Below are 57,671 nucleotides of genomic sequence, written 5' to 3'. Positions count from 1 at the left end.
TACAGAAATACGATGTGCATGTTGAATGGATTCGCTTTGGAGATTATGCTGTCTTCGATTTATTTAAAATCGATTATGAATTAGGCTTAAATGGTTTCTCGTTAGTGTTAATCGTGCTAACAGCGGTTATTTCTACACTTGCAGCTGTTGCTTCTGTTCATATTAAAAAAGAATGGAAGGGCTACTTCATGCTATTCCTTTTACTTGAAGTAGGGATGCTCGGAGTATTTGCCGCCCAAAACTTAATTCTCTTCTTTATCTTTTTCGAAATTACGATGATTCCAATGTTCTTCTTAATTGGAAAATGGGGATATTTTGAAAAAGAAAAAGCGGCTTACAGCTATTTAATTTATAATGGCTTAGGGTCTGCGATACTTTTAATCGTCATCATGGTTTTGTTTGCGAGAACAGGTACGTCAAATATTGACGCCCTCGCACAGCTCATGACGATCGAGAATCCAAATACGGTTTCACCTTTCTCTGAGTCCTTGAAATTTGGATTATTGATTGCCCTTCTTATTGCGTTCGGTGTGAAGCTGCCAATTTTTCCATTACATACGTGGATGCTCCGTGTTCACGTGCAAGCACCACCATCCATCGTCATGCTTCACTCAGGGATTTTATTAAAAATTGGTGCCTTCGGTTTAATCCGTTTCGGAATGGGAATCTTCCCAGAACAGTTCCAATCAATTGCCGTATTGCTTGCAGTACTAGGGGTTATCAATCTTTTATACGGAGCATTTCTAGCATTTAAGCAGACCGATTTTAAAATGGTTCTTGCCTACTCGTCGATATCCCATATGGGAATTGTCCTCATTGGTTTAGGGGCATTGAACGAGGCTGGCATTCAGGGCGCCATTTTCCAAGTCGTTTCACATGGGTTAATTTCCGCTCTTCTTTTCTTCTTAGTGGGAGTGTTTTACGAAAGGTTCCATACATCCGCGATTGGAAATCTTGGTGGGATGGCAAAAGGAATGCCGCTTACAGCAGGTTTCCTATTAGCTGGAGCCCTAGCGTCTCTTGGCTTGCCTGGAATGTCCGGCTTTGTTAGTGAGTTCATGGCTTTCCTTGGATTATTTGAAGAGATGCCGGTGCTGGCTGCTATCGGCTGTATCGGAATTATTATGACCGCAGTCTACTTACTAAGAGCAGTTCTAGGCATTACTTATGGAAAGGCGAACCGAGAGTTTGCTGCTGTGTCTGATTTAAAGTCAGTGGAATTTATTCCAGTCGTTACATTATTAGCGTTAATTGTGTTAATTGGTGTATACCCAAGTGTACTAAGCGAACTGCTACATTCCACACTTGAGACAATCATGCTTGGGTTAGGGGGTTGATGAAATGGATCTAGATACACTTTTATCATTTCAATGGGGAGCAATGGCACCAGAGTTTATCATCCTTGGAGTGGCGACCATTTTATCAATTGTAGACCTTTTTGCACCAAAGCATTTTGACCGAAGAATTCTCGGTTGGGTAGGGTTCGCAGGTATCCTTGCAGCAATTGCCGCATTACTGAATTTATTGGCTTTAGATACGGTTTCCATTCTATACGATACGTTTAAACTTGATCCATTTGCCAAAGTGTTTAAGCTTCTCTTACTCATCGGGGCAGCCTTAATTTTGCTCCTTGCCATAAGCTACAAGCCAAAAGAAGGGATGGAAGAGTTTAAAGGGGAATTCTACTATCTTTTATTAGCAGGCTTGCTCGGAACGATGATCATGGCTTCAAGTGGCGACTTAATTACTTTATTTGTGGGCTTAGAGTTGCTTTCCTTGTCCTCCTATATATTAGCTGGAATTCGGAAAAAGCATCTTCCTTCCAATGAATCAGCAATGAAATACGTCATTAATGGCAGTATTGCCACAGCGGTCACATTATTTGGGATGAGTTATCTTTACGGAATTACGGGGACAACCAATTTAGCGGAAATGACGAATATTCTACCGCAATTGAATAATTCTCAGTTTAGCTATTTAATGGGTCTTGCCTTTTTCATGATCTTGGTCGGTCTTTCCTTTAAACTGGCAACCGCTCCATTTCATATGTGGGCACCAGACGTGTACCAAGGAGCCGCAACTCCAGTTACTGCATTCTTAAGCGTTGTGTCGAAAACAGCAGGATTTGTCATTTTAATCCGAATTGTCGTTGTCGTTTTTGCCAATACACAATCTGGAGCGACTGGTGTCGATTCAGTTACACCACTCCTATTCAAATTGCAAGATTATATCGCTGTTTTAGCAGGTGTAACAATGGTAATTGGAAATGTTGTTGCTTTAAGACAGCGAAACATAAAACGCTTATTTGCTTATTCTAGTATTGCTCATGCAGGTTATTTGTTAGTTGCTGTAACGACGATGTCAGCCTTTATGTTTGAAACGGTATGGTTCTACTTAGGAGCGTATCTCTTCATGAACGTTGGAGCTTTTGCTGTCATTCAATTGATGACTGCTAAAAATGACATCGAGGATATTGGTCAGTTTGCTGGAATGTACAAACGGACGCCATTGCTTGCGGTGACAATGGGAATCTTTATCCTCTCATTAGCAGGGATTCCGGGAACAGCCGGATTCATCGGAAAGCTAAACATTTTCATCGGCGCATTAGTATCTGAACCAGCGCACTATATTCTAGCATCACTTATGATTGCCACAACCGTGGTATCTTATTTCTACTACTTCGGCATTTTAACGCAAATGTTCTTTAGACCATCTCCAGAAGAAGGGGAAGTAGAGAAAATGAAAATACCGGTTGGCGTTGGCATAGCGATTGGAATTTGTGTCGTGGCAACGATCGTATTTGGACTCTTTCCAAACATCGCCCTCGACTTCTTCCACACGAACTTCGGAGGATTTCAATAAAGGGATTTTCTGATTTGGGGGAATCAGAACGGACCAACAAGGGGATTTTAATAGAAGAACGAGAAAAAGAAGGGGAAAGGGAGCCCCTTCTTTTTTTGTGAGAATAGTGTGCATGTGCGCTGAATAATGCAGATCATGATTAAGGGGAATGCCCATAGACACAAGAGTATAATGTGCATTCGGACAAAACGAGGAATGGCCAAGTGGATTTAGTCCGAATAGAAGGGTTATTCGGACAAAAGGCGGAAGCAGCAAATGGATTTAGTCCGAATAGAGAGAGCATTCGGACAAAACGAGCAAAGGCCAAGTGGTTCAAGTCCGAATAGAAGGTTTATTCGGACAAGAGACGGAAGCGCCAAGTGGTTTTAGTCCGAATAGAAGGTTTATTCGGACAAGAGGCGGAAGCAGCAAATGGTTTTAGTCCGAATAGAAGGTTTATTCGGACAAGAAGAGGGAGCAGCAAGTGGTTCAAGTCCGAATAGAAGGGTTATTCGGACAAGAGACGGAAGCACCAAGAGGTTCAAGTCCGAATAGGAGGGTTATTCGGACAAGAGGCGGAAGCACAAAGTGGATTTAGTCCGAATAGAAAGGTTATTCGGACAAGAAGAGGGAGCACCAAGTGGTTCAAGTCCGAATAGAAGGTTTATTCGGACAAGAGGCGTGAGCACCAAGTGGTTCAAGTCCGAATAGAGAGGGCATTCGGACAAAACGAGCAAACTTTAAGGGATGTCAGTCCGAATAGAACACTTATTCGGACAAAACAAAAAACCCAAGGGATTTCACTCCAAATTAAGCATCCATCCTAACAAAAACCATAACCCAATGAGTACCTTACCAATTCCTAACCAACAGCGATAATCGCTCCCAATAAAATAAAAAAATAAAACCAAATGAAACCTTTTTGCTACTTATACGTCAAATAGAAAGGTGAACTTACGAATGCTATAATATGTGTTAGCGTGAAAAAGGAGGAGTATGTCCATGACTGCAGGATTTGGGCACCAAGCACTCATTAGTATTTTGTCACATCTGGGCTTTATTGCTTTGGCTTGGTGGGCTTTACAAAGCTTAAACTTTGATAAATTTTTACGAGCTAACCGCATATTTGAAGCACGAGTATTGTTTATATTATTGTCTATTGTCATTGGTTCAACCGTAAGTAATTTTTTCCTCGAGTACCTTTTATGGTCACAACAACTACCAATGATTTTTCAATAATGTTGTGTAATGTTTTTCAGGCCAACCGAGAAAACAGCACTATAAAATGTGAAAAAAGTTCAAATTCAGAAATAACCGAAACTATGACTGAAGGCTATCAAATTGGAAAATTTTCTTTAAAAGCAAGCTTAGGGCTTGGATAAATGGGGAAATAAACATAAGAAAGATAGGTCATCGTACCTTTTATATTTCTGGAATTATTCGATACAATTCTTTTTGTGTGATAAAAAAGCGCTCTAGTTTCATTCATTTTTAAAAGCTTGCATATTTGTCAAAAAGTGACGACAACTCGTCAGTATGCTTCTTCTCTTCTTGGTAACAATGGTACTAAGGGGAGGAGTTATAGAGATGAAGAAAAATTGGTTGGCAGTAATTACCGTAGTTGTAATCATGGGAGTTTTATTTGTTCACGCAGGAGAAAAATTGGCAAATACCAAAAATAAGCACGACCTTTTATCAATAGTGACAGTTTTAAAAGGTGAGAATATAGATATCAATGAATGGTCTTTACATGCAAGAGAAAAATTAGAGGCTGACAGCCCAGAGGAAATTCAGAATTATGTGCAGCAACTCCAAAGCATTTTTCCAAACTGGACATGGGAGCTCAGTTCTGATTCTGAAAAATGGGAAGCAAAAGCGAGCCAAATATCTAATCAGGGAATGGAAGAGAGCATTCAAATACTATCTACCCTCACAGATCACAACCCACAAACTTACATTATTTATGAAATCCGAGGTAAGAATTTTACGCAAGAAACAGAGCAATTTATAAATGAGGATCTTAATGAACTACTATCTGACATATTTCGAGAAAATACCACAATTTTCACTTGTGTAAAAGGTGAAATCAATGATAAGATGAATACGTCTTTGCCTTTTACTGTAAATCAGTTGCTTGATAAGTTTGAGGCAGAAGAAATTGAATCACTTATTGAAGAAGATTTTATCTCGACGTCAGCTTACTCACCATTATTTTCCAATGGGTTAATGACGAAAAATCAAGATATGAATTTACAACTTGGAATCCGAACAACAGGATTGGGCGCAAAGACTACCCTTGTAGTTGGCACACCAATCATAACGATTGAATATTAATATAGAGAAATTGGACGCGGAGGGGAATACACTTGGAAAAAATCATCGTCCGCGGCGGTAGAAGGCTGAGCGGTTCTGTTAAAGTAGAAGGAGCAAAGAATGCAGTTTTGCCGGTTATTGCCGCATCATTATTAGCAAGTGACGGAAAAAGCGTAATTCGTGATGTGCCAACTCTCTCCGATGTATACACGATCAATGAGGTATTACGCTATTTAAACGCCGATGTGACGTTTAAAAATAATGAAGTCACTGTCGATGCATCTAGAGAGTTAAAAGTAGAAGCACCATTCGAATATGTTCGTAAAATGCGTGCTTCCGTATTAGTAATGGGCTCATTACTTGCAAGAAATGGCCGTGCCCGTGTAGCACTTCCTGGAGGATGTGCGATTGGATCGAGACCAATTGATCAGCATTTAAAAGGTTTTGAAGCGATGGGGGCAACGGTTAAAGTAGGAAATGGCTTTATCGAAGCAGAATCAAATGGTCGATTACATGGTGCCAAAATTTACTTGGACTTCCCAAGTGTTGGTGCTACAGAAAATATTATGATGGCCGCTACTTTAGCACAAGGAACGACGATATTAGAGAATGTTGCCAAAGAACCAGAAATTGTTGATTTGGCTAATTTCTTAAATAAAATGGGTGCAAAGGTACGTGGCGCTGGAACTGGAACGATTCGTATTGAAGGAGTTGACGTTCTGTTTGGTGCTGACCATAATATTATTCCTGATCGAATCGAAGCTGGAACATTCATGGTTGCAGCAGCGATTACGGGTGGAAATGTTTTAGTCAAAGGTGCCGTTCCGGAACATTCAACTTCACTTATTGCGAAAATGGAAGAAATGGGTGTTATCTTTGAAGAGGAAGCAGAAGGTTTAAGGGTCATTGGTCCTGATAACTTGAAAGCTGTGGACATTAAGACCATGCCACACCCTGGTTTTCCAACTGATATGCAATCGCAAATGATGGCTTTACTATTGCATGCCAATGGAACAAGTATGATTACGGAGACCGTATTTGAAAATCGCTTCATGCATGTGGAAGAATTCCGCAGAATGAATGCTGATATCAAAATTGAGGGTCGTTCTGTCATTTTAAATGGACCTAGTAACTTACAAGGTGCAGAAGTGGCTGCTACTGATTTAAGAGCCGCAGCTGCCTTAATTTTAACAGGCTTAGTGGCAGACGGTGTCACTCGAGTGACAGAATTAAAGCATCTTGATCGTGGATATGTGGATTTCCACCATAAATTAGCTGCTTTAGGAGCAGATATTGAACGAATTTCTGAAGTAGAAGAAACAGCATCTTTTCCGAAAACATTTGTCGCAGATTTAAATGCATAATGAACGTGAAAAACCGTGAAATGGATTCCCATTTTTGCGGTTTTTTTGCGTTCTTTAGAGATCAAACTAGAGGAAACACCAACATAGACTATTTTGGTTTAGGAGTGAAAAAGTTATGCATTTTTTTCCCTGATTTTTAATTTTGTACATATTAGCTTGTCCATCCCCATATGTATGAAAGGAGAGTATAAGTACTCGAACGATACTTACATATGGAGGCTTAAGAATGCTTAAAATGAAACCAATCGTCGTTTTATCTGCCGTACTATTTGTTGTTACAATCATGATTCCAACACTACTCGTCCTCCCTTTTATGGAAAAAACAACGGGGAAACTCGGTGAAGAGCTAGCTTCTAAAGAAATAGAAGCAGCTGTAGACCAGCCTGCAGTTGAGGTAGCTATCTATCGAGATAGCCTTGACAAAATTGAGAAACTTCCTTTAGAGGACTATATTGCTGGCGTTGTTGCAGCAGAAATGCCTTCTGAATTTGAACTTGAAGCACTAAAGGCACAAGCACTTACGGCCAGAACTTATTATCTTTATTACCTCATGAGTGGCGAAAAAAGTGACAAAATCCCTAAAGAAGCAAATGTATCAGATACAGAAGATCACCAAGTATATAAAAGCGATGAAGAACTAAGAAAAGCTTGGGGGAAGGATTACCAGTGGAAAATGAACAAGATCAAAGAAGCTGTCGCCGCGACGAGCGGTCAAGTGCTAACATATGACGGTGAACCGATTTATGCCGCCTTCTTTTCCACAAGTAATGGATTTACTGAGAACTCAGAAGATTACTGGAGCAGCCCGCTTCCGTATTTAAAAAGTGTGGAAAGCCCTTGGGATGTCAACACAGAGAAATTTAATGGTCAAGAGGTTATAGCTGTCACAGACTTTGAGGAAAAGCTAGGGGTCAAGCTGACAGAGGCAGCCGAAGTAGGTAAAATAATTGAACGAACAAAAGGAAATCGTGTCGGTAAGGTTGATATAAATGGTAAGGTGTTGACTGGTAAGGATATAAGAGAAAAGCTGGGCTTAAAATCATCTGATTTTACATGGGAAAGAAAAGAAGACAACATAATTATTAATACAAAAGGCTTTGGTCATGGAGTAGGAATGAGTCAATACGGTGCAAATGAATTGGCGAAAGGCGGAAAGACCTATAAAGAAATCGTCGAGCATTATTACAGTGGAGCCCAGATTGACACAACACAGACGCTTCTGACAAAAATAACAGCGAGTAAATAAAAAGTACCGAGCACTCAAATGAAGGGGTGCTCGGCATTTTTTTACCTAAAGTATTTCTGAACTCGTTCAAATTGATGTTTACGATAAGCACGATGAACGAAATAGGTAGCGACAATAACTCCGGTTACATCTTTGACAAAATCGATGACAGTCGCTGAGCGGGCAGGAACGAAGGATTGATGAATTTCATCTAGCAACCCATATAAGGAAGCGATCACGGCGCAAACAATGCTCAACGCTAAAGAGAACTTTCCTGTTGTCAGGAGCGCAGCAACCAATAGTAAATAAAGGATGGCAAATTCCACGAGGTGAAGAGACTCTTTGATGAAACGATCAAGTGATAGGTCTGGCAGCTCTACAATCGCATTTGCGGGCATGCTGGACATGAGCCAAATCATGCCCATATAGATAAAAGGTAAAACTCGGATGAACCATTTTAATAAACTTCGCAAGAAAAAATCCCCTTTTTAAAACTTTTTTTCATTTCTTTGCATAATTTTATTGCCTTTGTCGAAAAATAAGATAAAAAAATTTTTTTAAGAAATGTATATATTTATCATGATCTGTTCAGAATGATTGCTGAGGTGATGATAAATGAGAGAGGAAGAAAAGAAACGATCTTCTCAAGATTCAAAGTTGAAGCGCTTCATGAAAAAGCGTTGGGTATACCCAACCGTTTACATTGCAAGTGCTGCAATCATTCTAACCGCGGTTCTTTGGTTCCAAAACAGTAACAATAGTGCAACTGATGATCAAATCGATTACGAGGCTACAGATCTTTCAGGCAGACATGATGAGCCTGCTTTAGAGGTTAACCGTTCTTTAGAAAACTTTGCAATGCCTGTTGTTGATCCAGATTCTGTCGTGATTCAAAAAGAATTCTATGAATACGATGCGCCTGAAGATAAACAGGAAGCAGCTTTAGTGTTCTACAATAATTCATATTATCCGAACACGGGTGTTGACATTGCAATGGAAAACGGTGAAGCATTTGATGTTGTTGCAGCATTAAGTGGTACAGTAACCAATGTTGCAGAAGATTCTCTTTTAGGGAACGTAATCGAAATTGAACATGACAAAGGTATTGTAACACAATATCAATCTGTAGCTGATATTGATGTTAAGGCTGGGGACCAAGTAGACCAAGGACAAGTACTAGCAAAAGCAGGAAAAAGCTTATATAACGAAGAAGCTGGTACTCATGTACATTTTGAAATTCGCAAAGATGGAATTGCTGTAAATCCGCTTGACTATTTTAACAAGCCATTAAGTGATCTGCAGGAAGCAAATTTAACTGAGGAAGTTGATGACAGCGGTAAAGCTGATGAATCAACTGGTACTGAGGAAGAAGCTACTCCTGATCAAGACGAAGAAAAAGACACTACTGATGGTTCAAGCGAAGATGAAACAGAAGAAGACGATACCACTTCTGACGAAGAAGACGCAGATTCAACAGACTCTTCTGACGCTTAATATGATTTGTCATTGTGACCCGCCTAGGCGGGTTTTTTGTTTGTGATTGAGTTTTATTGAAAAATATCTCTATTTGTCTAAGAATTTGGAGAGAGAAATTCGGTGTTCATGAGGGCAAACTATGGTAGGCTCTCTCAAAATCAGTCCTCATAGAGGGTTGATGAGGACAAAGTGAGCCAGGTTCTTGTCAAAATCAGTCCTCACAAAGCGTTCATGAGGACAAACAAAGCTAGACTCCCATCAAAATCAGCCATCATATAAATCAATCCTGCCTCCTGGCTGCCAACTGTCCCCCCAAAGTCCTCATCCAAATAGTAGTAGTTCCGCAAAAACCCCTTTCGTAAAAATTGACAATTTTTTTACAAGTTTTTGCTTGACCTTGAAACCATTTAAATAGATAATGATATTACGAAATTTTCTCAATATTAAATTTATATTGAACTGAAGGTCAATGATATGAACAAAATGTAAAATGCAAAGGGGGAATTTGATGGTCTTTTATTTGTTTGTTACCGTAACTGCTATTTGCTTAATACTCGCGCTACGTAAGAAAAAACCAATCTTCTTAGTCATTCCATTCCTATCTATGATCGTCTATTTCATCATCCAAGTCGCCCTAGTCCCCTTACCCTTTATCGAGACAGTAAAATTTATTTTTAGTTTGAATTAAAGGTTTTTAAAAAAAGTAATTCCTTTGAAAGCGCTTTAATAAGCTTTTAAAGAATTATAAATAGCAAACGATGAAGGAGGGATGAACATAGGGGAGAAGGATGCATGTGACGTTGCTAATGCATAAGGGGAGATAATCTTGGAGGTGGAAAAATGAAGAAAATTGATAAGGATGTTGCCGATCGTTATTTTCGTGAGAAAAACCGTAATATCATTATTTACTTTATTGTGTGGTTTATCGTTTCCTATGGGGTGGTTCTGTTTGCAGAGCCGTTGAGTTCGGTTACCTTTATTGGCTTCCCGCTTCACTACTATATGGGAGCTCAAGGAGCAGTGCTTACCTTTATCATCTTGCTGTTCGTAAATGCCAAACTAGGGGATAAAATTGATCAAAAGTATGGCATTGATGAAAGTAAGAATGAGCAAATTAGCACGGGTACGACATTAGAGCACTAATATACTTTTCCGATTTATTTAAAAACGGGGATGGTCGATTGGGATTCGGAAAAAAGAAAGTATTAAAAACGAATAGCCATAGAGCTATTTTAGGGGGGAAATCATTTGGATGGACAATTCATTGTTTCATTAGCGATTATTCTTGCTACCTTTGCTTTATACATTGGGATTGCGGTCTATAACACGGCAAAGGCGACGTCGGACTTTTATGTAGCAGGTCGAGGTGTACCACCGATTTTCAACGGGATGGCCATCGGTGCAGACTGGATGAGTGCTGCTTCCTTTATTGGGATGGCTGGAACGGTCATGGTTCTCGGTTATGATGGGCTAGCCTATATCATGGGTTGGACTGGAGGGTATTTATTCCTTACCTTTTTATTAGCACCACAGTTACGGAAATTTGGTCGATACACAGTGCCAGAGTTTATTGGTGATCGTTATGACAGTCATTCTGCACGTGTTATTGCCGCAATATGTACAATCATCATCAGTTTTACGTACTCGATTGGGCAGCTTTCTGGTTCAGGGGTTGTTATTGGACGACTTTTTGAAATTGATGCTAAGGTTGGCACGATGATCGGAGTTGTACTCATTGCGATATATGCCGCTTTTGGTGGAATGAAAGGGATTACATGGACGCAGGTGGCTCAATACTTAATTTTGATCACGGCGTATTTAGTTCCGATTATCTTTATGTCCTTACAAATTTCCGGAAATCCAATTCCATGGATATCTTATGGCGAAGTTGTCAGCACATTAGGGGAGTTGGATCGAGAGCTAGGTATTTCTGAATATTTTGCTCCATTTACAAATGGGACGAAGTGGCAATTCCTTGCCTTAATGTTCACATTAATGGCAGGTACAGCTGGGTTGCCGCACGTGATTGTCCGTTTCTATACGGTGTCAACGATGAAAGCGGCTCGTTGGTCAGGAGCATGGGCGTTACTATTTATCGGTCTTCTTTACTTATCTGCACCTGCTTATGCGGCATTCTCTCGCTTCATTTTAATGACACAAGTTGCTGGTAGCCAAATTGCTCAACTTCCAGCTTGGACGAAATCATGGGTTGATACAGGGATGCTTCAAGTAGCGGATACAAATAGTGACGGCGTATTACAATGGAGTGAACTGGTTATTGCCAATGATATCGTCGTTATGGCAACACCAGAAATTGCAAATCTAGGTGTGTTCGTCATTGGGCTTGTAGCGGCAGGAGCGATGGCAGCAGCGCTTTCAACAGCAGGAGGATTAATGATTTCTTTATCTTCTTCCTTCGCACATGATATTTACTATCGTGTCTGGAAGCCACAAGCTTCAGAGAAAAATCGTCTTGCAGTGGCTCGTTGGTCGATTGTTATTGCAACATTATTTGCGGGACTTATCGCACTCAATCCACCAGGCGTTATTACACAAATCGTCGCATGGGCCTTTGCGATTGCGTCCGGAACGTTCTTCCCGGCACTTGTGCTTGGAGTATGGTGGAAACGCTCCAATACGAAAGGAGTTATCTCTGGTCTATTAATCGGATTAGCGGTGACATTAACGTATATATTTGTCGCAAAATATGGTGGCTTCACGATCTTAGGAATCATTGACACAGGTGCAGGAGTTTTTGGTGCGGCTGCAGGATTCTTAGCTAATATCATCGTTTCTCTCGCAACTGAAGCACCACCACAAAAGCTTCAGGATGAAGTCATCAATTTACGATATCCAGAGCAAATGGTCTATAAAGATGGCGAGGTTTGGATGCATGATGGAGAATCAAAACAAGGATAAAGCGTTGCTTGAGGCTGTGCAATCCCACCCCTTTTTTCATGGGGTGGAGGTTGGAACGGCCCTTTCCCTTCTTAAAGACTGTCAGTTCAAACAGTATGATAAAAACGAAATTCTTTTGTACAAGGATAGACAACGAGAAGGTCTAATCCTAATTTTGGAGGGCTTTGTAGAGGTATACGTTGAAAATGAAGTATTAGAGGTTGTCCAAAAGGGGGAAATGCTAGGCTTTTCAAGCATTGCTGATTTTCTTGGGTTTCCCCGTAGGACAAAGGATGAAGTGACGGTCGAATCGAGAGCCGCTAGCAAAGTTAAGGTGATGTATATTCCTTTTCAGGTTATGGCTCGGAGATGGGAGGACCCGTTTGTTCGTGATTATTTGTTAACGCAGGTTGCTGTCAGACTAAGGGATGTATATGGTTCATTAGCTGAACAAGTTCAACTGGCTCGTGAATTTGGAGAAAACGAAGTATTCATGCTTCGAGTGCAAGACATGATGACAGAAAAGGTAATCACAATTGATTCGCATGCAACTGTTATGGAAGCAGCTAAGAAAATGCATGAGCACCACACAAGTTCGATTCTTGTCATGGAGGATGGCGCTCTAAAGGGCATCATCACCGAGCGAGACATCGTAGGCCGCGTTGTAGCAAAAGGTATGCTGTTAACAGATTCAGTCAGCCTCATTATGACGAAAAACCCGATTACGATATCAAGACTTGCCTATTATTATGACGCAATCGGGAGTATCTTTACTAATGGGATCAAGCACTTGCCGGTTGTCGAAGACGGGGAAATCGTGGGGATTGTCACTTTATCTGATCTACTGCGGAAAAAGAATGAGAATGTTATGAAGACGATTAAGCAAATTGAAGAAGCGGATGAAATGGGTCTACCAACTGTTAAAAGGGCTGTGTATTCCATTGTCGATACGCTCCTGCAAGAGAACATTCCCATTGATAAAACCTTGGATATCATTACGAATCTCTATGATCGTTTAGTTGTTCGAATTGTCCACCTCGCCGTAGAGAACCTTAAAAAAAGGGGGATGATCAGCCAACTGAATTCGCCTTTTATCAAATGGGGAGCAGTGGTCGTGGTGAACAATTTATGCTAACGGATCAGGACCATTTCCTCGTTTATAAAACAGGCGCTGAAGCGTACTTTCAGAGATTAGGTACTGAGATTACGAGGCTGATGGAGAGTGCCGGTTATGCACGGTGTAAAGGTTTGATGATGTGCAGTGAAAAGCAATGGCGCGGTAGTCTTCTTGATTGGGAAGACCGTCTGCGAACATGGAGCCTCCAATCGACTCGAGAAAATCTACTACTGGCACAAAACTTTTTCTCTTATCGTTTTATTGTTGGAAGCAAGGACATTCATGAGCAGTTGGAAAATATAATTCTTGCCATGCTGGATAGGTCGAAAATATTTTTGTACCGACTCGCACAAGCGGAACGAGAACACCCGATTCCTACACTCGATCATCCAATCCGATCTCTATTTCGACTTGAGAAAAAAAGCATCGATATGAAAAAAGCGATTCTCTTTCCTTATCACCACAGCTTACAAATTCTAGCTTTGCTGCACGGTATTCCTTCTGGTACCCCTTTGGCAAAAATTAATGCCCTTGAAGCAAAGGGAGCCTTTTCAAAGAACTTTGCTCAAGACTTAAAGGAGGCTGCTAGTCAGCTATTAACCTTGTATGTAAAGCAACGTTGGAAACATGAGGGTAGTTCTATTGTCCAATTCACGAGAATGACGACGCGGGAAAAAGAGGAATTTCTTTTAAGTATAAAAACGATAAAGGAGCTTCAGAATATCGTATTTTCACGGTTTTCGATTTAAAAGGAGGATATATGTTTTTTCAAAAAAGAGTTATTTCCTGTCCATTAATGTATGCAAATATTCCCCTTGCGACACCTCTTGAGAAACTCCGGTTTATCGTGGTTGATACAGAGACAACTGGTTTTCATGTCTCGTCCATAGATCGTTTGATTGAAATAGGGGCCGTCCCAGTCGAAGGATTTCAAGTTTTTGAAAAGGAAATATTCCATTGCTACGTGAATCCTAAACGACAAATTTCTCGGGAAATAACGGAACTAACGTCGATATCAAACGAAATTGTTCAGAATGCGCCGGGTTCATTAGAAGCAATCCGGCGTTTTTTTGACTTTGTCGAAGAGTGGGAAACAGTTTGTATGGTTGGCCATTACATCAGCTTTGATACACTTGTTTTTAAGAGTGAACTAAAGAGAGAAAAGCTGAACCTCAAAAACTTTTATACCATTGATACATTAGATGTCATTAGTACAATTGCTCCATCCTTTGATATGCGAGACTTAGAAAAATACGCACGCATCTTTGGCACGAGAATTTATGAACGCCATCATGCTGTAGGAGATGCTTTAACGACAGCCTATTTATTTACAGAGTTGTTATGGCAATTTAAGCAAAGAGGGAATAACACTTGGGGAGACTTAATTAAAGCGGTAGAGAATAAGTTTCTTTGAAATAGAAAAATACGGGTAAAGAGGAGTGAATAACCAGTGATTAGTCAAATTTTTCAAAAAAATAATGCGATACCTTGTCCCTATTGTGGTTTTCGTGCATATTCCGTTATCCAAGCTAATAAACTGTTACAAACCTTACAAAGAGAGTGTTTGAGGTGAGCAATCGTTTGAGGATGAGAATGGATATATAGTTGGGGTCATGTTTATTTCCTGATAACCAGAAGGCAAATGACTTTCTGACGTACCTGTTTTGGAGGGTGCGGATTAGTAGTACTTGATGAAGCGAGAAAGCGAGTCTCATTTCACACTTCTCACATCCAATTTAGGGAGGGCGAGTGGTGTGCACGATTACATCAAAGAGAGAACTATCAAGATTGGAAAGTATATCGTGGAGACGAAAAAAACGGTTCGCGTAATTGCGAAAGAGTTTGGCGTATCCAAAAGTACAGTCCATAAGGATTTAACGGAGAGGCTACCTGAAATAAACCCAGAGCTTGCAAATGAAGTGAAAGAAATCTTAGATTATCATAAATCAATTCGCCATTTACGTGGTGGTGAAGCAACAAAAATGAAGTATAAAAAGGAGGAACTAGAAAGCGAGCCGATAAAATAGTTACATGAACTCCTTGAAATCATGACAAATTCGATAAAATTCCATCAAAATTTGACAAATTACTACGCTATTTGAACCAAATATGATAGAATTAAAAATTAGGGTAGACTACAATTAAAAAAGAAATTGACATCATGAAAAACGTATAAATAGTGTACGTAATTTAGCACTTTTAGAAATAGATAGGAATCATTTTTTCAAGGAGGATTTGTGGGAATGCTTGCTAGGGATATTGGAATTGATTTAGGAACAGCGAATGTATTGATTCACGTAAAAGGAAAAGGCATCGTATTAAATGAGCCATCTGTCGTAGCGATCGACAAGAATAACAATAAGGTGTTGGCTGTCGGTGAAGAAGCTAGACGCATGGTCGGACGTACACCTGGAAATATTGTGGCGATTCGTCCATTAAAGGATGGGGTCATTGCAGACTTCGATGTAACAGAAGCAATGCTTAAGCACTTTATTAACAAGCTCAATGTTAAAGGTTTCCTTTCAAAACCACGCATTTTAATCTGTTGCCCAACGAATATTACAAGTGTTGAGCAAAAGGCGATTAAAGAAGCAGCAGAAAAAAGCGGTGGAAAGAAAGTGTACTTAGAAGAAGAACCAAAAGTAGCAGCGATCGGTGCAGGGATGGATATTTTCCAACCAAGTGGAAATATGGTCGTTGATATTGGTGGAGGTACAACAGATGTAGCTGTTTTATCAATGGGCGATATTGTCACATCTTCTTCCATTAAAATGGCTGGTGACAAATTTGACAGTGAAATTCTTCATTATATCAAGCGCCAATATAAGCTTTTAATCGGGGAACGTACAGCTGAAAACATCAAAATCCAAATCGGTACGGTTTTCCCTGGAGCACGTAGCGAAACAATGGAAATTCGCGGACGTGATATGGTTTCTGGATTACCAAGAACGATTACAGTTAATTCTGAAGAGATTGAATTGGCTCTACGTGAATCTGTATCTGTCATTGTACAAGCGGCAAAGAGTGTTCTTGAAAGAACTCCACCTGAATTATCAGCGGATATTATCGACCGTGGCGTTATTTTAACTGGTGGGGGCGCACTTTTACATGGTTTCGATCTGCTTTTAGCAGAAGAATTAAAAGTACCAGTTCTAGTAGCAGAAAATCCAATGGACTGTGTAGCGATCGGAACAGGAATCATGCTTGACAATATCGACAAAATTAAAGGCTATCGATTTGCCTAAAAAGAGTAGATGGGGCTTCCAACGTTAGAAGCAAACTAGCTCTATCGCCTGTCAAAAATGGTGATGAGAATCAGTGGAAATGCTGGTACTTGTCACCATTTTCGTGTTTTTGCCTTTTTTCTACAAAATTATACTGTTTATTCGTCAATTTTTTCTTATAATAGAAGATGAATCATTTTCTAATAAAAATAGTAGATATTAATCATAAATGAAATAGAAGGTTTCAAATGAGAGGTGAGATTGAATGTTCAGAGGTTTTTACACTGTAGCTTCAGGGATGCTTGCTCAACAACGAAGAACAGAAATGTTGACGAATAATATGGCCAATGCCAATACGCCAGGTTTTAAAGCGGACCAGTCATCATTACGTGCTTTTCCTGAAATGCTATTGCAACGTTTTGATGAGCAGCAGATTCCAACTGAAAAAGGAATAAATCTTCCTGTAAATAATGTAGTTGGCTCGATTAACACAGGCGTCTACATGCAAGACGTGATGCCAAAATTTATCCAAGGTGATTTGCGTGAAACCGGACAAAAAACAGATCTAGCATTAGTTGATGTCGTCATGCCACAGAATGAAGAAACCGGATATGCTGGCTCGATCTTTTTTACTGTTCAAAATGCAACTGGAGAAACACGTTATACTAGAAATGGTGACTTTACTTTAGATGGACAAGGGTACTTGACGACATCCGCTGGTCATTACGTTCTTGATACAACAGGAAATCGAATTCAACTTTCAAGTGAAGATTTTTCGGTCGATGCTAATGGAGTGCTTATTGGTGCAGCAGGAGAGACAGCGACTTTAGGAATCGGTTATGCTGCAGATCCTTTCCAATTGGTGAAGGAAGGCGATGGCCTTTTACGTAATGAAGCAGGTGGACAGCTTGCGGATGCAAGAGGAATAGCTGGAGCGGAATTTTCACTCCAACAAGGTTTTCTTGAAGGTTCCAATGTGGACGTGAGTCGTACAATGACGGATATGCTAACAGCGTACCGTGCATTTGAAGCGAACCAAAAGATTTTACAAGCTTATGATAAAAGTATGGAAAAGGCAGCCAATGAAGTAGGAAGAATTGGCTAATTACTTCATATCATTCCCATAAGAAAGGAGGCTGACGTATGAATCGTACAATGGTAACAGCAACGAATACTTTGGCGCAGCTCCAAAAGCAAATGGACATTATTTCAAATAATATCGCCAATATTGATACGAACGGATATAAAAGAAGAGATGCAACCTTCACAGAATTGATGTATCAGCAGTTTAATAATCAAAGAAATGCTCAAGATGAAGTGGGGCGTTTAACTCCAAATGGGGTACGTCAAGGTACAGGGGCAAAGCTCGCTCAGGCGCAGCTAGTTATGACGCAAGGTAGTATTAAAGGAACCGATCGTGCGCTTGATACAGCTTTTGTGAAAGAAGGTCAAATGTACAAGGTGTTGGTTCAAACAGATGCAGGCAACGAAATGCAATATACTCGTAATGGAGCGCTTTATTTATCACCAATTGGAGAAAATGAATTAGCTCTTGTGAATGCAGATGGTCATTCGATTGTCGATGAAAATAATAACCCTATTTATATCAATGGCGATGCTAAAGATTTCACGATTGATAGCTCGGGTCAATTGACCGTATTGATGAATGATGGGGCAACTCAAATTTTCAATCTTGGTGTTGTACAAGTGGACAAGCCTCAATTCTTAGTGGCAAAAGGGAATAATTTATTCGGTCTCCCACCAAATTTTGACGAGCTAAATGTGGGATTAGATGAAATTCTCACTGATCTAGCAGGGCCACTTCGTACAGAAATTGGGATTCAACAAAGAGCATTAGAATCATCCAATGTGGATATGGCAAAGGAAATGACTGATCTTATGAATGCTCAGCGTGCCTATCAATTCCAATCCAGATCCGTTAGCATAGCAGATCAAATGATGGGACTTGTGAACGGAATTCGTTAGAAGGAGAAAGAACATGTCGTTAAATAACAGTAACCAAAAGGTAGCAGAAACAAGAGAACAAGTAAGGCAAGAAAAGAAGGAAAAAGCGAAAACAGAGACGGTAAGCGGAGGAAAAAGAAAAAGAATTCGCATTCGTCTTATTCCGTTATGGCTTAGAATTCTATTGATCGCCTTATTGTTGGTGGCATCTGTCATTCTTGGTGCGATGTTTGGTTATAGCGTCATCGGCAATGGTGAAGCCAAAGACGTCTTTGAAAAATCAACATGGACTCATATTTTAGATTTAATTGAACACGAATAAATTTCCCATGAAGCCGACCGTATTCGTACAGTCGGTTTTTTGTTTTGCTTGCTTTAATGGATGGGTTCTCATACAATGGAAATAGATATATGAAACCTAGTGTTAGTAGGAGGTACTAATTAGTATGCTTGATATTAATGAAATCAAACAAATCATCCCCCATCGCTATCCTTTTTTACTTGTTGATAAAATTCTAGAAATTGAAGAAGGAAAAAGAGCGGTTGGAATTAAAAATGTAACGGCGAATGAAGAGTTTTTTAATGGACATTTCCCAGACTATCCAGTGATGCCAGGAGTCCTCATTGTTGAGGCATTGGCACAAGTTGGAGCAGTTGCTGTACTGAAGAAAGAAGAGAATAAAGGACGTTTGGCGTTTTTTACTGGAATCGATAATTGTCGCATTAAGCGTCAAGTAAAGCCTGGCGATCAACTCCGCCTAGAGGTTGAAATGACTCGAGTTCGTGGTTCCTTTGGTAAAGGGAAAGCGACGGCAACCGTGGACGGGGAAATCGCACTTGAAGCTGAAATTATGTTCGCCCTTGGTGAGAAGCAAGAATAAGTTGAGTGAAGAGCCCTTCTGTTTAAGGGCTTTTTTTTGTGGGGTTTTTGGGTGATTTGGCGTTTCGCCGATATATTTGTTTTTTCGCCGATATAATCAGAATATCGCCGATATATCTCGTTTTTCGCCGATAAAATCCAATTTTCGCCGATATATCTCAAAAATCGCCGATATATCTAAATCAGAGGTCTTATTTAAGAAGAAGTTTGGCGCCAGTACCCCCTAGGTACTCCGATTGTAAGAGATTTTGGACCCAAAATTCCGATAATAAATGAATATAAGTCTTTTTTGGGAGTGTCCTTATCGTGATGCAATAAAATTTTCAAATGAGGATGCAAGTTTTTTCTATTTTTTGGGCATGTTAACATCAGACCGTAATTGAGGTCAAATTCCAAAATACTTGAAAGGAGCTTTTACTTATGAAGAAAAAGCTTTTAGCATTTCTTAGTTGTTCCCTTTTATCCGTATTAGTCTTTGCTGGTTGTGCGAATAATGAACAAGATCCACCGCCAGAAGACGATGTAAATGTGGAAGATCCGGTGGATGATAACATCACGAATAACGATGGAACAACGGGCACGACTGATGATACAAACACCAATAACGATGGGGATGTTGTAGAAGACAACAACACTCCAGACGAGGAAATCATTGAAGATGATCGTGATGTTCAAGACGAGGACAACAAAGATCAATAAATGAAAGGGGCTGTCCGAAAATCAGCCCCCTTTTCATTATGTATTAAGTTGGGAGAACGGAAACGGGAAAAATTCCGCTTAAAAGGAACCAACCAAAAAGCAAGAGGAAAAAAGTCTCTTTTCTCCTCTTGCTTTGTTTTACTTAATAACTTCCCAATTCGTTTGATGGAGTCATAATGATTGTTGGACTTTTCGCAGGATTGAGCCATTTTAAAATGGACACGACATTTGATTGAGAAGTACCAACACATCCTAGAGTGGCCCCACTAGAAATATGGAAGAAAATCGCACTTCCATTTCCAGGTACACGTTGAGTGTTGTAATTGATGACAAAACCATAGTTATAAGCGGAAATGGCCATGTTTTCAGCGCTTGACCACTGACCTTCTGTTGCTTTTCTTGATTGCCATGTGTTATATAAAGATGATTTCGGGTCATCTACCCACACATCATCACTTGTAATCGCTTTGAAAGGGAGCTTAGTACCAGGGTTTCCTTTTTGACCAAAAGCTGTTCCGATACTATATTTTCCTCGTGGAGATTTCCCATCTCCTTCTACCTTTTTCTTCGCAAAACCGTTTTTCCCGATATGCCCTGATGTATCTAACACTTTTACCCAATCGCCATTTGAATTGCGTTCAAATGTTTGGATTTTGGCTGAGTTCGTTCCATATCCACTCGTAGTCACGAGAATCAATTGATTGTTTGAACCTACTGTCTTTAAGTTCATCGCATCATTTTTAGGTTTAGCAGGCACTGTTGGTGCAGTTGCTGCTGGTTTTTTACGTTCAGTTTGAGTCGCCGCAGGTTCTTTTTTCTCAGACGTATTATTTGTGGTACTTACGACTTTTTCCTCTTTTATTTCTTCTTTCACGACTACTTGTTGATCTGCTAGATACTTGCTATTAACATATCCTGTTGAATTTTTGAATGAGATTTTCACCCAACCGTCTTTGGAAACCTCAGATGATGCTTTAACTTCCTCATTGATAGCTAATACTGTCACGACGCCATGAGTCGTTTCTGGTCCAGAACGAACATTTAAAGTTGAAACATTAATATATTTTTTTATGCTAGGGATTTCTTCATCCGCTTTTTCTTCTTCTGGCTTCTTGGCTTTTTCTGTATCATCGGATGTTTCTTTTGCTTCAGCTACTGCTTCCTCTTTCTCGCTTTCTGTCGCAGAGGCACTGGCTTGTTCTGCCTGAGGTTCTTCAGTTGGAAATGCTTTCTCTTCAGCCTCTTCCACCTTTGCTTCTCCAGCAAGTTTTGTTTGTCCGTCTTTACTTGAAAGCATAAAGAAACTAACCCCTAGTAAAAGAATGATTCCTAGAGTTGCAGGTAATATGAATTTTTTTAACAATGTTGTTCCTCCTAAATCTATGATGTCATGTCTTGGGTGTAAGGAAAAACGTACTACTTATTACTTCGAATGATTAAATTTCGGCTTGCTGACCATTCCGCTTTTGAATTCGGTCATTAGCTCATCGCCGGATAATCCTCTTTGGATGAGACTATCCAACAGAATCTCTGCATAACGATTGGTTGATTTTTTCAAGGTTCCTTCTAGGAGAACACTGATGTGGTTTTCAAAAGATTGTAATGAGCGAACTTTCACTTTAAAAGGGGCAGGCTCATTCTCCTTTTTCGTAATGACGACCTGAACTAAGAGCTCTTTCTCCTCTGCTCCAGCCTCACGGAATACATCGTAAAAAGATTTGTCTATGTATCCTTCGATCAGCCATGTACTGTGATCGTCTTCTTTATTAATAATCAGACCGTCCACTAAGGGGATATCAAGCCATTCGTTTTTTTTCACGAGTTGCAACGATATTAACTTAAATGTCTTCATCATTCATCCTCCCATCAAAGCTCCTTTAAAAATCTTCTATGAAATTATAACATATAGACCCTTTCTGCAAACGTAGCTTTTGTCAAATTCTGCAAAACGATAAACGAAAGGGAAGATAAGAATGAACATAAAAAGAGTACAAATACAGGCTTTTTAGGTGGTGAAAATCCCAATAATTACCTAATGACAAATAAATAAAAATATGTGTCGAATTATGTCGATCGATTCTTGTCGAAAAAGCAAATATTCTTTTTTCTCATAAATCAAAATGGAAAATGAGGTTTTACCGGCAGGTTATGATATAGAAAAGGATCATTTTATATCGATTTCCCACCTGAAAATTACATTTTCCTTGTTTTACCAAATATGCAACTTTGTTTATGATGAGGGCATCACAATAGAAAGGAGTTTTTAAAAAAATGATCAATCAAGTAACTTTAGTAGGGAGGTTGACGAGGGATCCGGAGTTAAGAGTGACACCAGAAGGGAATTCGGTGGTCAATGTAACACTGGCAGTCAATCGCAACTTTCGCAATCAAAAGGGGGAGATTGATGCCGATTTTGTGCAATGCACCATTTGGCGCAAGAATGCCGAAAACCTTTCTCTTTATTGTAAAAAAGGGGCCCTCATTGGAATTACGGGGCGAATCCAAACTCGGACATATGAAAGTCATGATGGCAGAAAATATGTTACAGAGGTAATCGCAGAATCCGTTAGATTTCTTGATAGTAGAAAGAGTGAAGTAGCCCATGTGGAAAAAGAGGTGCTAATGCCTTGAGCGAGACGATAAGCCGTGAGAAAAGCTTAGAAATTCTACTTGAACGCCTCATCATGATGGTGGGAAAATCAAATGAAAGAGCTGAACATCTTCACGAACGCGTCCTCCAACTTGAACGCATGCTCCTAGAGGAAGCCTCGAAAGACACTCCAGAGAAAAAGACATTCATCATATGATTCCCAATTCGAACACTTTCCCCACATTTCTCCGTAAGGCCTACAATAGAAAAAATCAATTAAATCCTCAAACCCCACACTTATACGGCGGTAGCACCCGCCGTATTTTTTCATATGTAGATTTGATGTGAAAAAGGTTCCGAAAATTAAGCTGAATAATAAAGAGAACTTACAAATAGATTTGAAATTAGACTTTTACTAAACATCAAAAAGGCAAGAGGTTTTAATCCAATATTAATCATAAATAAACCAAGAATATTTACGCCTTATAAGAAATTTTAAATATATTCATATTTTTGCTTTTAAGTAAAATATCAGGACTATATACCTTTTTTACAAAAAAATAGCAAAAAATCCATTTAATAGTTTAATAATTTGTTGAAATATAGTAATATTTGGTAGCGCGCTGTTGAAATGCTGGATGGGCTTGTTCATGGTGAAGTTGTAAACGAATCTGAACCTATCCTGTTTAAGGAAGTCATAAGGCATTCAAGTAAAAGGTAATATGTTAATATTACAGATAATAGCGTAGTTTTTCATGATTCTGTTAGGAGGGTAAATGTGAATAATACTGCATTGAGAGAAGCTTTTTCTTGGATTAAGTCTATTCTATTTGCTTTAATTATGGTTTTGATTTGCAGAGAATTTATATTTGCACCAGTGAAGGTTGATGGAAAATCTATGATGCCAACGTTTGAGAATAACAATCGGGTTATGATTTCAAAGATTAGTAAGGTAGAGAGGTTTGATTTAATTGTCTTTCGCTCTCCTTACTCCGAGGATACCCAGTATATAAAAAGGGTAATTGGTCTCCCTGGAGACACTGTTGAAATAGAGAATGATATTCTGTACATTAACTCCAAAGAGGTTAATGAGAATTATTTGAATACTAATAAAGAGGATGTTCCCTCAGGTGCTCTATTAACAGAAAATCTTAAAGTCGTGGTACCTAATGGTTATTTATATGTTTTGGGCGATAATCGAAGAAATAGTAGTGATAGCCGGGAATTCGGGGTTATAAAAGAATCTTCTGTAATAGGAGAAGTTAAACTGCGTTTTTATCCTATTGATGAAATTACTATACCTAAATAATATGAGAGTGTATTAGTATCCGTGACGAGAATTCAAGATATTTGTAGTCTTAACCAATTTGGTTGGGGTCTTTTCAGTTGATAAAAGAAGGCTCTTCCAAAAATAAAATAGCCTTCTTCTATTGTTAATAAGAGTGAGTGCACTCCAATAATTAAACTATAGGCTGCTTTGCTTCAAAAAATGATAAACGAGTTCTTATAACAGTGGTTTTTTACTGTAATAAGAACAATATTCATGACATAAATTATCACAATTATATTGGGTTGAGGTAGCCTGGAAAAATGTCTTAATGAGTGAGCCTTATGTCAATTTCCACAAACAACTCACAAAAAAACTCCGCAAAACTCACCCTAAATGGATGAGTTCACGCAGTTCATTTGTAGAAAGCTCGGTAATCCAGCTATCACTTTGGATGATCTGATCATTCAGAGATTGCTTTTTCTCTAGCATCGCATCAATTTTTTCCTCAAGTGTACCAGTGCTAATGAATTTATGAACATGCACAAACCGCTTTTGACCGATGCGATAAGCACGGTCTGTGGCTTGGTTTTCAACAGCGGGATTCCACCAGCGGTCATAGTGGATAACATGATTGGCGGCTGTTAAATTTAACCCAGTTCCACCAGCTTTTAACGATAAAATAAAGATTGGAAATTCTCGATTTTGGAAGCGAGTGATTAGTTCATCCCGTTTTCCTTTAGGAACACTTCCGTTCAAGAACGGTGCATCAATCTTAAACTTTTCTTTCAATAACGTCCGAATCATTTCACCCATTTCAATATATTGCGTAAAGATCAGGCAGCTTTCTTCTTGGTCGATAATGGAATCAACTAATTCCGCAAGCTTCTCCATTTTAACCGAACGTCCAAGAACATCTTTTGGCTTCGCTTCCTTTAAGTAGAGGGCAGGGTGATTGCAAAGCTGCTTCAATCGACCTAGTAATTGAAGAATTAGGCCTTTCCTTTCAAACCCAGTTAACGCCTCAATTTGAGCAAATGTATCTTGAACAAGCTGTTCGTATAGTGAAGCCTGTTCTGCGGTTAACGGGCAATACTCTTTTTGCTCTTGTTTATCCGGTAAGTTGAGAGCGACCTCTTCATCTTTCTTCGTCCTTCTTAATAAAAATGGTCGGATTAACGCTTGCAGCTGTTGGATCTTTTCCTTTTCATCCTCTTTTTCAATTGGAAGAACGTAATTTCTTTGGAATTGATTTAAACTTCCTAAGAAACCGTGATTGGTAAAATCAAAAATAGACCAAAGCTCAGTAAGCCTGTTTTCCATCGGGGTCCCCGTTAATGCGATATGATGTTTGCCTTTTAACTGACGGACAGCCCGAGATTGCTTCGTATGAGCATTTTTAATATTTTGTGCTTCATCAATAGCAATCGTGCTCCACTGTACCTCCTCAAATTGCGGGAGGTCAAGATGGGTTAAGCCGTACGAGGTAAGGACAATATCCGAATTGTTTACCGTTTCGACAAATGCCTCATCCTTTAATCGTCCTGGCCCATAATGTAAGTGAACTTGAAGGTCGGGTGCGAATTTCTCCACTTCTTTTTGCCAATTTCCTAATACAGAGGTCGGACAAATAATCAGCGCTGGTCCAGCTCCTTCATTTTCCTTGACTGAAAGCAAGTAGGAAATAAGCTGAATCGTTTTCCCAAGTCCCATATCATCTGCTAAACAAGCACCAAATCCGTATTTACGTAAAAATAGGAGCCAGCTCATGCCAAGTGTTTGATATGGTCGCAATTCACCATGGAAACTAGCGGGTACAGGTTCAATCGGAATCGAATTGACATCACGAAGCTGTTTTATCATCTGCTTCCATTGGCGGTTCAATTCAATTTGAACACGGGCAAATGCTTTATCATCTTCAGAAGCGGACTTTTCAGAGCCGTCAGAAAGGAGCTCTTGTTCAATTAAATCACGTACATGGAGCCCTTCTTTTTCTGCCCGCTTCATTAAATCCTGAATTTGATGGATAAACCCATGATCAAGCTTAATCCAACGTCCGCGAATTTTAACGAGGCGCCGATTTTCCTCGACAAGCTGATTAAATTCATCTTCTGAAAGGTCGACACCATTCATCGAGAAACGCCAATTATAATCGAGCATTGCTTGCAATCCAACGAATGATGGGCGGTTATTGGCTGTTCCTTTTAACTTTGCCTTCACTTTCATACTGGCATTTTTCATCGCTTGCCACCATGATGGGAGCAGGATTTCGACGCCAATGGCAAGGAGAATTTCACTTGCTTCTGTTAAAAACATCCATGCTTCATCTTCGGTTAGTTCTTTCGCAATGCCTTTTTTTCCTTTCAACATTGGGAAAAGTCTGACCCAGCGCTCTTCTTCACGTTCCACTTGCTCAAGAAATTGGAGCCATTCGCTTGGCATATTCGAATCATCACGTGCATCGACGATTAAATCTGGTTCCGCTTTTCCTCGTAAAAAGATTTGTAGATCCCAAACTCCGTCCAAATCTTCTGGCTCTTCTAAGCGAAGGCCAATCGTGAACGGACAGTTGTTTTCTTTAAGACCAATCCATTCACTCCATGTATCCTCATCGAAATAAGCGGACAACGCTTCAGGTGAAACGGATTGATTACGCAAAGCATGAAGTTTATCGCCAACCCGGGCTTTCCACTCACGATTTTTCTCAAAAAAAGTATTTAAGGAAGTATTGAACCAGTCCGTCATAAAGGCAGGAAGTGGCTGATTTCCGATCGATTGCTCCCAAAAAGCGGGGGCAAATTCTTTTATTACTCGTTCAGGTAATCTCCATTTGAACTCTTTTGATTCAAGGGCCTCAAAGTCAGGGAACCAATCTTTTTCTAAAATGGATTCATATAAAGGATGGGCGGCTGCTAAACAAATTTCTCCCGTTTCATCCCATTCCCACTCAATGAGGCGATTAAATTGTTCTTTGGCGAGGAGAGTGACGAGCTGCCAACCATCAACGGTAACGCCACTTGCGCCATCTTCAATCAATGTGCCGTAATAGCTTTCCTCATGGCGGTTAAACAAAAGACCTTTCCATTCAGAGGGTGGGAGAAGTTCATCTTCACTATTAACAGTAAGAAAAAACCGATCATTTTCGACAGGCTCGATCACGATCGTTAAGGCATTTGTTTTAAGCATGGGTTAATTTTCCCCTTTCGCACTCTTGGTGAAAAGCCCTGAGCCGTCTTGTTTTATCAAAAAGGATCTTAAGAAATTCTTGAAAATCATCTGGACGTTTTAATTTTTTGTATAATGTCCTTAATTTCTTTAACTGCTTTACCGCTTCACGGTAATTGCCCCGATTCTTCATGTCGATATGCTGCTGAATCGATTGATGGTAAAGGGGAAGGAGGACATCTGGCCGTTCTTTTTGAAGCAAACGAATTTTTTCGGTTGGAATCGAATTAATATCAAAGCCGATATATCCTTGCAGATCGCACCATTTTTCATAAGAGCCTTGGTCAAACAGAAATTCATCATAGCCCCGATAGCTGTAGGGAAGGGCTTGAATCAAAATTTTTTCATACATATCGTATTTTTTCGTTTCTGAGGCATATGTACCGATCGTTTTCGACACTACACGGGTGAAATCCATTCGCGCATAATGATCGTTAAGCGTTTGAATATAAGGTCTGATTAGTTGGGCGAAAGCATCGACATAGGCGCCCATCCGTTTCCATTCCTTCCCTGAAGTTAACCTCTCGAGCCAATAGACCATAAATGGTGTAGCATCCTCATTTAAAAGGGATAGAATCCTTAATGCTTCTTCATCCTCCCTTAACATGATGTGCTGGTGAATATAGGCGATAATAGTAGGTAAGGTTGCCTTTTTCTGATAGGCTTCATGGATCTTTGGAAGCTCCTCTTCATGCCATTGTTTTTTTCGAAAAAGTTTTGTCCATAGAATGATATATAGATGGGTGGCTTCAAATTCAAATATAGGCTCTTCAGATACTAGTAAGTATGCATCGTTTTTTAGCTTTTCCATAAAGTTGTCAAAAGCAAAGGGAAGGGCATGAACATTAAGCTTTTCAACTAAGTCATCGACATCATCGATCAATTGATAAAAAAGATTGCTGTAATAACGATTAATGTCATCTATGGAAAACCGCCGCTCCTCACTAAATTGCATCAGACTTTGAAAAGAATGAACAGTGGCAATCAAGTTATAAAGCTGTTTCCATTCTTGCTCAACAGGGGCACTCGCACGAATTTTTCGTTCATACACATGAAATAGTTCGGAGACGAGATAAGGCTTCGTCCCTTTTTGACCATTCATAATCGAAGTGAAGCTGGACCTAAAAGCTTCCACCCATCTGTCGTAGTCAGGCTTGGTTGATCCTGTCACCTTTAATAAATCTTTTGCTCGTTGAATACCGAGATCTTTGGCAACTTTTCTCTCTTGAATCGGCTGCCTCCATTCTTCAATCCATTCCATTACACTTCCAACTTGAGCATAGGCATGGAAAAAGACTGCGAGCTGGTGACGACAAATCCCTTCAGCTGGACAACTACATTCGCTTGTTTGGATAAAATGAAGATTCAGTTCTACTTGAACTGGGGTTACATCTTGAACACTCGCCATGACATTGTCGTTCTCGAGGCGGACTTTGTAAACAAGTCCTTGTCGGTATAAAAGTAATCCTTTTTGAACAAGTTTGGCGTCTTCCTCTCGTTCTGACCACAAAATGGCTTTTAAATCCTGTGCTGCTGCTTGCAACAATTCTCTATATTTATCTGGAATCGATGACAAGATCGACACCCCCAAAATGATTCTTTAATTTAAGCTCTTTTCGTAACCATTTTTGGATTTGAAAAGAACGGTTTCTCCATGCGCAAAAATAATATGTACGTCTGAACGATGTTAGCTTTAGATTTGGTAATCAATCAGAAAAATAACGTATTCCTATATTATACCAAAATTTATAAGGAGTTAGGAGAGGGAAGTCAATTATCAAAAAAACCTTTGCGATAGCCGGTGTTGCTATTGATGAAATGCATGTCGATATTTCCACCACAATCAAGCGAAAACCATCAAGTTTTTGCGAAATCTATAAAAATAAGTACGAAAACTTCTAAATGAAATGAATCTTCCAAAACTTCCCTGCGATAAATATTCCTATTGTTATATTTTGAAATGAAAATGGTCGAAATCTAGAGTAAACAATGGAAAACCTGGAGTAAATGCCTGAAATTGACGAAATCACGAAGTTTGAATATGTGCTTTAATGAATGTATGAAACTGCATTCTGATTTTCTACGTTGGTTTGCGGCCATTGTTCAATGAACCACCATTACCATTGAACAATCCAATCAATCTCCATTGTTTGCACTCCGGTTATGCGGAGTGCCTTTTTTTAAAGGGTAAATTCTAAATTTTCCAAAAAAGGTGTATAATCGTATTCAGCAGTAAAAAATAGAAACGATAACAATATATAACTGTTAATTTATTGAAGGGGGAAAAATATGAACGAATTTTCAATTTGGTCTTTGTTAATTGACATCAGTATTATTTCAGGATTGCTTTTAGTGGGAACGGTTTTACGAGCAAAAATAAGGTGGATCCAAGCCCTTTTTCTCCCCGCAAGTATTATTGCCGGTTTTATCGGACTCGCGTTAGGTCCGAGTGGAGTGAATATTCTCCCATTCTCCAGCCAATTTTCCGCATATCCTGGCCTATTCATCGCCGTTATCTTTGGAACGATTCCAATCGGCCAAGCAAAGGTTAATATTCGTACCATTATCACGAGGGTCCGCAATATGTGGTCCTACTCTATGCTTATAACTCTCCTCATGTGGGGTGGGGGTGCCTTTTTCGGACTTGCTGTTATCAATCAAATATTCACCGATCTTCCTAGTGGATTTGGCCTCATTCTAGGTGCTGGTTTTGTAGGTGGACATGGAACCGCTGCAGCCATTGGGGATGCGTTCAATCAATATGGTTGGGAAGATGCGATGACGCTTGGCATGACTTCAGCTACTGTCGGCATTTTGATTGCCGTGTTAGGCGGTCTTATCCTTGTCAAAAGAGGAACGGAAAAAGGCCATACCAATTTTATCGCAAGCTTCAAAGCATTACCAACAGAGGTCCGTTCAGGATTAGTCCCAAGCCAATCCCGCAAAAATATGGGAAATGAAACAGTTTCACCAAGCTCAATTGATCCACTTGTTTTGCACTTATCTATTGCTGCTTTTGTCGTGGGTGCCGCTTATTGGGTAACAGAAATGTTAGGCACTCTTTTGCCAGGGATTTCCGTGCCACTACTAAGTATTGCTTTCGTTGTGGGTCTCGTTTTTCAATTTGTATTGAGAAAAGTGAAAGCCGATAAATATGTCGATGGGCGAGTAATGGAGCGCATTGGTGGGAGTGCAACGGATTATTTAGTGGCGATCGGAATTGCTTCTATTAATATTACTGTCGTTATGGATTATGCTGTCCCTCTAATCGTTTTATTCGTGTTTGGTACCATCTGGGCTTATCTCATCTTCAAGGTTCTCGGTCCAAACATTTTCCAAACGTTTTGGTTTGAGAAATCATTATTTGGCTGGGGCTGGAGTACAGGTACAGTGGCGATGGGACTATCGCTTCTTCGCATCGTTGACCCAGAGCTGAAAAGTAAAACGATGGATGATTACGCACTTGCTTACATAGGAATGGTACCAGTCGAAATCTTAATCATCACCTTTGGTCCAATCCTCGTCACCGCTGGACAACCGTGGATCATGCCGATCATCCTCCTAATCGGAGCCGCCGTGATTATCGCTGCCTACAAATACTTCGGACTATGGGGTCTGTCACGAAAAGAAACAGATAAGAAAATTAGTTGATTTTTAGGAAAACCTGGCGATGTTGCTGGGTTTCTTTTTTTTGGGGGAAAATGGTCCAATGAGCATCTGCGGGATCCGCAATAAACACCGAAACCCCCGCAATTACGTCGAGAAGGTGCACAATAAACACCGAAACGCCCGCAATCGCGGCTAGAACCCCCGCAATTATCCCATAAACGCCCGCAATCATGGCTAGAACGCCCGCAATTACCCCCGAAACGCCCGCAATCCTCCCAAAATCAGTAGTCGTTTTTCCCCAATCTTCCCTTAAATATGACATAGCTCCACATCCTTCGAACTAATTTCCATCAATTCTAGCAATTACGTGCCGATTTCCATATATTGTTGTAAAATGGAAGAGACAGATTATGACATATGTTGGGGGACGTCACATGTATTACCAGGTTCATATTTGGAAGGGGTTAAGGACTCCTTATATAAGTGCACATCAGATCAATAAAGCAGAAAAACTAACTGGTATTTGGAAATGGACCACATGGTTATTGGTGATTTCCCTCATTCTCTCGGGAATTGCCGCTTATTTTGGAATTGGAAATGACGCATTATCAAAGCTCATCTATGATACGACTTCGTCAGAATTCCAAACGATTAAAGGTTTATTTGCGATAGGACAAGTAATTCAATCCACACTTGCGACAGCGATATTAATTTTTCTACCGGCTCTCATATTTTGGGTATTTACGGATATCGAATACGGTAAGCTCGTCGTCGTACAGCTCTTTGTTACAGCCATTTTTATGATCGAAAAAATGATCACGCTCCCGATGCAATTCTATTTTGGACTAGATTCGGCTTCTTCACCATTTGCATTAGGGGTGCTCACACAATACATAACGGATTACCAGTTAATTGCCCATTTCTTTGGTGAAATTTCGCTCTTTTCCATTTGGGCGATGATCATACAATATAAATATTTGCGCGTTATCACAGAGAAGAGTCCAAAACTAATTCTATTAATAATCATCTCTATTCATCTATTAATCTGGATTTTTACGGCAGTCTTTTCTTATATAAAATTTGAGGTTCTATTTTAAAAGGGGGCAGCAAGGATGAACGGGAAAAAGTGGACAGCCATAATCTTCATTGCGCTCTTTGTTGCTGTGAACGTTTATTTAATTTTAATGAAAGATAGTGAAATAGCTAGGTCGGAATACATACATGAGTGGAGAACAGTGCAAAAGCAGAATCTTGTTTTATCGACAGAAAGAGCAGGAGTTGTAGCGCCGGCAGAAGAAGAATATGTGTATTTCCAGCAAGGGGCTGGAGACTTCGAGCAATTTTTCGTAAAAGTGGGCGATCAAGTTTCAACTGGTACACCTCTATTTGAATATTCGCCACGTAATCTTGAGGCTACGATTGAGCAGTTTGAAGCGGAAATCACGAAACTGCAATCAGAACAATTTGGACTTCAGGAAAACATCCGTAATCTTGAAAGTGTTGAACAAAGCTTGCGTCAAGTAGAGGTGGAAGAGGGAGAACATGAAAACTCGTCCAACAAGGCTGTCGCAAGCACGATTGAAGCACAAATCTATGAAAAAGAATTACAGTTAAGTAGAATTGAAGCAGAAATGGATAAATTTGAAGAACTCATTGCCAATTCTAATAGCCACTTAGGATCCTTAACGGTGGAGAGCCCGATCACAGGGATGGTAAAAGAAATATCCCATAATCTCCAAAATCCGGTCGTAACCATTACTTCTACTGACCAGCATGTAAAAGGACTTCTTGCAGAAGAAGATCTACAGGAGATACAAGAAGGGATGAAGGCCATTGTTTCAGGTTCATTTGGAAAAATGGATGGAGTCATTTCAAAGGTCTCTGTAACCCCTGAAGACGATCCACAGGTGGGAGTGAAGAGCGAGTATGAATTTGTCGTGCAGTTACAGGAACCGGAAGAAAATGTAACTGAAGATCTTTCAGAAGAGAATTTAAACGAAACTGAAACAGAAGAGGCTTCGCAAGCAACCATTTACACCGGATCCCATGTTTCGGTCAAGATCATTACAGAAGAAGTTGTCGATGCCTTAACTCTGCCACGTGAGACGAATCGTCTGGGCGATATTTATGTGTTAAAAAGTAATGGCACGATCGAGAAGCGTCCTGTTCAAATGGGGATCACGATAAATGGTGTTTACGAGATTACAAGTGAAGCGGAGGAAGGAGAGCTAGTCGTCTATGAGCCGACTAGAATCCGAAATAACATTTCCTTTTTTACGCCACTTGATTTAAGCCACATGAGTACTCAAGAGTTGAAAGAAATGGACAAAACGGAGATATTGAAGTATTTGGGAAGAGGATTATTAAGCAGATAATCTCCTGCTTTGTCCCCATTTTTCCTACCTTAGGTTCTCAAAAACAAAAAGGATTTCTATATTTAAAAGAGAATCTATAATGATATACCTGAACAAGTAAGGAGTGGAAAAATGAAACTGAAAATTTGGTTATGGCTAACCCCTCTTTTGATTATCACAGTAGGCTTAGGTGTGTGGGGTGGATGGACATTATTAGGTGCATCAAATACAAATAACCAAAAATCGATTGAAGCAACCAGCAATGGTCCATCTGTCACCCAGGAAGGTGATGATTTCTCAACAGAAGTCGTCAATACACCAGTATCGGAAGCGATCATTGTCTTTAAAAATGATGAACTTGGATTTCGAAATGGACATGATTTTATCGGCCAACTACATAACTTTTACAATGAAACATTAGGGTGGGGCCGAATTGATACAGCAAGCTACACGGAGCAACAGCAGAAGGCAGAATTAATTATTGATGCATTGGAAAACGTAGATGTGATGGACGCAGCAGTGCAGATGGATTTTGATAAAATCAAAGAGTTAGCTGAAATTGTCGCAAGCAAAGATGATCGAGAGGCGATGAGAAAGTTACATCGTTACTTCCATGACCTCGATATCTATCTGAATGGCTATGATTACAATCAAACCTTTCAGATTACCATTTTTCAAGGGGAGTAAATTCTCTTGAAAAAGTCATGATAATGAGATACGGCATTTTCGTAAAAAAATATTCACCATGATACACTGAAAGTATAGGGGGTATCCGACAAATATGAAAAAGTTTCTTGCAATCGGTTTCTTATTTATTGTATCGATCACGCTTGCTGGTTGTAACAAAGAGCCAATGCCTGAGGATACATTCACAGACTATGTGAAGCTTTGGAATGAACAGAAATTTGCTGAGATGTATGAGCAGCTATCTTCTGAAGCTCAGGAAAGTATTACAAAAGAGGATTTTACAGGACGCTATGCCAAAATATATGAAGATTTAGAGATTAACAATTTGAAGGTGGAATTCACCCCACCTGAAGAGGAAACGGACAAAAAAGCAGAGAATATCAGCTTTCCTTTTTCGGTAGCAATGGATAGTGTTGCCGGTACGATTTCTTTTGACCACGAAGCAACATTGGTCAAAGAAGAGCGCAATGAGGAAACAGGCTGGTATGTGAACTGGGATACGACCTTTATTTTTCCAGAACTTGAAGAGGCAGATAAGATTGGTCTTTCAACCATTCCAGCAAAACGAGGAGAAATTCTTGACAGGGATGGGGACCCATTGGCGATAACGGGAACTGTTTATGAAATCGGAATTGTTCCAGCCAAAATGGAAGGCAAGGAAACGGAAATTATGAAGCAGGTATCAGAGTTATTGGGCATGAGCACAGAGCAAATCGAAAACGCCTTAAATGCTTCTTGGGTCCAACCAGATTATTTTGTTCCGATTAAAAAGGTCTCACCGGACGATACAGAACTATTGGAAAAACTATTTGCGATTCCATCAGTCCTGAAGCAAGATGCCGAAGGAAGAATCTATCCTTATGGTGAAGCGACCGGGCATTTAATTGGCTATGTTGGACCAATTACGGCAGAAGAGATGGAGAAAAATGAAGGATATAGCAGTACAGATTTGATTGGCAAAAGAGGATTAGAGCAAGTATTAGAGAAGCGGCTTAAAGGGGAAAATGGCATAAAAATCTATATTAATAAAGAAGATGGAACAGAAGTAATCCTTGCTGAAAAGGAAGTGAAGCATGGGGAAAATGTTCAACTTACGATTGATGGAAGTCTGCAAGAAAAGGCATATGCACAATTTAACGGAGAAGCAGGGATGGCCGCAGCGATTGACCCATTAACAGGAGAAACGCATGCATTAGTGAGTAGTCCAAGTTTTAATCCCAATATTTTAGCGCTAGGAGCAACTTCTGAGCAGTGGAAAGCATTAGAAGAGAATCCGAAAAATCCGTTACTGAATCGCTTCAAGTCGACCTATGCTCCAGGTTCTGTCATTAAACCAATTACAGCGTCCATCGGGTTAGCAACAGGGAAGGTTGATTGGGAAAAAACAATCAATGTGGACGGTCTCAAATGGCAAAAAGATGCATCATGGGGAAGTTACCAGGTAACTCGTGTGAAGGACCCAAATAAACCGGTGAACTTAGAAGATGCCTTATTGTATTCTGACAATATTTACTTTGCTCAAGCGGCTCTTGATATTGGGGAAGACGGCTTTGCTACCGGGCTCGAGAGTTACGGATTTGGAGAGGATTTTCCATACTCATACCCGATTGAAACCTCCCATTTTGGTGGATTAGAGAAGGAAGTTACATTAGCTGACTCTGGCTACGGTCAAGGACAGGTGGAGATGAGCGTCATCCACTTAGCGAGCACCTATACGACACTGATCAATCAAGGAAATCTAATTAAACCAATTCTATTCGCAGAGGAAGAAAAGAGTCAGGTGTGGAAGGAAAACCTTCTTCCTGCGAGCGAAGCAGAGAAATTGAATAATGTACTGACAAAGGTCGTTCAAGACCCACAAGGTACAGCACACTCAGGCAAAATTGACGGCTACATATTAGCAGGAAAAACAGGGACAGCTGAATTGAAACAAGCCCAAGGAGAATCAGGAAAAGAAAATGGCTGGTTTGTTGCATACAACCCAGAACACCCAGAGCTCCTCATCGCCTTAATGGTCGAAGGCGTTGAAGACAGTGGCGGCTCAAAAGCAGCTGTAGCAAAAGTGAAAGCAATATTTGAAAAATAGCGGGACGTGGGGACAGGCACTTTAGTGGTGCCTGTCACTCCCCGAAAAATCTTGTTTCACAGGTACGGGATTTTGCGTGTGTAATACCGATTTATCTTGCGGTGCTACATCTTTTTAAGACACTCGTGAATTTGAAGAGGCTGGAGCCATGCCCACTCCAAAAACCACCAAGAAAATTCTGATTATAAATAATATTGAAAAATCATTTTAGCACTGTTATAATAGTGCTTATAAAAAGTTTGGAGAGGTTCATATGGGTAATGACAGCTGTTTGATCGTATCAGGACATGCACAAGTTCCAAAAGGAATAGCGCTTCATGAAGAAAAGAAATTTATTGGGGCAGTTCTGGTCATTAATAAAGAGAGTCAAATCATTGAAAAAGCTGAATTTACGTTAATAACAACCCTTTCTAATGATTTTTTAAGCAATTTAGTGATTGGCTATGATTTACATCAAGGAATTGATCCGTTACTAAATCGAATAAAAAGACTATGTTTGATGCCTTCACAAGGGGCAATTATTCAAGCAGTACGTGCAGCGTATGAACGGTTTAAAGATCAATTATATAACTGAATGAATTTCATAATTGTACGTTTCAAGTAAAAAACGAACGATATCAATGGGAAACATGGCTAGAATGTTCGTTTTGTAATTAACCTTCGTACATTTACGAAATCGAATCCACTGGGTATCTATGAGGGATTGACCAAAAATCAATTTTTTTAAATGGATATAAACCAGTAGTAATAGGCACTTTTTTTGTGTGCTTATTTACTACTGGTTTTTTATTTTAACTTTTTTAGAGGAGGAGTTTACATGAAGGTATTGCCCCGCAAAGAAAAGGAACTTACGGTGGATTTGAAAAACAGACTGTTAAAAATCGATCCTGCCACAATTGGACATTGGCTCCAATTTGGCTTTATGCAATCTAGGATCAAAGCTATGCTCCAAAATATAAAAGTGGTTGGATCTGCGTTTACGGTAAAAACCACTTCAGTCGATTCGGTAATGGTTCATAAAGCTGTAAGTCTAGCAGAAGAGGGAGATGTACTTGTCATTGACCGGAATGGAGATGAAAAATATGCCTGTGTAGGGGAGATCATTGTCTATACGGCAAAGAAAAAGAATCTAGCAGGGATTATTGTCGACGGCCCGATCACAGATATTACATCTGTTAGGGAGCTGGATTTTCCTATTTATGCAACAGGACTCTCTCCAGTGACTACAAGATTAGTTGGAAATACAGGCGAAATTAATACGACCATTCAATGTGGTGGGGTGACCGTAGAGCCTGGCGATACAATTTTGGCTGATGAAAATGGAGTATTGGTATTGAGTAAAGACATCGATATTGAGGAATGGTTATTGAAAGCGGAGGAAAAAGAAGCGATCGAACAAATCATGAAAGAGAAGATCGACGAAGGCTTGCCGCTTGCTTCGATTACAAAGGCTGATCAGCTTTTAAGAGAAAATGGAATAATACGTTAAAGGGGGAAACTTGAGTGAGTCATACAGAGGAAACAAAATTAAGTGAAGAAATCATTAAACCAATTGACTGTGACGTCCACCCAGTTGTTGAAGGGGGACTAGAGCAACTATACCCTTATATGGAAAGCTCATGGAAAAAGAAGTTTCAAATGTCTGGACTTGTTCCTCATTCCAACCGACATGTTAATCCGAGGGGAAGTGTTACAAGAAAGGATGCGATCGCACCAGATGGGAAAGTTGCTGGTTCTGATCCGGTCTTTACAAAAGAACATTATTTAGATGTCTACGATCCCAAATGTGCGGTCTTAATAGCCATGCAACCATCGCAATTATCGCTTGTTTGGACGAACGCAGATATGGTTCATACGATGACATCGGCCTATAATGATTATTTTATTGATAAATGGTTAAGTGTGGACCCGCGCTATCATTTTGTTATAAACATTACCCCGCAAGATCCAATCCTAGCTGTAAAAGAAATTAAAAGATTGGCAAAAGTAAAAGGGGTTATCGGAATAAACTTGCCTTTAATGAACATCTTGCTAGGTGATCGATACTTTTATCCCATTTATGAGGCAGCAATCGAAGAAAACTTACCGATCATGACTCATGTGACTGGGGCAGAAGGGACGTATATTGGAGCTGCACCGCTCGCAGGGGGAGTAACAAAATATTACGTCGAAAGATATATAACATATCCGCAAATTGCTCAATCAATGCTTGTTAACCTTATTTTTGAAGGCGTATTTGAACGATATCCAGAGTTGAAACTTGTTTTTGTAGAATATGCGTTCAGTTGGTTAGGATCCGTTTTAACTAGAATGGATCAGTCATGGAGAAATTTACGAATTGAAACCCCATGGGTGAAGAAAAAGCCTAGTGATTACGTGAAAGAAAATGTCTTTTTTACAACGCAACCAATTGATGAAATGCCGAAGAAACAATTTGATAGTATGCTAGATATGATTGATGCAGAGCACAATCTCCTCTTTAGCAGCGATTATCCACATTGGGATAATGATATGCCTGACGAAATCTTTCATCGCTTATTTTCATCGCAGGAATTAAAAAAGAAGATTTTACATGATAATGCCGCCAAGTTATTTGGTTCAAAGATCAGAGTTTAATACAAGGGAGGGAAATCTGTTGAATTATCGGCTCGGAGAAATATCGGAATTAGCTGCAAATCGTTGTCAGAATTTTGAAATAAACGGTAAAAGTATTGCGGTATTGTATTCAAATGGAACCTTTTATGCTTTATCAAACAGATGTCCTCATAAAGGGGCGAACATGTGTCATGGGGATGTTCGGGGAACGATGATTCCTTCTGAACCAAGTGAGATTCACTATGATTTGGAAGACAAGGTTCTAGTATGTCCTTGGCATGGCTATGAATTTGATATTGAATCTGGGAGACCGCTTTTTGGTGTTACCAAGTCAAAACTTAAAACCTATACCGTTTTTGAAGATAATGGAGTTCTTTTTCTACAAATGTAGGCGAGAGTAATCCATTTCATAATTTTGCTTCTCAAGTTAAAAAACGAACGAAAATAACTCGAAACCATATAAAGATTAGAATTTCAAATGGGCTATTGAATGAAAAACGCTAAACCTATTCGTTTTTTTAATGTACGCTCGAACATTTTGAAATCGACTCATTTGGCTAACTATAAATCTATTTTGAGAGGGGAATTCGTAATGAAGAAGGTAGGTCTCTGTATTCTATTATCGGTGTTTATCGTTATGCTAGCTGCTTGTGGCGGAGCCGGAGCGAATGAAGTTAGTTCTGGAACAAGTGATGAACCCATTGTTTTAACGATGGGCACGAAGATGCCAGAAAACAATGTGGAGAGTGAAGGCGTTAAAGAGTTTATGAAACTCGTAGAGGAAAAAACAGATGGCAGATTGAAGGTTGATGTATATTTCCATGAACAATTAGGAACTGAATCTGAACAAATTGAGAATGTCATCTCTGGAGCTCAAGATATTTATTTTGAGACTATGACCTATTACCTTCCTTACGTAAAAGATTTTAATATTCATAGTTTACCATTCCTTTTTAAAGATAATGAAGAGTATCAAGAGTTCTTGCAGTCAGATATTCAGAAGAAAATGGAAGATGAATTGATTGATAAAGTAGGCCTTCGTTTTATCAATACGAAGAAGAACTTTATAAGAGGACCGTATCGAGTGTTGGTAAGTACAAAACCAGTTGAAAAATTAGAAGATATTAAAGGATTAAATTTACGACTAGCTGAATCAGAAACAGCAATTAAAGCATGGTCTGCTTTAGGGGCGAATACGACCATTATCCCTTGGTCAGAAACCTATCTAGCCTTAAAGCAAGGAGTAGTGGACGCCGCTACATCGCCCATTTCTACGGTGACAAGCATGAATTTCCATGAAGTGACGAAGCATGTAACGGTAACGTATGAATATCCTCAATCTCTTGTTATGGCGATGAATGAAAGTAAATTCCAATCATTACCGGAAGATTTACAGACAGCCCTTGTCGAAGCTGCTAATGAAGCAGGTGAAATAGGCACTAAATATATAAATGAGGAAACAGAAGGGGTATTGGCTGAACTAAAAGAAGCAGACGTTCAAGTTTATGAAGTAGACTTGAGTCCATGGCAAGAAAAAATGGAAGAAGTATACCAAGATCTAGTTCAAAGTGGTTTCCTAAACGAAGAGGTGCTTAATGACATACAGGAATGGAAGGCACAACAATAATATAGATAAATTTTGCAGTAAGGAAGCCACATTCTTTACTGTAATGTTTTTCCTAATTGGGGGGATATGATTGAGATTCATTGATTCGATGATTACACGAATTGAAAAAATATACTTATTTCTTGCTACCTTAATTTTCGCACTTCTTATTCTCATTAATATCATTGATATTGCCTTTCGCTTAATTGTAGGAAGTTCGATTACAGCAACTCAAGAATTATCGATTCTTTGCTTTTCTTGGATGGTTTTTTTAGGAATGGCCGTTGTGTTAAAAAGAAATTTGGATCCGAAAATTACCCTTTTTTTAGAGCGATTTGTTTCAAAGAAATTCCATCCATTTTTTGATATTGTCGTCAATATTTTCATTATCGTTTTCCTTTCAACTGTATTGGTTATTATGATTGATTATTTACAGGTCCAATCGTTGAGAAAAGCAAACTATATTCCAATCAATTATATGTTCTTTTCTTTACCCGTTGTGTTTTCCTTTATCTATATGATTATCGTCACAATCAGGGAATTGTTAGATTCCATACTCCAAACAAGGGGGAAAGATAGACTATGATGTCCTTGTTAACGGTTGCTTTACTTATTGTATTAGTTGTCATTCGAACCCCCATTTCGATGACGTTAGGAATATCGGCCTTAATTACCTTCTGGGTTGGTGGTTTCCCACTTAGAATTATTCCACAAGCTTTGACAGGGGCAGTGTTTAACTTTACATTACTGGCTGTTCCCTTTTTTATATTGGCTGGAAACTTAATGAATACAGCAGGATTAACAGAAAGAATTTTCAATTTCGCTCGAGCGTTAGTTGGGCGCATTGCCGGTGGATTAGCCCATGTCAATGTAGTAGCAAGTACCCTTTTTGCAGGAATATCCGGTTCTGCCGTCGCTGATATAGCAGGGCTTGGGGTGATCGAGTACAAAGCGATGAAGGAGGCTGGTTATCGCAATGCCTTTAGTGCTGCGATTACAGCTGTGTCCGGATGCATCGGCCCGATCATGCCACCGAGTATCTTTATGATCATCTATGCCGTAATTGCCGAAGTATCAGTTGCTAAGTTATTTATAGCAGGGATTATTCCTGCCATACTGATGACCCTTGTTTTAATGGTTACGATCTATATCCAAGTGAAATCGGGCAGAGAGGTATGCCCTGTTGATCCACCTTCTCCATTATCTTATAAGTGGAAAACATTTAAAGCAGCTCTTCTTACATTAGGAACGCCTATTATCGTTCTTTATGGAATGGTTGGAGGATTAGTGACTCCAACGCAAGCTGGAATTCTTGCGGTCGTTTACACGATTATTATTGGATTTATCTACAGAGAGTTAACATGGAACAAGCTGGTGGAAGTATTTAAGGAATCTGCTTTGCTTACTTCACATGTGATATTTTTAGTGGCCATTGCTGGAATGTTAGGCTGGATCGTCACCTATGAACGAGTCGGGGAAACATTAACCAATTTCTTTTTATCTCTTACGGATAGCCACTTTTTAGTATTAATTATTATTCTCGTTATTTTACTATTTGCCGGTACGATTATGTCTGGGACTGAAGCTCTCATCATTTTGGCTCCAATTCTTGTACCAGTAATTACAAATTACGGAATCGACCCTATTCATTTTGGCGTCGTGATGTGTGTGGCATTAGCGATTGGGGTTGTAACGCCACCAATCGGAGTAGGACTGTTTGTAATAAGTAATATTAGTAAGATAAAAATAGAACAAATTGTACCAGCCACAATCCCATATATTATCTCTTTAATTATTTGTTTATTAATTGTTACCTTTATCCCAGAATTAAGTACATGGCTTCCGGATCTATTAGTGAAGGATTAAGGTAATCTTCAAATACCTTAATCCCTGATTGCTTACGTATGGCATCAAATAAGGGAGGATTATCGAATGGATGTTAAAAAAATAACTGCTGAAATTGAAGATCAAATCATCGAAATACGCCGACATTTACATAAAAATCCTGAGTTGAGCTTTCATGAATTTAAAACAACGGACCTAATCTATGACACTTTGAAACATACGAATATAGAGTTACAACGATGTGCGAAAGGCTCAGGAATAATCGGGCTTTTAAAAGGAGAGGAAGAAGGGCCAACGTTAGGCTTACGAGCGGATATAGATGCCTTACCCATTCACGAAGAAACAGGACTAGAATTTACTTCGCACAACAAAGGAGTTATGCATGCTTGTGGACACGATATTCATACGTCGGTTTTATTAGGGACTGCCATTGTACTAGATAGAATGCGAGCCGATCTTAAAGGATCGATAAAATTCATTTTTCAACCAGCAGAAGAAACACTGAATGGTGCACAGGAAATGATTGAACAAGGAGTGTTAACGGAGCCAAAGGTGGACCATATCGTTTGTTTGCATGTATGGCCTTTTACTGATGCAGGTAAAATCGGAGTTAAACATGATGTGATCATGGCGTCGGCAAACAGTTTTGAGATTGAAGTGACGGGAACGGGCGGTCATGCAGCCCATCCTCACAAAAGTGTCGATCCTATCCCAGTTGCAGCACAAATTATAAGTGCGCTGCAACAAATCGTTTCCAGAACCTTATCACCATTAGATTCTGCGGTTGTAACAATTGGACAGATCCACGGCGGAACTGCTAACAATGTCATTGCAAATAAAGTGACGATCTCTGGAACGGTAAGAACGTTAAAGACAGAAGTAAGTGAAAAAATTAAGGAAACAATGGAGGATATTTCCGAAAACATCGCGAAGGCCTTTAAAGCAAATGCCAAAGTGAATTATGTGCTAAGTTCCTATCCAGTTACAAACAACAATCAGTTAGTAGATTTATTAGCTGAATCTGTCAAAGAAACGCTCGGTGAGGAAAACTTAGATTACTTATTAGAGCCTTCACTAGGGGGAGAGGATTTCTCCTATTATCTGCAGCATGTAGATGGAATGTTATTTAGACTAGGAACCAGAAACAAAAATCCAGCAACGCAAAAAGGTTTGCATAATCCCGGCATCATTTTTGACGAACAAGCCATTTCAACTGGTATTATCACCATGAGTTCATTTGCATTGAAGTATTTAGCGGGACGTGGGGACAGGTCCCCCGTCCCAACGCAAAAAAAGGTCAGGGGAGTTTGAGCCCCTGACCTTTTTTATACGCTCCATCCATAATCCGATTAAGCGGAAATTTTCCTGCTATTGGCCTCATGGGGCTTGTTTCTGGGCAAATAAGGGAAGTTTTTCCGCTTGTGGAGACCAAAAACGCTTATTTTCGAGTTTATCGGGTCGATAGGCGGAAATTTTCCTGCTATTTAAGCCTCTTTGGATGATAATTGCTAATTAAGCGGAATTCCTCCGTCTATTTTTCAGGTTGGTAGATTAACCTACGTCATCATCAGATAAAGGCGGACTTTTGTAGATAGAGCCCTTTAATAGAATCGCTTAAATCCATCAAATCGTTGTTTGAAGTAGGCTTCATTTAAAGAAGAAATGGTAACTCCTTTTGAAGAGCTTGCATGGATAAACTGATTATCTCCTAAATAAATCCCCATATGAGAAATTCCGCTCTTATATGTATTCTCAAAGAATACTAAATCACCAGGTTGCGGAGCGTCGACATAATAGGAACGGCTGTAATAGCCTTCCGTTGATAGGCGGCTGACACTAACCCCAGCAGATTTAAATGCGTAGTAAATGAATCCACTACAATCAAACCCAGCAGGCGTACTTCCTGCCCACACATAGGAAACCCCAAGAAGCTTTTTCGATTCATCAATCACCTTTTGGGTGGATGCTGGAATCGTGACAACATTCTCAGTTGCGTTCTTGTTCGAGATTACATTTACCTATAAAAGATGTTTTGGTGAATGTTGTCAGAGTGACATAAGTATAAACAGTGAATTTTCGTCAAAGTCTATCCTCCTATATGGAGTATTAAGTAATAGTAGTTAGATAATACTTGAAACGGACCTATTTACGCTTCAGCTTATGAAACTTTTTCCATATAAACACGTAATATAAGTCAAAATATTGGTGGAGATGATGTTGAATTGTATGGGAAAATACTAGCATTAGTTATTCTGATTGTAACTATTGTTCCGATTACTTACACTATGTTTGTTTGGATAAGAAAAACATATGCAAAATTTCACAATTATTTAAGTAAAACAAACGAATGGAAAAGTAATGTTAAAGGGAATTTCAAGATAAATAAAAAAATGATAAGATCATTATTTTTAAAATTATCATTACCTAAAATTTTATTAATTAAAAATGGCCGTGTACTATTTATATTAATATGTTTATTCACAGTTTCATTTATGGGGCTATTTGTAGATACACCGATACAAAATAAAATTCCTGTATTTATTAATCTAGTAATGATATTAATCGTTTTTATAGGGATTGGCAAATATTTTTTACACACAACAAGTAACATTGCTATAAATTATCAAAATTGGTTTATGTGTGTATTAATTCTAGTTATATATATTTTGAGCTTTTTATTAAGTTATATAGAAAACCCGGAAAATCTCCCGTTTTTAATGGTGTTGATAGTGTTTTCAATTGTATTTGCCGTTTTATTAGTCTTGAATGTCTTGAGCAATTTTAATAATGTATTTTTCCAATTGTTAAATTTTGTGTTTTTATTCGTGGTTATATTAAGTGTAGTTGGGATGGGATTTGGATTATTTTATTTATGGAATAATGAGATATTTAACCTCTATACTACTGAAGAATATAATAAAATTATGTTTCATTTTGATTCGGGTGTCAGCTCATATTTATTTATTATGTATAAAGGTCTTATCCCGTTCTATACATATACTAATAGCGGAATAACATTAGAAACTCCGATTACATTAATTTTAATTGGTGAATATCTAATTGGTTTTCTCTTTAATGTAGTAATTATCGGATTCTTTCTATCTTACTTTGTGTCGAAGCTTCTTAAGAATAAAGAAATAGTTCTCGATACTGAGTAAGTGCAAGTAACTTTTCCTTTTAACTTTCATAGTTGGTCTCAAGGGGAATCTGGGAAAGAAAGCTATTTGTTTATTGTGTATAACATAGAACGTCCTGCTCTTGGTTCACTCAATGGTAGAGGGAGTAGAATATAGTGGCGGGTGAAAGTGATTGTGGTGAAGGTGAAATGGTACCTCGTCCCAAAATAAAAAAACGGGTCAGGGGACCTGTCCCCGTGACCCGTTTTAATAGAATCGCTTAAATCCATCAAATCGTTGTTTGAAGTATGCTTCGTTTAAAGAAGAAATGGTAACTCCTTTTGAAGAGCTTGCATGGATAAACTGATTATCTCCTAAATAAATCCCCATATGAGAGATTCCGCTCTTATATGTATTCTCAAAGAATACTAAATCACCAGGTTGCGGAGCGTCGACATAATAGGAACGGCTGTAATAGCCTTCCGTTGATAGGCGGCTGACACTAACCCCAGCAGATTTAAATGCGTAGTAAATGAATCCACTACAATCAAATCCAGCAGGCGTACTTCCTGCCCACACATAGGAAACCCCAAGAAGCTTTTTCGATTCATCAATCACCTTTTGGGTGGATGCTGGAATCGTGACAACATTCTCTGTGGTTTCTTTTTTACTCTCTTCTTTAACAACCGTTTCTTTCCCAGATACCTTTAAAGTTTGACCGACAAAAATCAAATCTGACTTTAGACCATTTAAGCTTTTTAACTGGCTAACCGAAGTGCCAAATTTTTTACTAATATGGCTGAGGGTATCACCCTTTTGCACTAAATAAGTGGAAGTAGCAGTCTCAACTGTCGTTTCTTTCTTTTCCGTGCTTTGCGCAGGTTGAGGTTTTGTCTCAGTTGTAGGAGTAGAGTTAGAGACTTTTAGCTTTTGATCAGGATAAATAATATGATGATCAAGATTATTCCACTTCATTAAGTCAGACAGAGTAATATTGTGTTGTTTAGCAATTTTTGATAACGTATCTCCTTTTACTACCGTATAACTAGTAACAGTGGTTGGAGCTTTCTCTGTCTTAGTAGGTGCTTTTACTTCAGTTGTCGCACTCGCATTAATTTGGAGAATCTGATTAATATAAATCATATCAGAGCTCAGTTTATTCAATGTTTTCAGGTTTGAGACACTCGTATTATACTTTATTGCGATATGTGAGAGTGTGTCTCCCTTTTCGACTTTATATGTATCGGCAAAAGCTGTCGAGGCGAATGATGTGGACAAAAGAGCAACAGACGTCAGAGCAGCGACTTTTTTCTTCAAAATATATCCTCCCTTACAAAAATAAGCTAATATTCTAGCATTATTTTAACACAAGAATTCCATTTTTTCTCTCTAACTATGAAATATTGTCAAAAAATGAAGAAAATACTACTGGAAAACAATTTACAATAAATGATAGATGATGGTAAGATTATTTCTGTAATTAGCTAAAGGGAGCGGTAGAATTGAATCAAGTTGATGAAACGAAACAAAATGAATTTTTTCAAGTGTTATATAAAGCCTTTGAAAAAGGACAGCATGATGAAACGACCCTTAAAGATTTAGTAGAAGAATTGAAAATGAATTTAAAGAGTTTAAATGAAAAATAGTTTTTTATAGAAAATATACTGAAAAAAAGCAATCGGCCAGTTTAGTGACCGATTGCCTTTTCATTGGTTCAGTTAATTACTCATTTGATTGATGTGGCTACTCAAATTGTTCCATTGTTTCATCTGAATTCTGATTTTTATTCCTTATTCTTGTGATTTTGCGTGGCGAGTTCAACCAACCCCACCATTTTTTCCACGAAGATTTCTAGTAGTTTTTCTCCTTTTTCTTTACTAGCTAATGTGGCATCGCCATATACCCCACTTTTACTAAGGTCTCCTAGTGAAATTGTAGATTTTCCATATAAAGCTGGCTTCTCTGGATATTCTCTAACAGCTTTAGACATATCGACGAGTTCCGGCTTTAAAGCGAGCATGAGTGACGTTTCAAATTCACATGCATGAATCATTCCATGCCATGGTTTGGATTCGCAATATTGGTCTATAACTGCTCCAAAGTCTGGGTAAAACAGGTAGACAACATTCATATCTAGCTCATCGACTAACTCTCTAGTAGCATACTTCATACTTGCATTATTGGCATCATGACCATTCACAATAATAAGAGTCTTTACTCCGTACCTGCTTACACTATGGGCGACGTCCTTAATAACGGCTTCTACGTGGTGCTGCTGAAGGGAAACTGTGCCAGGAATATCACGCCAAACCCAAGAGTAGCCAAACGGTAAGGTTGGGAGAAGGAGAGCACCTGTTTTTTCGCAGATTCTCTTTGAAATGCCTTCTGCTAAATAGATGTCAACACCTAAAGGAAGGTGATGTCCGTGTTGTTCTGTTGCTCCAATAGGTAAAATAGCTACTGGATATTCTTCAATTGCTGTTTTTACTTCATCTCTTGTCATATTAATAGCTGCTTTTACCATTGACATACCATCAACTCCCCAATCTCTGAATGAGCTCTACATACTGTTTTGCCTTTTGTTCAATGGCATTGAGATCCATTTTCGTCGCTCCTCTTGGAACTAAATCACTGCCAATAGCAAAGGAAGAACAGCCTGCCTCATAATAGTCTTTTAAGTTGTGTAGATCCACACCGCCTACTCCCATGATGTGTACATTTGGGAAAGGACCTTGTAGACTTCTTACATAGGATAGACCAAGTTCATTGGCCGGGAATAGCTTCACAACATTAATTCCTTCTTGTATGGCTTGGGCAATCTCTCCAGGTGAGAAGACACCTGGGAAAGTAGCCACTTGCTTTGTTTTTATATATCTGACAAGTTCACGGTCCCATCCTGGGGTAATGATATATTGTCCACCGGCTTCCAATACCTTATTCACTTGGTAGGGGTGGACCACTGTGCCCGCACCTAGTTGTACGGAATCCTGAAAAGCGGAATGGATATTTTGAATACAACGAAGCCCATTTTCTTCATCACTTAAGGAAACCTCTACCCAGGAAATTCCGTTATTAAGGAGTACTTCTACGATTGAACTAGCATCTTCAGGTTGAATTCCTCGAAGAATGGCGATAATCGTTCCTTTTTTGACTGTCATACTCTCATCACCCTTCAAATTGTGCTAACCAACGTGCTGGATTTTCTACAAAAATGGTATGAATATCTTCTTCACTAATCCCTTCATTTTTTAAACGTGGGATATACTTTTTGAGGATATATTCGAATCCAGGTCCACCACCATAAGCATGTAAATAGCTTTGTCTGCCCATATCTGCAGAGATTAGTAATTGCTTCACAAAGCCATGATTAATCATATTTTTTATAAGATCGACACGTACACTATCAGGATAGTACTTAATTTTACTTGCACCATCAAATTGAACATATGCTCCTCTTTTTGCAAGCTGTAGGTGGTAATATGGATCTGCATTTCGATCACTGTGTCCCACGGCTACTTTAGTTAAATCGACGCCTTCTTCTTCTAGAATATCGAGCATTTCTTCACCCATAGTACCTGCTTCAGTATGCAACCAAATAGGAGCACCAGTTTCCCTTTGGGCACGCGCCACTGCTCTTGTTACTTTTTCCTCAAGTGGATGAATGTATTGATCCCAAGAGCCAGCCTTTAGAAAGCCTGCTTTTGCATCCGTTCCATCCATTCCAATCGTCACATCTCTCACTAGTTTCTGCTGAATTTCTTCAATGGTCAGTGCATTCACCCATGCAGGAAAGTATATATGCTTGTTAAAGCCTGAAGTTGCAACAACATGTACACCTGTTTCAATCGACATTTGTTTCATCTTTGAGGCGTTTCTTCCGTAATCAAGTGTAGTGGCATCAACAAGCGCCTGTCCTCCGGCTCTTTTAAATCTAAATAATTCACTTACAGAGGCCTCATAATCTGTTAATTCTAAATCCCGATCTTTTTGACTCGGTGGTGGGCAAGTCCATAAATGTTCATGGCTGTAAGTAAATCCTAAGTCTTTTGCGTCAATATCTCCTAATAATGTTCTAACTTTTCCCACTGTATTTTCCTCCTTTTTTAAGAGTAGATAATTTTAGATAACTCATCTACTCTCCATCTTTTAAGTCTTATAGACCAATCCCAAATAATGAACCAATCAAGCGAATCACAACAACAACAATAATGGCATCTGGTGAAGCAAACCAAAGTCCTTCCACACCGTATGCGTTCATATCTACTAATGGGTAGGCAAGAGCTACTAGTAATGTCCATGACACTCCTAGAAAGAAACCAGAAATGATCGCTCCGCGTCTCCCACCTGACGCATTACCGAATACTCCCGCTGCACCACCCATGAAGAATAATCCGATGACTGAAGGTAGAACAACAACTGGTAAAATAGTAGAGATAAAGGTTACTAGTAAGCTTCCGACTAAAGCTGAAAGGAATCCAAGCGTTACGGCAATTGGTGCAAAAGCGAAAAAGATAGGTACATCAAGTGCTGGCTTCGCACCTGGAACAATTTTTTCTCCAATTCCTTTAAAAGCGGGGACAATTTCTCCAAGGAACATTCGCACACCTTGTAGTAAAACTAGAATCCCTGCAACAAAGGTAAGTGCGTTCATAAGAGAGAACTGAATAATATCTTGTCCTCCTGAAATCTCAGCCATTACTTCTTTGTCTACAAATAAAGAGGTAACTAAATAGATGACAATCATGACAATACCCATGAGTACGCTCATATCTTTCAGGAAGTCTAAAGATTTTGGCACTTTAACATCTTCTGATGATTTTTCTTTGTTTCCAGCGAGACCGCCAACCCATCCAGATAAGCTGATCCAAGAACTCCCCCAGAAACCGAAAGCAATATCATCCTTCCCTGTAATTTTACGAACAAATCGCTGGGAAATGGCAGGGAATAATACCATTGATATCCCTTGAATAATGGAACCTAGTAAAATTGTCATTGTACTAGACAGTCCCATTTGGTTAAATACAATTGCCATTGTTCCGGCAAAAGAGAACATCATGTGTCCTGTTAAGAAGATATACTTCCATTTGGTAACCCTAGCAATTAATAAGTTAATTAAGAACGAGAATACAAGAATAAGCGCTGTTTCTTTTCCTAATACTGTTTGAACTGCTGCGACTAATGCATTATCTTCCGCTACGATGCCCGTCAATCCAAATGCCTCTGTAAACATCGTGCTGAATGGAACGAGAGCGTTTACAATAATGTTTGAACCTTGTTGTAAAATGATAAAGCCAAATATGGTTTTCAAGGTCCCTTTTATAACGTCGGAAGTTGATTTTCTCAAAGCAACTAATCCAACTAGGGCAATGATACCAAGTATGATTGCTGGGTTACTTAATATCGAAACAATGATATCTAACATTTTTCCCTACCCCCTTTGTTGTAGCTTTTGAATGACAGGCATGACTTTCTGTTCAATTTCCTGTTTATCTAATAAGTTATTAATTGAAATAACCTCAACGGATTCATCACTTAACTCTGCAGATATTTCGCTGGAAGCCACCATAAAATCGCAAGTCTTTCCTTTAGCAGAGCCTAAATCAACTGCTTCACCATCTACCTCATATCCGTAACTTTTAGCGATAGACTGAATATCCATAAGTAACATTAAACTTGTACCAAAACCCATTCCACAAACAGTTACAACTTTCATTGATTAACACTTCTTTTCAGATTTTATATTAGTGAAAGAATTTCTTGTTTTGATGTTGCTGGATTCATGATGACTGTTAACTTTTCTTCATCCCTCAGTAAATCGGCAAGAGACTGAAGCATTTCAATATGACTGGTACTGTCTGTTCCACAAAGAGCACAAACAAGTTGGATTGGATCATTCGTTGGGTGTCCAAATACAACAGGCTCACTAAGCCTAATGATAGAGACTCCTTTTTTCTTTGCACCAAATTCTGGTCTGGCATGAGGAAAGGCAATATTAGGGGCGACCACGATATATGGACCTACATCTTTATAGCCCTTAACCATTGCTTCTACATAGCTTTCTTCTGCTAATCCTTCATTCACTAAGAGTTGCCCTGCTTGTCTAATGGCATCTTCTGCATCTTTGGCTTTTACGGCTAGTTCGATTAAACCTTCAGTTAGTGTGAGCATGTTCGCCACCTCTTCTTTTCATTAAAATGATTTCAGCTTATTTCTTCCATCTAGTTCTATATGGTAGTGATAACGATCCCCTCTATTAGACATCTCAACTAATTCAAAAGGAGTCCCGTCAGTTAAATAAGAAACCCTTGTTAAGTGAAGTAAAGCAGATTGGGGAGGAATTCGTAATTCGATTGCCTCCAAGTCAGTTGCACTTCTTGCTTGAATTCTCTCATCCGCTTTCTTAAGCCGAATATTATAGCCTTCTTCAAGAGTTTCATATAGCGATTCTTTTTGTAGACCTTCCTCTATGAACCCCGGGACAAATTTAGCCCGCAAATAGTTAATCATAATGGCAATGGGCTCACCATCTGCAAATCGAGTCCTTTTCAAGCAAATGACTTTCTCGTTAGGTGCTAACTTCAATTCTTCACTTATTTTTCGAGAGGGTTCCATTTCAACTAGCAGGGTATTTTCGGTGTGAATTTTTTTGCCTTTAAGCCGCATTTCTTCTGTCCAGCTCGTGATGGTACCTGCGGTTTGAACAATTTTTTTCGATTGTACAAAGGTACCTTTTCCTTGAATCCTTTTAACGATTCCATCTGATACAAGTTCATCAATTGTCTTTCTTACAGTCGCTCTGCTTACACCATAAAGCTTTTCTATTTCAGTTTCGATTGGAAGTGAGTCCCCTTCGGAAAGGTTTTCCTCGATATACCTCATTAACAAAAGCTTCAACTGTTTGTACAAAGGTACTTTTGAATGCTTATCTAATTCGTTTGTTTGCACTGTTCTTATCGCCTCCATTTTTATTTGATTATTAGTTTAAACATCATGATGTTTTTGGGTATTATGATTATATTTTTATAATACATCATGATGAATATAAACACAAGTGAATATTTTAACCGTTTTCATCATGATGTATTGGTAATTTGGTTGAAAATTAGAAGTTCTAAGTAGACAAGGAATTCCGTGGAATGCATTTTCAATAGTGAAGCGATGTCTACAGCCTAGAATATACCTAGACTTCAAATTTCCCTCTTCTTCGTGATACAATTTTTATAGAAAAGATAAAGGTACGGAGGATTGGGAATGATGATTGGACGGAATGAACCTTGTCCGTGTGGTAGCGGCAAGAAGTATAAGCAGTGCTGTTTGAAAAAAGGAAAAGTAGTTGAATTGGGACAAGCAAAGCAAGAACATTTTTTTCAAATGAAGCAGAGGCTGAGTGGACGGCTGGCGGAGGAAGTGATTGGTTCTTATTCTTTATTAGATTATCAGTCGCTTATGAAAGAGTTTAGGGAACGGACAGGTGTGCGTGATCTAATGGACGGGTATGGCCACCATTGGCTGATGTTTTTTTATCGACATTCGGTGTTTGATGGATTACGTGGGATAGAATGGTATAACCGAAAGCATGGGAAGCGAGATGATCCGGCTTTGCAGCGCTTGGCAAAGGTTTGGGAGACACTTGTTCCTCGATTAATTCAGCATGTTGATTTTGATGAACAAGGGGTTTTGGTGGAAGATTTGTTTACGCATGAACGCTTTCATATGCCGTATTGTGAAACACTATTGGAACCACAACCTTGGGCAGGGGCTTTTTGTTTGCTAGAAGAAAGAGATGGCGGTTACTACATGAATGGAGTGGCGGTTATTGTTGGACCTGAGAAATTAAAGAAAGCTGAGGAGTTTCTTAAAAACCACTTGAAAGAAACAGGAAATTCGTATGAAAAATCAGCGTTCGACCTTTATCCAGAAATGACCGGTGCTTTAATTCGAAATGAGGAAAGGTTAGATAGGAAAGAGTGTGAGTGGACACATACATCACTCGTGTACTCGATAGGTGATGTGAATGAAGTAATGACAGCGATTCATCAAACGGGGAATCTTGAGATGGAGGAGTGGGATGGAAATCGCGGAAATGGAAGTCTTATAAAAAAACGCTATCGTTATGATGATAATTTGGCAGAGGGCTCCGTGTATATGTATGAAATGGAAGGACTCCTTGAAATAAATGGAGATCAGCTGATATATCAATCGATTGATCAAGCATCGGTAGCTAAATTCAAAGGGCTATTAATGGATCTCCCGCAAGCTGTTTTAATGAAAGAAGAGAAAATCATCAAGAAGGCGCCGGCAGGAATTCAAGTTAGTTCCTTTGGGATGGGACTAGAAAAAGGTGTTCCACCTGTATTTGGAGCCTTTGCCCAACAGGCTTTGCACACGCTTGAATTACATTTACCACTACCGCAATTTAATGATAAAACACCAGCAGAAATGGTGTCATTAGGGAAACAGGTTGAACTTGAACAATGGCTTAGAGAACTTGAATACCAAAGCTATGTGAATACGAGGAGTCAAACAAAGGAGAAGTGGACGGCCGATTTTAATTCGGTAAGGAAAGCGTTGAATCTGCCGTTTTCTCCCTTTACGACTCTTCGAGAACAGCGCAAAACAGCTATTACCCTGATGGAAAATCCGGTGAACAATGAGGATAACTGGACACAAGAAGAACTGGAGTTATGGGATGAAATGGGTATGCCTGTTCAAGAAATCAAGAGCGAATATGCCCGTGATCTGTTGCTGTTTTTTCAGGAAAAGGGAGCGGGGAGATCCCCTAATACCTATTATAAATACCGACTTGGGGTACAAGTGCTTTCCTTTTTCTTTGAAGAGGAAGAGATTAGGCACATGACGGGGATTCTACCGGAGCATTGGGAGAAACTGATCAGCTACTATTATCTAGAATATAATCGAGATGCAACGGATAATCAGGCAAAGGGATTTATGACGGTGGTCAAAAACTTTGCTGCTTGGCTCGATAAAAGATATGGGACCGCTTATGCATCTGTCGTGAAAGGGCATTTGAAAGAAATGGACATGCTTGTATTTCAGGCAATCATGATTCTCGAAGCTTATACACCTTATCGCGAAAGAAGATACGAGACATCCCGAAATATAGGAGAATTTCGCCGGATTATCAAAAATGGAGAACTTCCTGGACATTTAGTGAAAGGATGTTTTCGCATAAAATCAGTTACTTCATCGTATGTAAATCTGGTGAAGGTAGATGAAGATGGCGAAGTCTTTAAAACGACCGTTCGAAAAGATGTCCTGCCACTGATGAGCTCAGGAATGGTCATTTGCGGGGCGTTAACTAAAAAATCAAACTGGAAGCTATATAGTGTTGAAAAAGTATTTCCAAAGTAGGTTGGGTGTCTGTCACTCCTCGAAAAATCTTGTTTCACGAAAGGGTTATACATAATAAGGAAGGTTGCTCATCAGCAACCTTCTTTACTATTTATACAGAATATCATCCTTTAGCGATGAAACTTTTGATAAAGCAGCATCGATGTCAGTGTCGTTAACTCCAAAATGAGCAAGGGCCTGGTCGAGGTGCTTTGCGATTGCATTGAAATGTTCTGGTTGCAAATTCATTCCTTCATGGGCCTTTGCCATGGATGCCCCTGAATACTGATTGGGACCGCCTAAAGCATAGCTGATAAATTTTGTTTGGTGACGTCGCTGCTTTTTCATATCAGTATCCTTGAAAAAATGATTAACAGTTTCGTCCTTTAGTACCAGTTCTTCGTAGAAATAATCCACTACTTTGGCGACTGCCTCTTCCCCGCCGATTCTTTCAAACAATGTTTGTTCCATCCAAAACATCCTTTCCTTAATCATCAATGGATATTATCTGCCAAAATCGGCAAGTTATGAAGATGTCAAAGGAATGAATTTAGATAAAGGACGATATTACTTCTTACGCTTTTTCTTGCTTCCTGCGTCTGGTGGATTAGGTCTCTTTTTTGGATCTAAAATAAAGAAATGATTTACGTCTCCAAAGATATACTTTCTAAATTGGTCAGCAGTTGTGAGTTTAGTATTAAATGAAGATAATCCGGATGAGAAAATCATAGATGATTCATTGCTGAATAAAATGATGGTCTGACTCTTGTGGTTGAACGTTCGATTAATATGTACCGGATTGAACCAAATATTATCTATACTAGTAAGGGATCTAGTTGGGAAAATAACAATTTGCGCTACAGGATCTGCCACAATAGGACGAAAATAGGTGGTAGGGTTTAATTCTCTGGATGTTTTAAGGGCACTATTTAGATTAAAGCCTTTACGTTTTATCGTATCATCCAGTATTTCTAAAGGTCCTTTATGAACAACAAAAATCTTTCCTGTTTCTCGTACTAGTGTATTGATATTCCCTTGACGGTCAAAAAAACCAACCATTGACATGAAACGTGGGGACAAAATGTAAAAATTTCTTACCATACTAACACCTCTTCCTTAAAATTTGTTTAATCATTCCTTGCAACAAATGTATCGACCACCTTTCAATTTTCGATTTACTTTATAAAACACCTACTAAAAATATCTAGTAGTAAAAGTAGCTAAGGATAAAGTAATGGGATGTCGGGTTTATCCTTGATGAAATCTAGAAAGAAAGGGTGTCTTTTCAAGTGAGATGTCGATGGAGAAACGTGCGTTAAAATGTAATTCTATTTCTTTCAATACATGATAGAGTTTAACCGTGTTATTGTGCTGTATTTCCTACTTTTGAAAAAGAATGATTGTCTTAACTCCATCATACCGAAAAGATCCAAAGAAAAATGTGACAATAAAAGTAATTTTTGTTAAAAACTGTATGGTGATAGGGGAAATATACCTACTATAAGCCGATTTAAGAAGAACGCTATATTAATAAAGCAAAAAAATGTCCCTTGATCAAACGTTTGATCAAATCTGTAACGTCAAATAAGGGTTAGCACCAATATTCCAAAAGTAAAATTTTCATATTGATATTTTCATAAAGTAATAAAAAATTTATGGGAGCAATAAATAATAAAAAATGGGATACTCTGCTATTAAAGAGATAATCCAGTTGGTTATAATGAAAAGAAAAAGGAAGTGTAAAACGATGGATTTCGAAACGGTGATGCAAGAGCTTGAAGCGCTCGGTAAGGAACGACTGAAAAAAATGTACATCGGCAATGGGGCAAAAGAGCCTCTTTTTGGCGTGGCAACAGGTGCGATGAAGCCCATGAGAAAGGCCATTAAAAAAGATCAAAAATTGGCTGAAAAGCTATATGCAACTGGAAACTACGATGCCATGTATTTTGCCGGAGTAATCGCTGATCCAAACGCAATGACGGAAGAGGATTTTGACCGTTGGATTGATGATGCTTATTTCTATATGATTTCCGACTATGTCGTTGCAGTCACCTTATCTGAATCACCCATTGCTCAGGAAGTGGCTGATAAATGGATTAAAAGCGGTGAAGAGCTGAAGATGTCAGCTGGATGGAGCTGTTATTGCTGGCTCTTAGGCAATCGTAAAGACCATGAGTTCAGTGAATCCAAAATTGAAGCAATGCTTGAAAAAGTAGAAAAGACGATTCGTGATGCTCCTGAACGAACGAAATCGGCGATGAATAATTTTGTCTATACGGTCGGAATTTCTTATGTACCACTTTCTGAAAAAGCACTAGAAACAGCAAAAGCGGTCGGACCAGTTGAAATGAAGCGAGACAAGAAAAAAAATAGCATCCTTCACGCTGCTGAAAACATTCAAAAGGATCTAGACAAAGGAAGACTGGGCTTTAAGCGAAAATATGTAAGATGTTAAGTAAGATGTTAGGGACAGGTCCCTCGTTCCATTGCATATACAAAAAATAAATCTTTGCTCCTAGATCAAACGTTTGATCAAATTTGGAAAGTCACTAAAGAGCTGGCGCCGTGTGAATATCCTGAAAAAAAGGGAGTGAATGTGCACCATTTACTCCCAAGATTGATTATCGAACGGGTAAGCATTTAGCTGAGGTAGGAAGAGTAATCGTGAAGGTAGTACCAATTCCCTCGGTGCTATCCATTTCAATCGTTCCATCGTAATTTTCAATAATTTGATAACAAACCATTAATCCAATACCAGTTCCTTTTTCCTTCGTTGTATAGAAAGGCTCACCGATTTTATCGATTAAATCTTCAGGAATTCCGCACCCCTGATCGATAACCTGAATTTGAACGGATTCTTTCATTTCAGTGATTTGAAGGATGATCGTTCCTCCACCTTCCATCGCGTCAATGGCATTTTTTATTAAATTGATAAAAACTTGCTTGATCTTTGTATCCTCACAACATATATACAGTTCTCTATTGCTATAATCGAGATGTAATTCAATGTTCTTCATATTGGTTTCAGAGGTAAGCAATAGTTTTACTTCTTCAATGATTTGTACAATGTTATGACTCTTTCGGTTCTCTGAATGTGGTTTTGCTAGTGAAAGTAATTCACTTGAAATTAGTTCGATTCGTGATAGCTCATCTTCAATAATGTTGTAATAGAGTTCTTTTTCCTCTCCAGAATTTTTCAGCATGTGAAAGAAACCTTTAATAGAAGTCAGTGGATTCCGCAATTCATGGGCAATGCTGGCTGCTAGTTCCCCAGCGATATTCATCTTCTCAGAGCGAATCAGTAGACCCTCATTTTCTTTTTCCTTTGTGATGTCGAC

At 39.1% G+C, this 57,671-nt stretch carries 59 protein-coding genes (1 of these 59 cut by a window edge); 41 read left to right on the top strand and 18 right to left on the bottom strand.

From position 1 onward, the window contains the following. From BMSHG_RS08115 to spoIID, 7 genes are all read left to right on the top strand, one after another. Positions 1-1,337 carry the 3' portion of an NADH-quinone oxidoreductase subunit M gene (locus BMSHG_RS08115; RefSeq protein WP_019153944.1) on the top strand. 169 nt of this gene lie to the left of the window's left edge, so 1,337 of the gene's 1,506 nt are visible here — the last part of the coding sequence; its start codon lies off the left edge, out of view; its stop codon occupies positions 1,335-1,337. A gap of 4 nt (positions 1,338-1,341) precedes the next feature. After that, on the top strand, positions 1,342-2,862 hold the full coding sequence (nuoN, locus tag BMSHG_RS08110) for an NADH-quinone oxidoreductase subunit NuoN (protein ID WP_019153943.1): 1,521 nt from the start codon (positions 1,342-1,344) through the stop codon (positions 2,860-2,862). A 203-nt stretch (positions 2,863-3,065) separates the two neighbouring features. After that, complete coding sequence (locus BMSHG_RS29265) at positions 3,066-3,188, top strand: hypothetical protein (RefSeq protein WP_262362260.1); 123 nt, start codon at positions 3,066-3,068, stop codon at positions 3,186-3,188. 655 nt (positions 3,189-3,843) lie between these two features. Next, entirely contained in the window at positions 3,844-4,080 is a 237-nt protein-coding gene (locus tag BMSHG_RS08095) for a DUF1146 family protein (protein ID WP_019153940.1), read from the top strand. A 348-nt stretch (positions 4,081-4,428) separates the two neighbouring features. After that, positions 4,429-5,175, top strand: coding sequence for a YwmB family TATA-box binding protein (locus tag BMSHG_RS08090; RefSeq protein ID WP_019153939.1), 747 nt, complete (start codon positions 4,429-4,431; stop codon positions 5,173-5,175). A gap of 32 nt (positions 5,176-5,207) precedes the next feature. Continuing rightward, entirely contained in the window at positions 5,208-6,518 is a 1,311-nt protein-coding gene (gene murA, locus BMSHG_RS08085; protein WP_019153938.1) for a UDP-N-acetylglucosamine 1-carboxyvinyltransferase, read from the top strand. A gap of 226 nt (positions 6,519-6,744) precedes the next feature. Then, positions 6,745-7,764 (top strand): stage II sporulation protein D, encoded by a 1,020-nt coding sequence (spoIID, locus tag BMSHG_RS08080; RefSeq protein WP_019153937.1) that lies wholly within the window; start codon positions 6,745-6,747, stop codon positions 7,762-7,764. 41 nt (positions 7,765-7,805) lie between these two features. Here the strand turns inward: spoIID and BMSHG_RS08075 are convergent, their stop codons facing one another. Further along, on the bottom strand, positions 7,806-8,216 hold the full coding sequence (locus tag BMSHG_RS08075; protein WP_019153936.1) for a VanZ family protein: 411 nt from the start codon (positions 8,214-8,216) through the stop codon (positions 7,806-7,808). Between the two features lie 142 nt (positions 8,217-8,358). Here BMSHG_RS08075 and BMSHG_RS08070 point away from each other — a divergent pair, with 142 nt between their 5' ends. The 14 genes from BMSHG_RS08070 (at position 8,359) to BMSHG_RS08005 (ending at position 20,002) form a co-directional block, all read left to right on the top strand. Next, a complete protein-coding gene (locus tag BMSHG_RS08070; RefSeq protein WP_019153935.1) occupies positions 8,359-9,237 on the top strand; it encodes a M23 family metallopeptidase in 879 nt (292 codons plus the stop codon). Positions 9,238-9,727: 490 nt separating this feature from the next. Then, positions 9,728-9,907, top strand: a complete 180-nt coding sequence (locus BMSHG_RS08060; protein WP_019153933.1) for a hypothetical protein — start codon at positions 9,728-9,730, stop codon at positions 9,905-9,907. A gap of 152 nt (positions 9,908-10,059) precedes the next feature. Further along, positions 10,060-10,362, top strand: a complete 303-nt coding sequence (locus tag BMSHG_RS08055; RefSeq protein WP_019153932.1) for a DUF4212 domain-containing protein — start codon at positions 10,060-10,062, stop codon at positions 10,360-10,362. A gap of 105 nt (positions 10,363-10,467) precedes the next feature. Then, a complete protein-coding gene (locus tag BMSHG_RS08050) occupies positions 10,468-12,138 on the top strand; it encodes a sodium:solute symporter family protein (RefSeq protein ID WP_019153931.1) in 1,671 nt (556 codons plus the stop codon). Continuing rightward, the gene (locus BMSHG_RS29040; RefSeq protein WP_235776344.1) at positions 12,113-13,252 is read left to right on the top strand and encodes a CBS domain-containing protein; all 1,140 of its coding nucleotides are present in this window, start codon (positions 12,113-12,115) and stop codon (positions 13,250-13,252) included. Before BMSHG_RS08050 ends, BMSHG_RS29040 begins: the two co-directional genes overlap by 26 nt. Then, positions 13,246-13,983 (top strand): putative nucleotidyltransferase substrate binding domain-containing protein, encoded by a 738-nt coding sequence (locus BMSHG_RS29035; RefSeq protein WP_235776342.1) that lies wholly within the window; start codon positions 13,246-13,248, stop codon positions 13,981-13,983. Before BMSHG_RS29040 ends, BMSHG_RS29035 begins: the two co-directional genes overlap by 7 nt. An 11-nt stretch (positions 13,984-13,994) precedes the next feature. Beyond that, positions 13,995-14,648, top strand: a complete 654-nt coding sequence (locus BMSHG_RS08040) for a 3'-5' exonuclease (protein ID WP_019153930.1) — start codon at positions 13,995-13,997, stop codon at positions 14,646-14,648. A gap of 340 nt (positions 14,649-14,988) precedes the next feature. Next, positions 14,989-15,261, top strand: a complete 273-nt coding sequence (gene spoIIID / locus BMSHG_RS08035; protein ID WP_019153929.1) for a sporulation transcriptional regulator SpoIIID — start codon at positions 14,989-14,991, stop codon at positions 15,259-15,261. A gap of 216 nt (positions 15,262-15,477) precedes the next feature. Then, positions 15,478-16,479 (top strand): rod shape-determining protein, encoded by a 1,002-nt coding sequence (mreB, locus tag BMSHG_RS08030; protein ID WP_019153928.1) that lies wholly within the window; start codon positions 15,478-15,480, stop codon positions 16,477-16,479. Positions 16,480-16,723: 244 nt separating this feature from the next. Further along, positions 16,724-17,563 (top strand): flagellar hook-basal body protein, encoded by an 840-nt coding sequence (locus tag BMSHG_RS08025; RefSeq protein WP_019153927.1) that lies wholly within the window; start codon positions 16,724-16,726, stop codon positions 17,561-17,563. Positions 17,564-17,601: 38 nt separating this feature from the next. Next, on the top strand, positions 17,602-18,444 hold the full coding sequence (locus BMSHG_RS08020; RefSeq protein WP_019153926.1) for a flagellar hook-basal body protein: 843 nt from the start codon (positions 17,602-17,604) through the stop codon (positions 18,442-18,444). A 13-nt stretch (positions 18,445-18,457) separates the two neighbouring features. Continuing rightward, positions 18,458-18,745, top strand: a complete 288-nt coding sequence (locus BMSHG_RS08015) for a DNA-directed RNA polymerase subunit beta (RefSeq protein WP_019153925.1) — start codon at positions 18,458-18,460, stop codon at positions 18,743-18,745. Positions 18,746-18,869: 124 nt separating this feature from the next. After that, on the top strand, positions 18,870-19,304 hold the full coding sequence (gene fabZ / locus BMSHG_RS08010) for a 3-hydroxyacyl-ACP dehydratase FabZ (RefSeq protein ID WP_019153924.1): 435 nt from the start codon (positions 18,870-18,872) through the stop codon (positions 19,302-19,304). 419 nt (positions 19,305-19,723) lie between these two features. Then, positions 19,724-20,002 carry a hypothetical protein gene (locus BMSHG_RS08005; RefSeq protein ID WP_019153923.1) on the top strand — a complete coding sequence of 93 codons (279 nt, stop codon included), beginning with the start codon at positions 19,724-19,726 and terminating at the stop codon, positions 20,000-20,002. A 142-nt stretch (positions 20,003-20,144) separates the two neighbouring features. Here the strand turns inward: BMSHG_RS08005 and BMSHG_RS08000 are convergent, their stop codons facing one another. Together BMSHG_RS08000 and BMSHG_RS07995 are read right to left on the bottom strand one after the other, a co-directional pair. Next, entirely contained in the window at positions 20,145-21,365 is a 1,221-nt protein-coding gene (locus BMSHG_RS08000) for an SH3 domain-containing protein (protein ID WP_019153922.1), read from the bottom strand. Positions 21,366-21,425: 60 nt separating this feature from the next. After that, positions 21,426-21,854 (bottom strand): YwpF-like family protein, encoded by a 429-nt coding sequence (locus tag BMSHG_RS07995; protein ID WP_019153921.1) that lies wholly within the window; start codon positions 21,852-21,854, stop codon positions 21,426-21,428. Positions 21,855-22,273: 419 nt separating this feature from the next. Between BMSHG_RS07995 and ssb the strand changes: the two genes are divergently transcribed. The 3 genes from ssb (at position 22,274) to lepB (ending at position 23,901) form a co-directional block, all read left to right on the top strand. Continuing rightward, on the top strand, positions 22,274-22,633 hold the full coding sequence (ssb, locus tag BMSHG_RS07990; RefSeq protein ID WP_019153920.1) for a single-stranded DNA-binding protein: 360 nt from the start codon (positions 22,274-22,276) through the stop codon (positions 22,631-22,633). Beyond that, a complete protein-coding gene (locus BMSHG_RS28595; protein WP_019153919.1) occupies positions 22,630-22,809 on the top strand; it encodes a hypothetical protein in 180 nt (59 codons plus the stop codon). The genes ssb and BMSHG_RS28595 overlap by 4 nt, the downstream gene beginning before the upstream one ends. A gap of 561 nt (positions 22,810-23,370) precedes the next feature. Next, positions 23,371-23,901 (top strand): signal peptidase I, encoded by a 531-nt coding sequence (lepB, locus tag BMSHG_RS07980; RefSeq protein WP_019153918.1) that lies wholly within the window; start codon positions 23,371-23,373, stop codon positions 23,899-23,901. Between the two features lie 345 nt (positions 23,902-24,246). On the opposite strand, the gene BMSHG_RS07975 is transcribed toward lepB, so the two are convergent. Then, entirely contained in the window at positions 24,247-27,045 is a 2,799-nt protein-coding gene (locus BMSHG_RS07975; protein WP_019153917.1) for a DEAD/DEAH box helicase, read from the bottom strand. Next, complete coding sequence (locus tag BMSHG_RS07970; RefSeq protein ID WP_392397244.1) at positions 27,038-28,669, bottom strand: SWIM zinc finger family protein; 1,632 nt, start codon at positions 28,667-28,669, stop codon at positions 27,038-27,040. Before BMSHG_RS07970 ends, BMSHG_RS07975 begins: the two co-directional genes overlap by 8 nt. Before the next feature lie 704 nt (positions 28,670-29,373). Between BMSHG_RS07970 and BMSHG_RS07965 the strand changes: the two genes are divergently transcribed. Continuing rightward, entirely contained in the window at positions 29,374-30,735 is a 1,362-nt protein-coding gene (locus BMSHG_RS07965) for a sodium/glutamate symporter (RefSeq protein ID WP_019153915.1), read from the top strand. Here the strand turns inward: BMSHG_RS07965 and BMSHG_RS07960 are convergent. Continuing rightward, on the bottom strand, positions 30,728-31,015 hold the full coding sequence (locus tag BMSHG_RS07960) for a hypothetical protein (RefSeq protein WP_019153914.1): 288 nt from the start codon (positions 31,013-31,015) through the stop codon (positions 30,728-30,730). The two genes, BMSHG_RS07965 and BMSHG_RS07960, sit on opposite strands and share 8 nt — an antisense overlap. A gap of 112 nt (positions 31,016-31,127) precedes the next feature. On the opposite strand from BMSHG_RS07960, the gene BMSHG_RS07955 reads away from it, so the two are divergent. The 12 genes from BMSHG_RS07955 to BMSHG_RS07900 all read left to right on the top strand — a co-directional run bounded on the left by BMSHG_RS07955 (position 31,128) and on the right by BMSHG_RS07900 (position 43,177). Next, complete coding sequence (locus tag BMSHG_RS07955) at positions 31,128-31,790, top strand: hypothetical protein (protein ID WP_019153913.1); 663 nt, start codon at positions 31,128-31,130, stop codon at positions 31,788-31,790. 15 nt (positions 31,791-31,805) lie between these two features. Then, complete coding sequence (locus tag BMSHG_RS07950) at positions 31,806-33,068, top strand: efflux RND transporter periplasmic adaptor subunit (RefSeq protein ID WP_019153912.1); 1,263 nt, start codon at positions 31,806-31,808, stop codon at positions 33,066-33,068. Between the two features lie 111 nt (positions 33,069-33,179). After that, positions 33,180-33,734, top strand: coding sequence for a hypothetical protein (locus BMSHG_RS27065; RefSeq protein WP_019153911.1), 555 nt, complete (start codon positions 33,180-33,182; stop codon positions 33,732-33,734). A gap of 94 nt (positions 33,735-33,828) precedes the next feature. Continuing rightward, the gene (locus tag BMSHG_RS07940; protein WP_019153910.1) at positions 33,829-35,820 is read left to right on the top strand and encodes a penicillin-binding transpeptidase domain-containing protein; all 1,992 of its coding nucleotides are present in this window, start codon (positions 33,829-33,831) and stop codon (positions 35,818-35,820) included. A gap of 253 nt (positions 35,821-36,073) precedes the next feature. Then, on the top strand, positions 36,074-36,394 hold the full coding sequence (locus BMSHG_RS07935; RefSeq protein WP_019153909.1) for a DUF3870 domain-containing protein: 321 nt from the start codon (positions 36,074-36,076) through the stop codon (positions 36,392-36,394). Between the two features lie 243 nt (positions 36,395-36,637). Further along, positions 36,638-37,309: an RraA family protein gene (locus tag BMSHG_RS07930; protein WP_019153908.1), complete on the top strand. Its 672-nt coding sequence runs from the start codon at positions 36,638-36,640 to the stop codon at positions 37,307-37,309. A 14-nt stretch (positions 37,310-37,323) separates the two neighbouring features. Further along, entirely contained in the window at positions 37,324-38,436 is a 1,113-nt protein-coding gene (locus BMSHG_RS07925) for an amidohydrolase family protein (protein WP_019153907.1), read from the top strand. A 19-nt stretch (positions 38,437-38,455) separates the two neighbouring features. Continuing rightward, positions 38,456-38,806, top strand: a complete 351-nt coding sequence (locus tag BMSHG_RS25950; RefSeq protein WP_019153906.1) for a Rieske (2Fe-2S) protein — start codon at positions 38,456-38,458, stop codon at positions 38,804-38,806. 201 nt (positions 38,807-39,007) lie between these two features. Beyond that, on the top strand, positions 39,008-40,042 hold the full coding sequence (locus tag BMSHG_RS07915) for a TRAP transporter substrate-binding protein (protein WP_019153905.1): 1,035 nt from the start codon (positions 39,008-39,010) through the stop codon (positions 40,040-40,042). A 70-nt stretch (positions 40,043-40,112) separates the two neighbouring features. Then, positions 40,113-40,607 (top strand): TRAP transporter small permease, encoded by a 495-nt coding sequence (locus tag BMSHG_RS07910; RefSeq protein WP_019153904.1) that lies wholly within the window; start codon positions 40,113-40,115, stop codon positions 40,605-40,607. After that, positions 40,604-41,887 carry a TRAP transporter large permease gene (locus tag BMSHG_RS07905; protein ID WP_019153903.1) on the top strand — a complete coding sequence of 428 codons (1,284 nt, stop codon included), beginning with the start codon at positions 40,604-40,606 and terminating at the stop codon, positions 41,885-41,887. The genes BMSHG_RS07910 and BMSHG_RS07905 overlap by 4 nt, the downstream gene beginning before the upstream one ends. A gap of 66 nt (positions 41,888-41,953) precedes the next feature. Then, the gene (locus tag BMSHG_RS07900) at positions 41,954-43,177 is read left to right on the top strand and encodes a M20 metallopeptidase family protein (RefSeq protein WP_019153902.1); all 1,224 of its coding nucleotides are present in this window, start codon (positions 41,954-41,956) and stop codon (positions 43,175-43,177) included. A gap of 290 nt (positions 43,178-43,467) precedes the next feature. On the opposite strand, the gene BMSHG_RS07895 is transcribed toward BMSHG_RS07900, so the two are convergent. Beyond that, positions 43,468-43,779 (bottom strand): C40 family peptidase, encoded by a 312-nt coding sequence (locus tag BMSHG_RS07895; protein WP_019153901.1) that lies wholly within the window; start codon positions 43,777-43,779, stop codon positions 43,468-43,470. Positions 43,780-44,088: 309 nt separating this feature from the next. Here BMSHG_RS07895 and BMSHG_RS07890 point away from each other — a divergent pair, with 309 nt between their 5' ends. After that, positions 44,089-45,024 carry a hypothetical protein gene (locus tag BMSHG_RS07890; protein ID WP_019153900.1) on the top strand — a complete coding sequence of 312 codons (936 nt, stop codon included), beginning with the start codon at positions 44,089-44,091 and terminating at the stop codon, positions 45,022-45,024. Between the two features lie 225 nt (positions 45,025-45,249). On the opposite strand, the gene BMSHG_RS07880 is transcribed toward BMSHG_RS07890, so the two are convergent. After that, positions 45,250-46,299, bottom strand: coding sequence for a C40 family peptidase (locus tag BMSHG_RS07880; protein WP_019153898.1), 1,050 nt, complete (start codon positions 46,297-46,299; stop codon positions 45,250-45,252). Positions 46,300-46,484: 185 nt separating this feature from the next. Here BMSHG_RS07880 and BMSHG_RS28185 point away from each other — a divergent pair, with 185 nt between their 5' ends. Further along, positions 46,485-46,628, top strand: a complete 144-nt coding sequence (locus BMSHG_RS28185) for a hypothetical protein (RefSeq protein WP_019153897.1) — start codon at positions 46,485-46,487, stop codon at positions 46,626-46,628. 137 nt (positions 46,629-46,765) lie between these two features. Here BMSHG_RS28185 and BMSHG_RS07870 read toward each other — a convergent pair whose 3' ends face one another. The 7 genes from BMSHG_RS07870 to BMSHG_RS07840 all read right to left on the bottom strand — a co-directional run bounded on the left by BMSHG_RS07870 (position 46,766) and on the right by BMSHG_RS07840 (position 51,927). Next, a complete protein-coding gene (locus BMSHG_RS07870) occupies positions 46,766-47,506 on the bottom strand; it encodes a creatininase family protein (RefSeq protein WP_026073369.1) in 741 nt (246 codons plus the stop codon). Positions 47,507-47,516: 10 nt separating this feature from the next. Further along, positions 47,517-48,140 carry a bifunctional 4-hydroxy-2-oxoglutarate aldolase/2-dehydro-3-deoxy-phosphogluconate aldolase gene (locus tag BMSHG_RS07865; protein WP_019153895.1) on the bottom strand — a complete coding sequence of 208 codons (624 nt, stop codon included), beginning with the start codon at positions 48,138-48,140 and terminating at the stop codon, positions 47,517-47,519. A gap of 7 nt (positions 48,141-48,147) precedes the next feature. Beyond that, a complete protein-coding gene (locus BMSHG_RS07860; RefSeq protein ID WP_019153894.1) occupies positions 48,148-49,068 on the bottom strand; it encodes a phosphotriesterase family protein in 921 nt (306 codons plus the stop codon). A 67-nt stretch (positions 49,069-49,135) separates the two neighbouring features. Beyond that, positions 49,136-50,404 carry a PTS ascorbate transporter subunit IIC gene (locus tag BMSHG_RS07855; protein WP_019153893.1) on the bottom strand — a complete coding sequence of 423 codons (1,269 nt, stop codon included), beginning with the start codon at positions 50,402-50,404 and terminating at the stop codon, positions 49,136-49,138. A 6-nt stretch (positions 50,405-50,410) separates the two neighbouring features. Further along, entirely contained in the window at positions 50,411-50,695 is a 285-nt protein-coding gene (locus tag BMSHG_RS07850) for a PTS sugar transporter subunit IIB (protein WP_019153892.1), read from the bottom strand. A 23-nt stretch (positions 50,696-50,718) separates the two neighbouring features. Beyond that, on the bottom strand, positions 50,719-51,150 hold the full coding sequence (locus tag BMSHG_RS07845; protein WP_019153891.1) for a PTS sugar transporter subunit IIA: 432 nt from the start codon (positions 51,148-51,150) through the stop codon (positions 50,719-50,721). Between the two features lie 21 nt (positions 51,151-51,171). Beyond that, a complete protein-coding gene (locus tag BMSHG_RS07840) occupies positions 51,172-51,927 on the bottom strand; it encodes a GntR family transcriptional regulator (protein ID WP_019153890.1) in 756 nt (251 codons plus the stop codon). Between the two features lie 306 nt (positions 51,928-52,233). Between BMSHG_RS07840 and BMSHG_RS07835 the strand changes: the two genes are divergently transcribed. Further along, the gene (locus BMSHG_RS07835) at positions 52,234-54,354 is read left to right on the top strand and encodes a YecA family protein (RefSeq protein WP_019153889.1); all 2,121 of its coding nucleotides are present in this window, start codon (positions 52,234-52,236) and stop codon (positions 54,352-54,354) included. Between the two features lie 87 nt (positions 54,355-54,441). On the opposite strand, the gene BMSHG_RS07830 is transcribed toward BMSHG_RS07835, so the two are convergent. Both BMSHG_RS07830 and BMSHG_RS07825 read right to left on the bottom strand, forming a co-directional pair. Further along, the gene (locus tag BMSHG_RS07830) at positions 54,442-54,804 is read right to left on the bottom strand and encodes a group I truncated hemoglobin (protein ID WP_019153888.1); all 363 of its coding nucleotides are present in this window, start codon (positions 54,802-54,804) and stop codon (positions 54,442-54,444) included. Between the two features lie 96 nt (positions 54,805-54,900). Beyond that, on the bottom strand, positions 54,901-55,434 hold the full coding sequence (locus BMSHG_RS07825; RefSeq protein WP_019153887.1) for a competence protein ComK: 534 nt from the start codon (positions 55,432-55,434) through the stop codon (positions 54,901-54,903). A 646-nt stretch (positions 55,435-56,080) separates the two neighbouring features. Here BMSHG_RS07825 and BMSHG_RS07820 point away from each other — a divergent pair. Then, positions 56,081-56,788 (top strand): DNA alkylation repair protein, encoded by a 708-nt coding sequence (locus BMSHG_RS07820; RefSeq protein ID WP_019153886.1) that lies wholly within the window; start codon positions 56,081-56,083, stop codon positions 56,786-56,788. 166 nt (positions 56,789-56,954) lie between these two features. On the opposite strand, the gene BMSHG_RS25945 is transcribed toward BMSHG_RS07820, so the two are convergent. After that, positions 56,955-57,671 (bottom strand): ATP-binding protein (locus tag BMSHG_RS25945; protein WP_019153885.1); only part of this gene is annotated, 717 nt, incomplete at its 5' end.

It is taken from the genome of Robertmurraya massiliosenegalensis JC6 (genome assembly GCF_000311725.1).
Classification (GTDB): domain Bacteria; phylum Bacillota; class Bacilli; order Bacillales; family Cytobacillaceae; genus Robertmurraya; species Robertmurraya massiliosenegalensis.
Note: the sequence above shows the minus strand (reverse complement) of the source record. Positions and strands in the feature narration are given on the sequence as shown.

Excerpts from the sequence above, each read along its gene's own strand:
- nuoN (WP_019153943.1), top strand. The coding sequence starts at position 1,342 with ATGGATCTAGATACACTTTTATCATTTCAATGGGGAGCAATGGCACCA.
- BMSHG_RS08095 (WP_019153940.1), top strand. The coding sequence starts at position 3,844 with ATGACTGCAGGATTTGGGCACCAAGCACTCATTAGTATTTTGTCACAT.
- BMSHG_RS08090 (WP_019153939.1), top strand. The coding sequence starts at position 4,429 with ATGAAGAAAAATTGGTTGGCAGTAATTACCGTAGTTGTAATCATGGGA.
- spoIID (WP_019153937.1), top strand. The coding sequence starts at position 6,745 with ATGCTTAAAATGAAACCAATCGTCGTTTTATCTGCCGTACTATTTGTT.
- BMSHG_RS08070 (WP_019153935.1), top strand. The coding sequence starts at position 8,359 with ATGAGAGAGGAAGAAAAGAAACGATCTTCTCAAGATTCAAAGTTGAAG.
- BMSHG_RS08060 (WP_019153933.1), top strand. The coding sequence starts at position 9,728 with ATGGTCTTTTATTTGTTTGTTACCGTAACTGCTATTTGCTTAATACTC.
- BMSHG_RS08055 (WP_019153932.1), top strand. The coding sequence starts at position 10,060 with ATGAAGAAAATTGATAAGGATGTTGCCGATCGTTATTTTCGTGAGAAA.
- BMSHG_RS29040 (WP_235776344.1), top strand. The coding sequence starts at position 12,113 with ATGATGGAGAATCAAAACAAGGATAAAGCGTTGCTTGAGGCTGTGCAA.
- BMSHG_RS29035 (WP_235776342.1), top strand. The coding sequence starts at position 13,246 with ATGCTAACGGATCAGGACCATTTCCTCGTTTATAAAACAGGCGCTGAA.
- BMSHG_RS08040 (WP_019153930.1), top strand. The coding sequence starts at position 13,995 with ATGTTTTTTCAAAAAAGAGTTATTTCCTGTCCATTAATGTATGCAAAT.
- mreB (WP_019153928.1), top strand. The coding sequence starts at position 15,478 with ATGCTTGCTAGGGATATTGGAATTGATTTAGGAACAGCGAATGTATTG.
- BMSHG_RS08025 (WP_019153927.1), top strand. The coding sequence starts at position 16,724 with ATGTTCAGAGGTTTTTACACTGTAGCTTCAGGGATGCTTGCTCAACAA.
- BMSHG_RS08020 (WP_019153926.1), top strand. The coding sequence starts at position 17,602 with ATGAATCGTACAATGGTAACAGCAACGAATACTTTGGCGCAGCTCCAA.
- BMSHG_RS08015 (WP_019153925.1), top strand. The coding sequence starts at position 18,458 with ATGTCGTTAAATAACAGTAACCAAAAGGTAGCAGAAACAAGAGAACAA.
- fabZ (WP_019153924.1), top strand. The coding sequence starts at position 18,870 with ATGCTTGATATTAATGAAATCAAACAAATCATCCCCCATCGCTATCCT.
- BMSHG_RS08005 (WP_019153923.1), top strand. The coding sequence starts at position 19,724 with ATGAAGAAAAAGCTTTTAGCATTTCTTAGTTGTTCCCTTTTATCCGTA.
- BMSHG_RS07995 (WP_019153921.1), bottom strand. The coding sequence starts at position 21,854 with ATGAAGACATTTAAGTTAATATCGTTGCAACTCGTGAAAAAAAACGAA.
- ssb (WP_019153920.1), top strand. The coding sequence starts at position 22,274 with ATGATCAATCAAGTAACTTTAGTAGGGAGGTTGACGAGGGATCCGGAG.
- BMSHG_RS07975 (WP_019153917.1), bottom strand. The coding sequence starts at position 27,045 with ATGCTTAAAACAAATGCCTTAACGATCGTGATCGAGCCTGTCGAAAAT.
- BMSHG_RS07965 (WP_019153915.1), top strand. The coding sequence starts at position 29,374 with ATGAACGAATTTTCAATTTGGTCTTTGTTAATTGACATCAGTATTATT.
- BMSHG_RS07960 (WP_019153914.1), bottom strand. The coding sequence starts at position 31,015 with ATGTCATATTTAAGGGAAGATTGGGGAAAAACGACTACTGATTTTGGG.
- BMSHG_RS07955 (WP_019153913.1), top strand. The coding sequence starts at position 31,128 with ATGTATTACCAGGTTCATATTTGGAAGGGGTTAAGGACTCCTTATATA.
- BMSHG_RS07950 (WP_019153912.1), top strand. The coding sequence starts at position 31,806 with ATGAACGGGAAAAAGTGGACAGCCATAATCTTCATTGCGCTCTTTGTT.
- BMSHG_RS27065 (WP_019153911.1), top strand. The coding sequence starts at position 33,180 with ATGAAACTGAAAATTTGGTTATGGCTAACCCCTCTTTTGATTATCACA.
- BMSHG_RS07940 (WP_019153910.1), top strand. The coding sequence starts at position 33,829 with ATGAAAAAGTTTCTTGCAATCGGTTTCTTATTTATTGTATCGATCACG.
- BMSHG_RS07935 (WP_019153909.1), top strand. The coding sequence starts at position 36,074 with ATGGGTAATGACAGCTGTTTGATCGTATCAGGACATGCACAAGTTCCA.
- BMSHG_RS07930 (WP_019153908.1), top strand. The coding sequence starts at position 36,638 with ATGAAGGTATTGCCCCGCAAAGAAAAGGAACTTACGGTGGATTTGAAA.
- BMSHG_RS07915 (WP_019153905.1), top strand. The coding sequence starts at position 39,008 with ATGAAGAAGGTAGGTCTCTGTATTCTATTATCGGTGTTTATCGTTATG.
- BMSHG_RS07905 (WP_019153903.1), top strand. The coding sequence starts at position 40,604 with ATGATGTCCTTGTTAACGGTTGCTTTACTTATTGTATTAGTTGTCATT.
- BMSHG_RS07900 (WP_019153902.1), top strand. The coding sequence starts at position 41,954 with ATGGATGTTAAAAAAATAACTGCTGAAATTGAAGATCAAATCATCGAA.
- BMSHG_RS07870 (WP_026073369.1), bottom strand. The coding sequence starts at position 47,506 with ATGGTAAAAGCAGCTATTAATATGACAAGAGATGAAGTAAAAACAGCA.
- BMSHG_RS07865 (WP_019153895.1), bottom strand. The coding sequence starts at position 48,140 with ATGACAGTCAAAAAAGGAACGATTATCGCCATTCTTCGAGGAATTCAA.
- BMSHG_RS07855 (WP_019153893.1), bottom strand. The coding sequence starts at position 50,404 with ATGTTAGATATCATTGTTTCGATATTAAGTAACCCAGCAATCATACTT.
- BMSHG_RS07850 (WP_019153892.1), bottom strand. The coding sequence starts at position 50,695 with ATGAAAGTTGTAACTGTTTGTGGAATGGGTTTTGGTACAAGTTTAATG.
- BMSHG_RS07845 (WP_019153891.1), bottom strand. The coding sequence starts at position 51,150 with ATGCTCACACTAACTGAAGGTTTAATCGAACTAGCCGTAAAAGCCAAA.
- BMSHG_RS07835 (WP_019153889.1), top strand. The coding sequence starts at position 52,234 with ATGATGATTGGACGGAATGAACCTTGTCCGTGTGGTAGCGGCAAGAAG.
- BMSHG_RS07830 (WP_019153888.1), bottom strand. The coding sequence starts at position 54,804 with ATGGAACAAACATTGTTTGAAAGAATCGGCGGGGAAGAGGCAGTCGCC.
- BMSHG_RS07825 (WP_019153887.1), bottom strand. The coding sequence starts at position 55,434 with ATGGTAAGAAATTTTTACATTTTGTCCCCACGTTTCATGTCAATGGTT.
- BMSHG_RS07820 (WP_019153886.1), top strand. The coding sequence starts at position 56,081 with ATGGATTTCGAAACGGTGATGCAAGAGCTTGAAGCGCTCGGTAAGGAA.